53 protein-coding genes, 1 tRNA gene and 1 pseudogene (1 of these 55 running past the window's edge) are annotated in these 57113 nt (G+C 49.9%); 25 read left to right on the forward strand and 30 right to left on the reverse strand.

Annotated features, from left to right (window positions below):
* A partial coding sequence (locus tag APY94_RS00005; RefSeq protein WP_058937696.1) for an NAD(P)/FAD-dependent oxidoreductase occupies positions 1–1024 on the reverse strand: 1024 nt, incomplete at its 3' end.
* Positions 1025–1182: 158 nt separating this feature from the next.
* Here APY94_RS00005 and APY94_RS00010 point away from each other — a divergent pair.
* From APY94_RS00010 to APY94_RS00030, 5 genes are all read left to right on the forward strand, one after another.
* A complete protein-coding gene (locus tag APY94_RS00010) occupies positions 1183–1740 on the forward strand; it encodes a CBS domain-containing protein (protein ID WP_058937697.1) in 558 nt (185 codons plus the stop codon).
* A 21-nt stretch (positions 1741–1761) separates the two neighbouring features.
* On the forward strand, positions 1762–2904 hold the full coding sequence (locus tag APY94_RS00015) for a cation:proton antiporter (RefSeq protein ID WP_058937698.1): 1143 nt from the start codon (positions 1762–1764) through the stop codon (positions 2902–2904).
* Positions 2905–3009: 105 nt separating this feature from the next.
* The gene (locus tag APY94_RS00020) at positions 3010–3624 is read left to right on the forward strand and encodes a MarC family protein (RefSeq protein ID WP_058937699.1); all 615 of its coding nucleotides are present in this window, start codon (positions 3010–3012) and stop codon (positions 3622–3624) included.
* 98 nt (positions 3625–3722) lie between these two features.
* Positions 3723–5036, forward strand: coding sequence for a histidine--tRNA ligase (gene hisS / locus APY94_RS00025; RefSeq protein WP_058937700.1), 1314 nt, complete (start codon positions 3723–3725; stop codon positions 5034–5036).
* A gap of 207 nt (positions 5037–5243) precedes the next feature.
* Positions 5244–5993 (forward strand): lipoate--protein ligase family protein, encoded by a 750-nt coding sequence (locus APY94_RS00030; protein ID WP_058937701.1) that lies wholly within the window; start codon positions 5244–5246, stop codon positions 5991–5993.
* A gap of 1 nt (position 5994) precedes the next feature.
* Here the strand turns inward: APY94_RS00030 and taw3 are convergent, their stop codons facing one another.
* Positions 5995–6633 (reverse strand): tRNA(Phe) 7-((3-amino-3-carboxypropyl)-4-demethylwyosine(37)-N(4))-methyltransferase Taw3, encoded by a 639-nt coding sequence (taw3, locus tag APY94_RS00035; RefSeq protein ID WP_058937702.1) that lies wholly within the window; start codon positions 6631–6633, stop codon positions 5995–5997.
* Between the two features lie 142 nt (positions 6634–6775).
* Between taw3 and APY94_RS00040 the strand changes: the two genes are divergently transcribed.
* Positions 6776–6852: transfer RNA gene (locus APY94_RS00040), tRNA-His, on the forward strand.
* A gap of 37 nt (positions 6853–6889) precedes the next feature.
* On the opposite strand, the pseudogene APY94_RS13970 reads toward APY94_RS00040, so the two are convergent.
* The 14 genes and pseudogenes from APY94_RS13970 to APY94_RS00105 all read right to left on the reverse strand — a co-directional run.
* Positions 6890–7039, reverse strand: a pseudogene (locus APY94_RS13970) (hypothetical protein); the annotation flags it as partial.
* Positions 7040–7104: 65 nt separating this feature from the next.
* Positions 7105–7341 carry a hypothetical protein gene (locus APY94_RS00045; protein WP_157065419.1) on the reverse strand — a complete coding sequence of 79 codons (237 nt, stop codon included), beginning with the start codon at positions 7339–7341 and terminating at the stop codon, positions 7105–7107.
* On the reverse strand, positions 7313–7501 hold the full coding sequence (locus tag APY94_RS13285; protein ID WP_169791787.1) for a hypothetical protein: 189 nt from the start codon (positions 7499–7501) through the stop codon (positions 7313–7315). Before APY94_RS13285 ends, APY94_RS00045 begins: the two co-directional genes overlap by 29 nt.
* Positions 7502–7598: 97 nt before the next feature.
* A complete protein-coding gene (locus APY94_RS00055; protein ID WP_058937705.1) occupies positions 7599–8027 on the reverse strand; it encodes an EVE domain-containing protein in 429 nt (142 codons plus the stop codon).
* Positions 8024–9106 (reverse strand): transglutaminase domain-containing protein, encoded by a 1083-nt coding sequence (locus APY94_RS00060; protein WP_083500574.1) that lies wholly within the window; start codon positions 9104–9106, stop codon positions 8024–8026. The genes APY94_RS00055 and APY94_RS00060 overlap by 4 nt, the downstream gene beginning before the upstream one ends.
* The gene (locus tag APY94_RS00065; RefSeq protein WP_058937707.1) at positions 9066–9614 is read right to left on the reverse strand and encodes a coiled-coil domain-containing protein; all 549 of its coding nucleotides are present in this window, start codon (positions 9612–9614) and stop codon (positions 9066–9068) included. The genes APY94_RS00060 and APY94_RS00065 overlap by 41 nt, the downstream gene beginning before the upstream one ends.
* 9 nt (positions 9615–9623) lie before the next feature.
* Positions 9624–10049 carry a YgjP-like metallopeptidase domain-containing protein gene (locus APY94_RS00070; protein WP_083500575.1) on the reverse strand — a complete coding sequence of 142 codons (426 nt, stop codon included), beginning with the start codon at positions 10047–10049 and terminating at the stop codon, positions 9624–9626.
* Positions 9931–13245 (reverse strand): type I restriction endonuclease subunit R, encoded by a 3315-nt coding sequence (locus APY94_RS00075; protein ID WP_058937709.1) that lies wholly within the window; start codon positions 13243–13245, stop codon positions 9931–9933. Before APY94_RS00075 ends, APY94_RS00070 begins: the two co-directional genes overlap by 119 nt.
* Positions 13229–13987, reverse strand: a complete 759-nt coding sequence (locus APY94_RS00080; RefSeq protein ID WP_058937710.1) for a hypothetical protein — start codon at positions 13985–13987, stop codon at positions 13229–13231. The genes APY94_RS00075 and APY94_RS00080 overlap by 17 nt, the downstream gene beginning before the upstream one ends.
* Positions 13962–14909 (reverse strand): MarR family transcriptional regulator, encoded by a 948-nt coding sequence (locus APY94_RS00085; RefSeq protein ID WP_058937711.1) that lies wholly within the window; start codon positions 14907–14909, stop codon positions 13962–13964. Before APY94_RS00085 ends, APY94_RS00080 begins: the two co-directional genes overlap by 26 nt.
* 133 nt (positions 14910–15042) lie before the next feature.
* Entirely contained in the window at positions 15043–16368 is a 1326-nt protein-coding gene (locus APY94_RS00090) for a restriction endonuclease subunit S (RefSeq protein WP_083500576.1), read from the reverse strand.
* Positions 16361–18220, reverse strand: a complete 1860-nt coding sequence (locus APY94_RS00095) for an HsdM family class I SAM-dependent methyltransferase (protein ID WP_083500577.1) — start codon at positions 18218–18220, stop codon at positions 16361–16363. The genes APY94_RS00090 and APY94_RS00095 overlap by 8 nt, the downstream gene beginning before the upstream one ends.
* Before the next feature lie 79 nt (positions 18221–18299).
* Positions 18300–19157, reverse strand: a complete 858-nt coding sequence (locus tag APY94_RS00100; protein ID WP_058937712.1) for a hypothetical protein — start codon at positions 19155–19157, stop codon at positions 18300–18302.
* A gap of 152 nt (positions 19158–19309) precedes the next feature.
* Positions 19310–19873 (reverse strand): hypothetical protein, encoded by a 564-nt coding sequence (locus tag APY94_RS00105; protein WP_157065420.1) that lies wholly within the window; start codon positions 19871–19873, stop codon positions 19310–19312.
* Positions 19874–21375: 1502 nt separating this feature from the next.
* Here APY94_RS00105 and APY94_RS13290 point away from each other — a divergent pair.
* The 4 genes from APY94_RS13290 to APY94_RS00125 all read left to right on the forward strand — a co-directional run bounded on the left by APY94_RS13290 (position 21376) and on the right by APY94_RS00125 (position 28259).
* Positions 21376–21771: a hypothetical protein gene (locus APY94_RS13290; RefSeq protein ID WP_169791789.1), complete on the forward strand. Its 396-nt coding sequence runs from the start codon at positions 21376–21378 to the stop codon at positions 21769–21771.
* A gap of 1678 nt (positions 21772–23449) precedes the next feature.
* Entirely contained in the window at positions 23450–23809 is a 360-nt protein-coding gene (locus APY94_RS00115) for a hypothetical protein (protein ID WP_058937715.1), read from the forward strand.
* Positions 23806–26547 (forward strand): hypothetical protein, encoded by a 2742-nt coding sequence (locus APY94_RS00120; protein WP_058937716.1) that lies wholly within the window; start codon positions 23806–23808, stop codon positions 26545–26547. Before APY94_RS00115 ends, APY94_RS00120 begins: the two co-directional genes overlap by 4 nt.
* A complete protein-coding gene (locus APY94_RS00125) occupies positions 26544–28259 on the forward strand; it encodes a UvrD-helicase domain-containing protein (protein WP_058937717.1) in 1716 nt (571 codons plus the stop codon). The genes APY94_RS00120 and APY94_RS00125 overlap by 4 nt, the downstream gene beginning before the upstream one ends.
* A gap of 394 nt (positions 28260–28653) precedes the next feature.
* Here the strand turns inward: APY94_RS00125 and APY94_RS00130 are convergent, their stop codons facing one another.
* The 3 genes from APY94_RS00130 to APY94_RS00140 all read right to left on the reverse strand — a co-directional run bounded on the left by APY94_RS00130 (position 28654) and on the right by APY94_RS00140 (position 30076).
* Positions 28654–29022, reverse strand: coding sequence for a hypothetical protein (locus APY94_RS00130; RefSeq protein ID WP_058937718.1), 369 nt, complete (start codon positions 29020–29022; stop codon positions 28654–28656).
* 308 nt (positions 29023–29330) lie between these two features.
* Complete coding sequence (locus APY94_RS00135) at positions 29331–29591, reverse strand: hypothetical protein (protein WP_058937719.1); 261 nt, start codon at positions 29589–29591, stop codon at positions 29331–29333.
* Positions 29588–30076 (reverse strand): hypothetical protein, encoded by a 489-nt coding sequence (locus APY94_RS00140; protein WP_058937720.1) that lies wholly within the window; start codon positions 30074–30076, stop codon positions 29588–29590. The genes APY94_RS00135 and APY94_RS00140 overlap by 4 nt, the downstream gene beginning before the upstream one ends.
* Positions 30077–30380: 304 nt before the next feature.
* Between APY94_RS00140 and APY94_RS00145 the strand changes: the two genes are divergently transcribed.
* The 8 genes from APY94_RS00145 (at position 30381) to APY94_RS00180 (ending at position 36293) form a co-directional block, all read left to right on the forward strand.
* Positions 30381–31010, forward strand: coding sequence for a hypothetical protein (locus APY94_RS00145; RefSeq protein ID WP_058937721.1), 630 nt, complete (start codon positions 30381–30383; stop codon positions 31008–31010).
* Positions 31011–31048: 38 nt separating this feature from the next.
* Positions 31049–31564, forward strand: coding sequence for a hypothetical protein (locus tag APY94_RS00150; RefSeq protein ID WP_058937722.1), 516 nt, complete (start codon positions 31049–31051; stop codon positions 31562–31564).
* A 240-nt stretch (positions 31565–31804) separates the two neighbouring features.
* Positions 31805–32188, forward strand: coding sequence for a DUF302 domain-containing protein (locus APY94_RS00155; protein ID WP_058937723.1), 384 nt, complete (start codon positions 31805–31807; stop codon positions 32186–32188).
* A 55-nt stretch (positions 32189–32243) separates the two neighbouring features.
* Positions 32244–32564 carry a hypothetical protein gene (locus tag APY94_RS00160; protein ID WP_058937724.1) on the forward strand — a complete coding sequence of 107 codons (321 nt, stop codon included), beginning with the start codon at positions 32244–32246 and terminating at the stop codon, positions 32562–32564.
* Positions 32565–32690: 126 nt separating this feature from the next.
* Positions 32691–33155 (forward strand): hypothetical protein, encoded by a 465-nt coding sequence (locus APY94_RS00165; protein WP_058937725.1) that lies wholly within the window; start codon positions 32691–32693, stop codon positions 33153–33155.
* Between the two features lie 92 nt (positions 33156–33247).
* Complete coding sequence (locus APY94_RS00170) at positions 33248–34429, forward strand: tyrosine-type recombinase/integrase (protein ID WP_058937726.1); 1182 nt, start codon at positions 33248–33250, stop codon at positions 34427–34429.
* Positions 34430–34554: 125 nt separating this feature from the next.
* The gene (locus APY94_RS12810) at positions 34555–35757 is read left to right on the forward strand and encodes a DUF262 domain-containing protein (RefSeq protein ID WP_083500578.1); all 1203 of its coding nucleotides are present in this window, start codon (positions 34555–34557) and stop codon (positions 35755–35757) included.
* A gap of 65 nt (positions 35758–35822) precedes the next feature.
* Positions 35823–36293 (forward strand): GmrSD restriction endonuclease domain-containing protein, encoded by a 471-nt coding sequence (locus tag APY94_RS00180; protein WP_169791790.1) that lies wholly within the window; start codon positions 35823–35825, stop codon positions 36291–36293.
* Between the two features lie 171 nt (positions 36294–36464).
* Here APY94_RS00180 and APY94_RS00185 read toward each other — a convergent pair whose 3' ends face one another.
* The 7 genes from APY94_RS00185 to APY94_RS00215 all read right to left on the reverse strand — a co-directional run bounded on the left by APY94_RS00185 (position 36465) and on the right by APY94_RS00215 (position 49334).
* On the reverse strand, positions 36465–37502 hold the full coding sequence (locus tag APY94_RS00185; protein WP_058937728.1) for a tyrosine-type recombinase/integrase: 1038 nt from the start codon (positions 37500–37502) through the stop codon (positions 36465–36467).
* A gap of 318 nt (positions 37503–37820) precedes the next feature.
* The gene (locus APY94_RS00190; protein ID WP_058937729.1) at positions 37821–38252 is read right to left on the reverse strand and encodes an EVE domain-containing protein; all 432 of its coding nucleotides are present in this window, start codon (positions 38250–38252) and stop codon (positions 37821–37823) included.
* Positions 38253–38518: 266 nt separating this feature from the next.
* Positions 38519–41518 (reverse strand): helicase-related protein, encoded by a 3000-nt coding sequence (locus tag APY94_RS00195; RefSeq protein ID WP_245610341.1) that lies wholly within the window; start codon positions 41516–41518, stop codon positions 38519–38521.
* Entirely contained in the window at positions 41515–42051 is a 537-nt protein-coding gene (locus tag APY94_RS00200) for a hypothetical protein (RefSeq protein WP_245610342.1), read from the reverse strand. Before APY94_RS00200 ends, APY94_RS00195 begins: the two co-directional genes overlap by 4 nt.
* Positions 42045–45431: an ATP-binding protein gene (locus tag APY94_RS00205; RefSeq protein WP_058937731.1), complete on the reverse strand. Its 3387-nt coding sequence runs from the start codon at positions 45429–45431 to the stop codon at positions 42045–42047. Before APY94_RS00205 ends, APY94_RS00200 begins: the two co-directional genes overlap by 7 nt.
* Positions 45428–48529 carry a DUF1156 domain-containing protein gene (locus APY94_RS00210; RefSeq protein WP_058937732.1) on the reverse strand — a complete coding sequence of 1034 codons (3102 nt, stop codon included), beginning with the start codon at positions 48527–48529 and terminating at the stop codon, positions 45428–45430. Before APY94_RS00210 ends, APY94_RS00205 begins: the two co-directional genes overlap by 4 nt.
* A 244-nt stretch (positions 48530–48773) precedes the next feature.
* Positions 48774–49334 (reverse strand): hypothetical protein, encoded by a 561-nt coding sequence (locus APY94_RS00215; protein ID WP_058937733.1) that lies wholly within the window; start codon positions 49332–49334, stop codon positions 48774–48776.
* A gap of 105 nt (positions 49335–49439) precedes the next feature.
* Between APY94_RS00215 and APY94_RS00220 the strand changes: the two genes are divergently transcribed.
* The 5 genes from APY94_RS00220 to APY94_RS00240 all read left to right on the forward strand — a co-directional run bounded on the left by APY94_RS00220 (position 49440) and on the right by APY94_RS00240 (position 53574).
* Positions 49440–49892 carry a DUF365 domain-containing protein gene (locus tag APY94_RS00220; RefSeq protein WP_058937734.1) on the forward strand — a complete coding sequence of 151 codons (453 nt, stop codon included), beginning with the start codon at positions 49440–49442 and terminating at the stop codon, positions 49890–49892.
* Between the two features lie 109 nt (positions 49893–50001).
* Positions 50002–50625: a hypothetical protein gene (locus tag APY94_RS00225; protein ID WP_058937735.1), complete on the forward strand. Its 624-nt coding sequence runs from the start codon at positions 50002–50004 to the stop codon at positions 50623–50625.
* A complete protein-coding gene (locus APY94_RS00230; RefSeq protein ID WP_058937736.1) occupies positions 50622–51203 on the forward strand; it encodes a hypothetical protein in 582 nt (193 codons plus the stop codon). Before APY94_RS00225 ends, APY94_RS00230 begins: the two co-directional genes overlap by 4 nt.
* On the forward strand, positions 51190–52521 hold the full coding sequence (locus APY94_RS00235) for a hypothetical protein (RefSeq protein WP_058937737.1): 1332 nt from the start codon (positions 51190–51192) through the stop codon (positions 52519–52521). The genes APY94_RS00230 and APY94_RS00235 overlap by 14 nt, the downstream gene beginning before the upstream one ends.
* Positions 52522–52554: 33 nt before the next feature.
* Complete coding sequence (locus APY94_RS00240; RefSeq protein ID WP_058937738.1) at positions 52555–53574, forward strand: type I restriction endonuclease; 1020 nt, start codon at positions 52555–52557, stop codon at positions 53572–53574.
* 305 nt (positions 53575–53879) lie between these two features.
* Here the strand turns inward: APY94_RS00240 and APY94_RS00245 are convergent, their stop codons facing one another.
* Both APY94_RS00245 and APY94_RS00250 read right to left on the reverse strand, forming a co-directional pair.
* A complete protein-coding gene (locus APY94_RS00245) occupies positions 53880–54524 on the reverse strand; it encodes a nucleotidyltransferase domain-containing protein (protein WP_058937739.1) in 645 nt (214 codons plus the stop codon).
* Positions 54493–54822, reverse strand: a complete 330-nt coding sequence (locus tag APY94_RS00250) for a HEPN domain-containing protein (protein WP_058937740.1) — start codon at positions 54820–54822, stop codon at positions 54493–54495. The genes APY94_RS00245 and APY94_RS00250 overlap by 32 nt, the downstream gene beginning before the upstream one ends.
* A 273-nt stretch (positions 54823–55095) precedes the next feature.
* Here APY94_RS00250 and cobO point away from each other — a divergent pair, with 273 nt between their 5' ends.
* Together cobO and APY94_RS00260 are read left to right on the forward strand one after the other, a co-directional pair.
* Positions 55096–55623, forward strand: coding sequence for a cob(I)yrinic acid a,c-diamide adenosyltransferase (gene cobO / locus APY94_RS00255; RefSeq protein WP_058937741.1), 528 nt, complete (start codon positions 55096–55098; stop codon positions 55621–55623).
* Between the two features lie 118 nt (positions 55624–55741).
* The gene (locus tag APY94_RS00260; protein ID WP_014013138.1) at positions 55742–55993 is read left to right on the forward strand and encodes a UPF0147 family protein; all 252 of its coding nucleotides are present in this window, start codon (positions 55742–55744) and stop codon (positions 55991–55993) included.
* 59 nt (positions 55994–56052) lie between these two features.
* On the opposite strand, the gene APY94_RS00265 is transcribed toward APY94_RS00260, so the two are convergent.
* Positions 56053–56613 carry an aldolase gene (locus tag APY94_RS00265; protein ID WP_058937742.1) on the reverse strand — a complete coding sequence of 187 codons (561 nt, stop codon included), beginning with the start codon at positions 56611–56613 and terminating at the stop codon, positions 56053–56055.
* Positions 56610–57113: the 3' portion of a hypothetical protein gene (locus tag APY94_RS00270; protein ID WP_058937743.1), read on the reverse strand. The gene runs 78 nt beyond the window's last position; the window shows 504 of its 582 coding nt (coding positions 79–582); its start codon lies beyond the right edge, outside the window — the gene reads right to left on this strand; its stop codon occupies positions 56610–56612. The genes APY94_RS00265 and APY94_RS00270 overlap by 4 nt, the downstream gene beginning before the upstream one ends.

The raw sequence follows: 57113 nt of genomic DNA on the forward strand, positions 1-57113 counted from the left end.
GGAGCGGTTTGCCGCCGCCGATCGTCGTCGCGAGCTGTGCTATGCTCTTCCCGTAGGCCGTGGTGTCCTCAACCGGCTCGGTCAGCTCTATCCTCGTCAGGAAGGCGAAGTTGGTGTTGTTGCTCTTCTTCTCGTGCATCGAGTGCCCGTTGACGCCGACGTAGGAGTCGTACTTCTCCTCGACGACGAAGCCGTGGGGGTTGGTGCAGAATGTTCTCACGAAGTCGTCGTAGGTGTCGGTGTAGATGTGGAACTTGGGGTCGTGGTTTATGCTCGTTATCGGCTCCATCACTATCGCGGGAACCTCGACGCGGACGCCCACGTCGATTGGCCCGTGCCTCGCCTCAAGCCCTATCCTCTGGGCCACGTCGTGGAACCAGTCCGCTCCGCCTCTCCCGGGGGCGACGATTATGTAGCGGGCGTTGATCGTGAAGATGTTCTTTCCCCTCTTCACCTTCACCCTGCCCGGCCCGAACTCTAGGGCCTTGGTCCAGAGGAGAAACTCGACGCCTTTGCCCTCGAGGTGCCTCTTTATGTCGGCTATGACCTCGGGCGTCCTGTCCGAACCTATGTGGCGCTGGATTATGGGGATGAACTTCACACCCGCCTGTGCTGCCCTCTGCTCCCAGTATCGGATCTCCTCCGGGTTTCCCCTGAACAGGTTTCTGGGTGACCTGTGGCGCAGGAAAATCCTGTCAACTTCCCAGACGAGCTGCCAGGCGTAGTTCTCATCGTCGGTCAGCTCGCTCAAATCGCCGCCTATGTCCGGCCTGAGGTTTATCGTGCCGTCGCTCAGTCCCCCCGCACCGCCTACGCCGCTCATTATGTGGCAGGGCTGGCAGCCGATGCAGTAGCCAAGCTCGTACATCGGGCAGATCCTCTGCTCGACGTTGCCGCCTTCCTCTATCACCAGAATCCTAAAATCGCTCTTTTCTGCCAGCTCGTAGGCTGCAAAGAGGCCAGCGGGGCCGGCGCCTATAATCACGACATCGTAGGTCTTTCCGTTTCCTGCTTCAGAAACCATATTTCCCTTGCCGATGTCTCTGAGTGGCCCCTTAAAAAGTTTTTGGCAAGTTTTTGGTTAACCTGTCGGGGGCGTACGATACTTTTGACATGTAACACTCAAAGGAATCTCCGAAATCTTTAAACACTTTCGCACATTAGTGTTTAAACGTGGGGCGTATGGACACTTTGAATGCCGGGGAAAAATCCCACGAGGCCAAAGCGAAGAAGATACGAATAATCCACAGCAAAAGGAGGCTTCTCCAGCTCCAGCGCAAGGAAGAGCTTAGCCACAACATCAGGTACGTTTCCAAGGTCCCCGTGAGGCTGGTCATGGACCGCGACTACCTCGTCGTTCACCCTCACGACTCCATGGCAACTCTCATCGAGAGCATGGGCGAGGAGGAAAGCTCCGCTATCGTCGTTGATTCCGATGGAAAACTCGTCGGATTCGTCACGATGAAGGACATACTCCACCTCTTCGACGTCCCCCGGAGGCACTCCATAGTGGGCTTCGGCCTGCTGAAGAGGTACTCCGTCACGAGGGCGACGAGGGTGGAGGACATAATGGTCACCAAGCCGGTAACCGTGAACATCAACGACGAGCTGGGGCACGCCATAAGGATAATGCTCGAAACCGGAAAGCACCACCTTCCCGTGGTGGACGACGGTGGCAGGGCCCACGGCCTGCTGGAGGTTAAGGACATAATACGCCTCATACGCCTCGTCTCCCTCTGACCACTAAAATCGGGTGTTACCATGGACGTCTTCCTGGAGCTGGCGGTCATACTGATTACGGCCAAGCTGATGGGCTACCTAAGCTCGAGGCTCGGCTTTCCCGCGGCCTTGGGTCAGATAATAGGGGGAATAATCCTCGGTCCGTCCCTTCTGAACTTCGTGGCCTACGGCGAGGGCGTTCGGCTCATCTCCGAGCTGGGCGTCATAATGCTCCTCTTTCTGGCCGGTCTCGAAACGGACATGGAGGAGTTCAAGCGCGTCGGCCTCCCGGCCTTCCTCATAGCCTCCCTGGGTGTTGCTGTTCCCTTCATCTTCGGCTACGCTGTGGCACTCAGGTGGGGCTACCCGGGAATGGAGGCCCTCTTCCTCGGCGGCGTCATGACGGCGACGAGCGTCAGTTTAACCGCGAGCGTTCTCATGGAGATGAAGCGCCTCAGGACGAGGGTCGGTGCGGCTATCCTGGCCGCCGCCGTGGTGGACGACGTCCTGGGCATAATAATCCTTACCATTCTCGTGGCCATGAACACCAAGGGAACGGTTTACGTAGGGGATATAGCGGTGCTTCTCGTTGAAATCGCCGCTTTCTTCCTCCTCAGCTACCTCATAGGCAGGGGAATCGTCAAGAAGGTCCTCCGCTCCTCCCACAGGATAAATCTCCCCGAAACCGTCACCACGGTCTCGATAGTCGTGATGCTCATCTTCGCCTACCTCGCCGAGTACTTCCAGATAGCGGCCATAACCGGTGCCTACCTGGCGGGAATACTCGTCGCCGGGAGCGATGACGCGAGGAAGATAACCGACAAGATAATCACCCTCGGCTACGCCTTCTTCATTCCCGTCTTCCTCGTCGGCGTCGGCGCCGAAACCGATGCCCACGTGGTCCTCGCGGCGGGGGCCTTCGCGCTGGTTTACTCACTCCTCGCCATAGTCGGGAAGGTCATCGGCTGTGGAATCGGCGGAATCCTCTCGAAGTTCAGCCCCATGGAGTCCCTCCAGATAGGCGTTGGAATGATTCCGAGAATGGAAGTGGGCCTTATAATGGCCAACATAGGCCTTTCCGAGGGAATCCTGACGAACGAGAGCTTTTCCATAGCCATCGCAATGGTCATGGCGACGACGCTGGTCACGCCGCCGCTCCTCAAGCTGGCCTTCTCGAGGCGTTAGCTCGGCCAACCGAGTGCTCATCACACCTCAGCCAGTGCCGGTCTCGTCATCGCCAAGGTACACTTCCGGGCATAGGTTTATAAAACCCTCACCGCAGTGGGGAGCATGAGCGAGTGGCTTTCGATACTAAGCTCTGCACTCTTCATGCTCATCATGATAGACCCGAGCGACAAGATACTCCTGGTCAGCCTCCTGAGGGAGGACTTCCATATAGAGGACATAAGGACGCTTATCGTCAGGGCAAACCTGATAGGCTTCCTCCTCCTGTTCCTCTTTGCGGTTTCGGGCCAGATAATTCTTCAGGACATATTCCACATCGACATAAACGCCCTCCGCGTTGCCGGGGGATTCGTCCTCTTCAAGATAGGTCTAGAGGCCCTCGAAAGCGGCGGAATGATGACCCTCAAAAAGGAGAAGAACATACTCGCCCTTGCCGCCGTCCCCGTTGCGACGCCCCTGATAGCCGGCCCCGCCGCGATAACCACCGCGATAACCCTCACCGCCGAAAAGGGCCTCTACCACGCCACCGCGGCGGTGTTCCTTGCCATCCTGATGACGGCCCTCGTCATGTTCGTGACGCTGTACCTGATCAAGAACGTCAGCAAAACGACCCTGGGGGTCTTCATAAGGATAATCGGTATGTTCACGATGGCGATAGGGGCCCAGATGATGGTTCAGGGCGTCGTCGGGATATACCTCCTGATGACGTCCGCTGGATGACAACCCTTCGGCCTACTGCCCGGAGAACGGGCCAAGGCCAAAACTCTTGGGCTAACCTTTTAACCCCCTGCACTTTTTCCAGGAAAGGAGGGTTGAGAATGAGGGTAAGGCTTGAAAAAGTTAAGGGAACGCGAGACCTGCTCCCGGAGGAGATGGCGAAGAGGAGATGGGTTTTCGAGAGAATCCGCGAGGTCTTTGAGCGGTATAACTTTCACGAGGTTCTCACGCCCACCTTTGAGTACACCGAGCTCTTCAAGCTGAGGAGCGGTGAGGAGGTGGTCGAGCAGCTCTACGCCTTCGACGACAAGGGCGGACGGAACCTCTCGCTCAGACCCGACATGACGTCCAGCGTCGCGAGGCTCTACGTCAACGGCTTCCAGAACGCCCCGAAGCCCGTTAAATGGTACTACATGGCCAACATGTTCCGCTATGAGGAACCCCAGAGCGGCCGTTACCGCGAGTTCTGGCAGGCGGGGGTAGAGCTCCTCGGGAGCGATAAAGTTGAGGCAGATGCGGAGGTCATAGCCCTCTTCGTTGAGAGCTACCTCGCCACCGGCCTCGAGGACTTCACCGTGAACATAGGCGACCGCGTTCTCCTCGACGAGTTCGCAAAGATGCTCGGCGTTGAGGACGACGTAGGCCTGATGAGGCTCATAGACAAGAAGGACAAGATGAGCAGGGAGGACTTCGCCGGCGCCCTGAGGGAGTTCGGGCTGGACGATGATGGCGTCGAGAAAGTCCTGGCGCTGGTGGAGATAAAGGGCCTCCCTGAAGAGGTTCTTCCGAAGGCGGAGGGGCTCTTCACGGGCGAGAAAGCTAAGGAGGAAATCAAGCGCCTCTACGAGCTGGTCGATTTGCTCGATGCCTACGGCGTCTCGAAGTGGATAAGGATAGACCTTGGCATAGCGAGGGGCTTCGACTACTACACGAGCATAGTCTTTGAAGCCATCGCCCCCAACGACCTCGGCATAGGCTCGATAGGCGGCGGCGGCCGCTACGACAACCTTATCTCCGTCTTCGGCGGAAAGCCGACCCCGGCGACGGGCTTTGCCATTGGAATCGAGCGCCTCATTCCGATACTCGAGTGGAAGGGGCTCATCCCGGAGCCGAAGCTCAGGCCCGACGTCTACGTCGTGCCCATAGGGAAGGACGTCGAGCTGAGGAGGGCCGCCGTTGAGATAACGAGCGCCCTGAGGGCCGTGGGCGTCAAAACCGACTGCGAGCTAACTGGAAGAAAGCTCAGGAAGGCACTCGATTACGCGGGAAAGCTCGGAGTTCCGTACGTCGTCCTCGTTGGGAAGAAGGACCTGGCGGAAGGAAAGGTCACGGTAAGGGATATGGAGAGCGGCGAGCAGAGAACCGTCGAGAAGGCTCGGGTCGCGGAGGCCGTGGTTGGGTTATTGGAGGGCTGAGGGGTTTGCTTTTGTTGTCCCCAGCATTTCTTTGACCTAATTTTGTCGCTTGAAGGCTATCCGGGCAGGAAATGTCTTTATCGTGGGATTAAAGAGGATGGAAGCAGCTCAGTGGTGACCGCTCTCCTCATCGTTACCTCGGAAGGGCTTGGGCGTCATCATCGCTGGGCTTAAAAACACTTCGAACTTTTTAACCCTGGTGGTGCCATGAGGTTCATCCCGCTCATCGTTGCAAGACCCGAGGTCCAGATGGCCATAGACGAGGCGATAATGAGGGCCAGGATAGAGGGAAAGGTTCCCGACACGGTTAGGCTATATACCTTCTCGCCGAGCTCCGTGACCATAGGCCGCTTCCAGAGCGTCGTCCACGACGTCAACCTCGACGAGGCGCGGAAGCTCGGAATCCCCGTCGTCCGCAGGGTGACCGGCGGCGGCTCGGTGTTCCACGACGAATACGGTGAGGTAACCTACTCCGTCGTTGTCGGCGAGGACTACCACCCGATGCTCAGGAACGTTGAGAGCAGCTACCGCTATTTAGCCGGCCCGCTGGTTGATGCGCTGAAAGAGCTCGGCCTTGAGGCGGGCTTTTCTGGCCTGAACGACATCGTTGCCAACGGGAAAAAAATCAGCGGCTCCGCACAGACGAGGCGGAAGGGGGTCATCCTGCAGCACGGCACGTTCATGTACTCCACGCGCGTTGAGGTACTCGGAAGGGTTCTCAGGGTCTCCAAGGCCAAGCTCGCCGACAAGGGCGTTTCGAGCATCTGGGAGAGGGTAACCACCCTGGAGCGCGAGGGCATAAATCTGAGCCGCTGGGAGGCCTACGAGCTGCTCAAGGAGAGCTTCTTCAGTGCCTTTGAGCCCGAGGAGGGTGGGCTCACCGACTATGAGCTCGAGCTCGCCGAGAGGCTGGTGGAGGAGAAATATGGAAATCCGGAGTGGAACGAGAGCCGGTGATTTAAGGTAGCTTCCAGTTTTCTTCTATCATATACCGCTCCGCCAGCTCGTAGAACAGTTCGTCCTCGCCGAGCTCCTCCCTCAGTGCCCTGAATTTCTCCTCGAGCCGGGGCAGCCGGCCCTTGCTCCGTCTCAGCATATCGTTGCCGAGGTCAACGGCGAAACGGAGGTACTCATCGTCCACGAGTATCCTTCCATCCCTGCCGAGCGGTGCCGTCAGGTACTCCGTGGCGTTTATCTCCACAAGGTAGCGCTTCGAGACGACCTTGAAGGTGGTGTACTTAAAACCCGAGGCCAAACCGAGCTCGTGGAGTCTCTTTGCCTTTTCCACGTCCTCGGCGACGATGTGGAATATGGGCGGCTGGCTCTTGAGGAATATGAGGCCCTTCTCGGCGTTTCTCAGGGCCTCCCTTGCCTCCTCGAACTCCATCGGCCTGTGGACCTTGATCAGCCACCTCGCGAGGGGCTTGGCCCCGAGGTCCGGTTCCTCCATTATGCCGATCCTGCCGGAGCAGGAGGAGGTCGTGTAGATTCCCCTTATCGAGTTGATGAGCAGGAGGTGATCGATTATATCCGCGTCAACCTTTCCTTCCCTCATAGCCGTGAAGAGGCTCACAAGGGCTTCGCGTTTGGCTTTCATGTCGAAACCTCCGGACGATTCTTAATTCCCGCGAAAGCGTCGTTAAGCGTGGGTTGGGGTAAGTAAAAGGTCTCAGCTTCCTCTTTCAGCCCCTTCTGTCGAAAACTTTATAAAGCTAACCCAAAAGGTTTAGCTGGAAATGGCCAGGGTGGTGTAGCCTGGTTAGCACAGGGGACTGTGGATCCCCTAGCCCGGGTTCAAATCCCGGCCCTGGCCCCAGAACCACCCTTCTCCCAGAATAAAACGCTTTTAAAACTTCTTCCAGCAAACGCGACATGTTAATGCCTTCTCTCTTCGCAAACTCCACCAAATCAGCCCGAATTCTCAACGTAACATTCTTCGTAACTGCACGCTTCTGTACACTGCCCTTGCAAATGCACGTGCAATTGCCTGTGCACGGTCCCATGGCCTGGCACCTCAGAAACACTCAGACAAGCCAACTTAAACAATTTGTGGTAAAAAAGTAAAAAGTCAGTCTGAATTCTCAGACCGCTCAAGAGCGAGTGTAGAGAGAACTTCCAGGCCCAAAGGAGACAACACCACAGCATAATTCCCCGCCAGCTCAAAGAGGTAGCTTTCAAAAAATTTGATGGACCCAAGCACTTCTTCTCCTACCAATCTCTCCACCTTACCCGCCTCAATAAACTCCTCCATTACCTCTTCAAAGATCCTCCTCGCATCAAAAAAACCTCTCCCCTCCCCGGGCACGAAGACGGGAATAAACCCCCATCCAGTATTCCCGGGGTAGATTGAACTCCTTAAAGTACTCAATCATTACCTCGGCCATTTTCTTAAGGACGCCCACAAAATCCAACGGACCTGCATCAGTCCATGTAGTTAATACTTGCACTCCTCCATTCATGGCCAACACCAATGGCCCGAGCGTTAAGACGAGAAATTAAACATAACGGTCAAGACCCAGATAATCCGACCAATTGAAAAACCGAGGAAAGCACCAAAGACAGTCAAAGAAGGCTTTCAATGAGTTTGTAGTCCTCCTCCGGGATTTCCCTCATCGCCTTGCCCATCAAGTGGCCGTTCCACCTCTTCTTGTTGGTGATGAACTTCAGCTTCGGAATGAGCGGCTTGAAGTCAACCTCTCCAAGCTTGACCGGTTTGATCTTTACTCTCAGCGGGTAAGTCTCGTTTGGCACGTGAGCCTTGAAAATCCTGCTTGAATCCTCATAAGGCTCGCTCACGACCTCAAAAATCCCAACGATCTTCGGTTCAAGAACTTCCTTGTTTTCGCGCTCCTGCTTGAGGTAGATAACGAGCCTGTCACCGGGCTTGACCTTGGCGATTGTGTTCCTGTGCCTCCTTGGCACGCCCCAAACGTTCTTTTCCTTAATCACCTTCCAGTTCGCACGGTTGGTAATGCAGAGCCAGTAGGTCATCCAAGATCACCACTCCCTTTTGATCTTTGATTCCCATATCTTTTACGGAATCTGACCACAAGGATTCCAACCAGAGTACCCAGCAAGGTCAGGAACATCCCCGTGGTCATGTAATCCATTTTGAGTGTAAGAGTCGCATAAGTAGTTGAACCAGCAACGACTTTTCCGGTAGTTTCCCCCTTCCAGCATATCGGAAACAAACACTTTCTGCCTACAATCTTGTATTCTTTTGGGCCAAGTTTAAACTGGGCCGTTCCATCTTTTCCGGTTGTATTAACTACAACAGGTCGCGGTTTTTTGTACCTTTCAGGAAACCGCTCCATAAGATACGTGCTCATTACCTTTACAGTTACACCCGAAACGGGCTTATTGTTTTTGATTGCATTAACAACAATCATTCCCCTCTCAATATATTCATCCGAAACATCTTCCTTGTGGCCAGGATTCATAAGTTCATAAGCCTCAACATGTGAGAAATTCTTAAGCTTGCCAAATTGTTTGGGATTCACGATAACTGGATTTCTGGGATTGCTGGGATCGAAGATGATCTTGTACTCTCCAACATAATACTCGGCCCAACTGTGATCTTCTCCAGGAGCTCTCACGACCCTTGCCTTGAATCCTGCCTCATTCATAAGATAAACAAAAACTTCTGCGTATTCCCTGCAATTTGCAAGTTTTGAATGAAGAACCCACTCTGGAGGAACAGGAAAAACTCCAAAAGGTCGAAACAATCGAATTTCTCCCTGTTTATTCTGATAAAAGCCAAATCCTGCAAGTACTCTTTCAGCAAAAGGCAATTTCTCCGGCTCTACAGAATATGGATTCGCGAAGTTCTGCTGTTCCCAAGAGTATATTCTCAAGGCCAGCTCATTGGGGTTACTCGCATTGAGGCCAATTTGAGTAGCAACATCATTGGTCACATCCTCTCCCTCGAAAGTACCGTACATATATGGGATGAAGACAATAACGATGGAAATCCATAAGAAAAGTAGAATGCCATGAATCATGCCCCTTAAAACCTCTCTCCAAGAGAGGTTATGTCTTTTCGTTTGAATTCTCAACAGGTTTAACTTCATTTTTGTCTGGTACCTCCTTTTTGTTTTCTTCTCTTCCCTTACTCTTCTTATTTTGTTTCCACAAAACAGTAAACCCAATTAAATTACCAAGTAGTGTAAACCCAAGTAGAGTATCAATGCTTATCGAAACCCCAAGAAGCCTTATATAAAGCTTGTTTTCAATATTTTCCAAATGGTACCTGATACTTGAGTTAAGTTGCTGTATCCTTTGATTGAGAACTGTAATGTTCTGCTTTATCTGGATAAGCTCAAAATTCGTAACGTTTACCGTCATGTTCTCGTAAAGGCCCTTGTAATAATCTCTTTCCCGTGTAATATTCTCGAGGGTCCGGTTCAATTCCATCAGTTGTTGCTGAAGAATCGATAAGTTCGCTTCACATTCTGCAAGCTTATCCTCTGGAGTCTGAGAGGCCTGTTGTGGGGAAGTCGTTTGAGGGTCACCTGCCCAAACAAAGGGCACAACAATAAACAAGATCAAAAACATCATGAGTACTCTCTTCCCTCTCATTCCATCACCTCACACCATCCTCCGGTGAAGCTTTGTCATGATGCTGTCCTCCAGTTCTCGGGCCTTATTCTCGGGAAACACCTTTCCAACTTCCTCCCAGAAAGCGGAGGAGTGATAAGTCGTCTCAGCCTTCAGGTGTGCAAGCTCATGAACGAGCACGTAGAGTATCTCCTCTTCATCCAACTCCAGCACAGAGGGATCAACCGTAATCGTGCCGTACTTGAATGACACCCTCGCAATGGAAGTCTTCAACGGTCTGACCTTGACTCGTACTTGTCTTTGACAACCGAGCAGGTCCTTGGCCTGTTGAAGCAGCTCATCCAACATGCCTGCGCACCTCTGGGACGATGGACTCCTCCACGAGCTTATCAATCTCTCTTGAGAGCTCGCGGTACTTCTCAAGCTCATCAAAATCAACCGCCCCGGTGAGGTCATCGAAGAGGGCACTTGAGAGCCGTTTAACAGCCCTTGGATTCAGCTTACGGAGTCTCTTAAGCTCCCTCTGGAACTTCCGGAGTTCAACGTTCTTGATGCCCAGGTAGTTCTCAACGTAAAATATGACCGATTCAACAAGGGACTCCTGCCAGCTCCTCCCAGCTTTCTTCTTCTCGTAATCCTCTGACTGCCTCTCAAGGAGTTCCAGCTGCTTCTTAAGGGCCTTAAGATCCAGATTTCTGTTGAGCCACTCCTCGAGGAGGCGGTTGAGCCTCTCCAAAATTGCCTTGTAAACAGGATCATGGGCGTTGTCCTCTGCCTGATAATACAGCCTGTAAAACCTTGCAACAATCTCAAAAGATGCCTCACTGCCAGAGAGTTCTCCGAGCCTCACCTTCACGAGCTCTCTCATCGGTCCGACTTCCATGTGCTCGTGGACAAACCGAAGTAGGTCATCCCAGAACTTGTTCTTTTTACCAGTGAAGCCCACAAGCCTCACAAATGTGGAGTAAACAGTCCCCACTGCAATCATGTCATCCATGTAAGCAAGTCTCGCCGGATGGGCACCGAGGGAGCGATACATTGAAAGGGTCTCCCTGAGCTCATTGAAGAGCCTCACGGCCCTCGGTTCGTTGCCCTTGAAATCAAGGGCAATCGGTGCGAGGATGTTCCGAATTCTGGCCATTTCGTCCTCAAGTTCCTTCCACCTGCCCTGTTTTCTGAAGGCTTTGATGATATCAACCTCGATTCCAATCTCCGAAAGCTCCCGTTTAACCTTCTCAAGCTTGTCCTCAAACTCCTTGACCTTCTCCTCAATACTCCTGGCAAAATTGCGCTGGAAGTCTTCCAGGACTCTCGGGTCCTGCTTGGCGAGCATTTCGTAAATGCTCTTTACCCTGATAACCGCGGGTAGTAGACCAACACCATCCACAACAAGTCCGCTCTCTTTACCTGGATATGGCCTGTTAACTCTCGTAACGGCCTGTAAAAGTCTGTGCTCAAAAATTGGCTTGTAGAGATACATCGTCCGCAGAATTGGAGCGTCAAAGCCCGTGAGAAGCATATCCGTAACGATGAGAACCTTTGGATAATCCTCCTCCTGGAACCACTCCACGATAAGCTTGTTGATACTGTCGTAATCCTTCTTCTGGAACTCCCTCCTCGTTTTAAGCCACTTCTTAAACTCCTCAATAACCTCGCTGGTCTCGTTATGCTGGTAAGTCATGACAACCTCTGAGAGCCTTTCCGCGTTCTGACAGAGCTCCCTGAAGTGCTCCGCAACGTCATGCTTCCCTTCACTCTCAAGAACTTCAATCTGGGAGCAGAAGTAGTTCTTAAACGCCCTGTCAAGGGCTCTCTTGAAGTGCACACAGGCTTCTCTGTTAACCGCCACAACCATCGCCTTGAACTGGAAGCCCATCGTGTCATCGTAGATTCTCTTGGCAATGTACTCAGCAAAGCGTTCAATCTCCTTCGGGCTCTCAAGGAACACCCTTGACTTCCTCAACTCCTCAGCGAGCTCCTTCGAGCTCATCTTCAAGCTTTTCTTTCGGCCCATCAGGAAGGCTTCAACCTCTTCAGGGTCATTCATCTGGTAGGCATCAATGAATGCCTTCAGCTTGTTCTCATCGAGGGCAATGGACACGTCCTCCTCTTCAATAACCTCGTGGATAATGTCAAGGGTAAAGCCATCCCTGATTGAGTCGCTGATGAAGTAAACGTCGAGGAAGTACTCACCATCCTCTGGATACGCAAACTCCTGGAAGGTGTTTCTGCTACGCTTGAATATCGGCGTCCCAGTGAAACCGAAGAACATTGCCCTCGGGAAGAGGCTCCTCATAACAGCAGCGAGCCTGCCATACTGCGTTCTGTGAGCTTCGTCAATGAGGAAGAGAACCTCCGGCTTTTTAACGGCCTTCTCTGCCTCAAACCTTTCCTCTCCCCGGACCTTCTTCACCCTCACGAGGTCCTTAAACTTTCCATACTGGAACTTTTGAATTGTCGTTATGTGCAGGCCAGTTGGAATGACCCTCCCTGTTTCCTCGCTTTTCATCATTTCCTCAATGCGTTTCCTCAGCTCACCGATGTTCTTTATGACGTCAAAATGGCTCCGGAACTCGTTGTCCTCAACGGCCTCAAAAACCCCCGAGTGCTGATCTTTGAGATCAGTCCTGTCAACAACGAAGAAGACGACAGGATTCCTTCCCTTGTACTTATTGAGGAACCAGTTGGCGACGAAGAACATTATAAAAGTCTTACCGCTTCCCTGCCACTGCCAAACAAGCCCATTCTTCTTGTCGCTCTCCCTCGAGAGGTATTCCTCAATTCTCGCGATTATCCGCCTCGTTGCCCTGTACTGATTCCACCGGGCGATGACCTTGATTCTTTTGGCCCCTTTCTCGTTCTTCTTGAAGAAGAAGGTATAATACCTCAGCACGTCGAGGAGCCTCACGGGGGAGAGCAGGTCGAAGATGTCCGGCTTTTCCTCGTTTGGATACCTCCACTCGAAGGCAGGGGCCCCGCCGGAATCCCTCGGCATCGTTGGAGTGTAAAGCTGTTTGTCCCCGTAGGCAACCCCAAACTGAACGAACCTGAAAAGGGGCTTTGAGTATCGTTCATACTTCCTTATTTGAGTTAATGCCTCCTCTTCCGTGCCATGAACCTTTGACCATCTTCTCCACTCAACATCCTCAAGCTCGACGATTCCCTTCGCTTTCGCCTCAATGATGACCACGGGGATTCCATTAATGAAGAGAGTAAAGTCGGGTTTTATGTTCTCAGGAAAGCCGGGAAACTTGGCCTCGTGAAGGAAAAAGAAGACGTTGTTCGAAGGATTGTCATAATCAACGAGGACTACCCGGTCGTGCTTTCCAAGGGCAATAAGCGAGAGGCCATACTTGAGGTATTCAAGCATCTCCACTTCATTCGAAGACTCGAGCTTCTGCTTTATCTCTTCCCATACTTTACCCTCTTCCTCCTCGGTAAGGTTTGCGAAAAATGCCCTGTTGAGCTCCCGTATCTTCTCCTCCAGCACGTCCCACAGAAGAAGCCCCCCGATCGAATCCCCCAGCCCGCTGTATTCATCCAACATTTTATGTTCTTCAATCCCAAACTTCTCGTTGCCGTCTTCCCACCCGATTCTCAGAAGGTTCTCTTTAATCTCCCGATGAACCACTGACTCAGGTATCAGGGCCATACCCTCTCACCTCTGATCCAGATAACAACTCCTCAAGGGAATTAATAAACTTATCCAACCCGGAACTCCTCAGGCCTCTCTCCTTCAGGATCGCCCGAACGCCCCTCATCTTCTCAAGGAAGAGACCCATAAGGTATTCAAATCTCTCTGACTCGATGACTTTCTTCTGGGCTTCAACCTCCTCCAGAACAACATCAAAGTCAATCCCCATCTCAAGGAGCCTCATAATGTCGTCAATGTCCTTCGAACGGCCCAGAGAGGTTACGCCCTTGAACAGGAAGATATCTTCAGGAGAAACGAGGTGAACCTTAAGCCTCTTCAGCCCTTTGAACTCTTCTGGGATGAAAGCTCTCTCCATAACCCCCTTCGTGAGGGTTATCCCTCTTAAAACCCTCTTGACGAACACATCAAGGTTGAAATCTCCCAGTTCAGGATCCAGCTTTTTGTAAACTGAATAAGCCCCGAGCTTTCTCTGATACTCATGCTCGGCGACCTTAATGTAGATAACCAACCCCTTGCTCGTCCTCAACTCCGGTGATGGATCGGTGAGAACCCCTTCCAGACGGCTCAAGGCACTGAGGCTCTCAACGACAACATCCACGTCAGCAGTCGCTGGCTTGAGACCCCTTAAAGCGAGATTTCCACCCCCGATTAAGTAGAGATGAATCTCCCCCGAGCCCATGAGCCGGGCTTTCTCATCAACGAGCCAAAACTCCTCAATCAGTCTTTCCCTCGTTATCATCGCATTGACCTCCAAAATACTCTCTGCAGAGTTCGTTAACCTCTTCACGGGAAGGGAACGGGTACGGCTTGTCTACTCCACCCAGGTATTCAAGAAGGTCCTCAACGAGGGCCGAGACTCCAAACTTCGCCCCGAGTCTCTTGAACTGTTTTACATCAAAGTGCTGGGCCTTCAGGATAACGAGAGCATAGAGAATTTCCCTTGCCCCTGAACCGAGCTTCAGGGCATGAACGACAACCTCCTCAAGAGTCAGAGCCTTTGAAGGCCAGTAATAATGGTAAACGCCCGCAGAGATAAGTGGCAACCCGTAATCAGAGAAACGAGCGAGACCAGTGAGCTGAAAGTTATCGAAGCTCTTTCCCCTGTAGGAGTCCGTTGCCAGTATAAACTCTCCCACACCGCTCCAGGCTACAGACGCTTTGGGGTCAAACTCCTTCGCCTTTATCGAGTTCTGAAGGTAAAAGTACTCCTCAGCGAAGGCCTTGAGATCCGCAAAACGTTCGCTCAGGAAGTAACCTTCTCTCCTTTTCCCCACGATGAGCCGTTCCATAAGCTCGTTAAGAATTCTGTGAAGTGTGGCCCTGCCTACTCTGGCCTTAAGCTGGAGAAGCCAGGGAGGCTGAGGTTCTCTTACCTCAAGGGCAGCAAGAACTTTGAGGCTGTTCCCGGCCAGCAGAGACTCAATGTTGAGGAAGGAGTACTTCACTTTTATGCTTCTCAGAAGGTCGTTAACTTTGTTCTCCACCGGTTTGACAACGAGAGGCTTCTTTCCTTCGAACTCAACGAGGCTCTTCTTATTAAGGGAACTGAGGAGGACTGAGAGCGTGGCCTTGGAGAGGCCGAGTTCCTCAGATAACTCTCTCAATGTTCTGGGTTCATCCAGTGCAAGGAGTACCTTGAGCTCGGCCTTTGTGAGTGTCATGTCTCAAACTTCCAAACAATTTTATAAAAACGTTTGGATTTTTGAGACAGAAAAAGATATTAATATCTCAGCCAACAAACCTTAAAGAGGAATGAAGGTGGGGGTCGCCCGGAGGGGACCAGCCACCTGACCTTCATCTCACCCTGATCTCCCCCGTGAGGAGCTTCTCCATTACGGCCTTCTTCATGCGCTCCAGCTTCTCCTTCTTCGCCCTCTTGGCTTCAATGGCTTCGTCAATTGTCCTGAGGATTTCGGCGATTTTCTTCTGCTCTTCGAGAGGTGGGAGTGGAAGTTTTACCGCCAGAAGATCTGCTTTTCTTATGCCAGCCTGTCCCACATGCCTTATTGCGATCTGCTTGAAATACTTCATCTGCCAAAGGCGAATGAAATTGTACACCAGCCACTCGGGTATTGTTATGTCTTCTTTGACTCGAATACGGGTTATGTGATTGCTGTAAGTGCAAAAATCACATTCTCCCCTGAAGACGGCACTCTTTCCAAGTAAGTCAACACTGTTTGTATTGTTAAACAAAACATCACCTGGCTTCAAAAGATAATCTTCAATGTTTTTGTTCCTGGGTATGGGAACTTTTAAGTAATGGTCAAGCACAACTCGCCCATCGGTTGTTATGTTGTTCATTCTGAGCTGGATTATTCCATTTTCATCTCTTTTTCCGCTTGCAAAGCCCGGTTTTGCTTCGATTATAACATCCTCGACTTTCTTAACTTCCCACTCCTCTGGAATCCTGACCTTCCTGCCGTTGAGCTCAACCTCCTTGAAGCGGGTGTGGTTGATGCCCTGGGTGAGAAGCCTCTCCATTGAGCCCTTCTTGAGCCTCTCAAGCTTCGCGATGCTCTCATCAACGGCCTGGATTGCCTCGTCGATCGTGCGGAGAACCTCGGCGATTTTCTTCTGTTCGGAGAGTGGTGGGAGGGGGAGTTTTATCTTTGAAAGCTCCTTACGAGAGATCCCCTTTATTGTGGTTCCACGAGCCGAAGCAATTATTAATCTGGCTACGAGAGGGGATGTTATGACTCTGACAGCGTACTCTGGCTCAATTTTTTCACTTTTCAAGATAATCCCAGTTAAATCTTGGTTTATCGCAACATCAATTTTGGTTATCGCGGCCTTTCCAAGTCCAACGCGGGTTGCAACGATAATATGCCCCTTGGGAACAATGTTGGTTGAACTGTTCTTAAGGCCAAGCTCTGTGATGTATTTTTCACCCTCAGTAATGTAGTACCCAGAGATTATTGCACTTGTAATCCAAGGAATTTTACCCCCCCAATATTCAGGCTTTTTGGTGGAAGGAGTACCTCCCCCAAGGAATTTCTCTGCAACATCCCCAAGCTCGACAACTTCCCACTCCTCCGGAATCCTGACCTTCCTGCCGTTAAGCTCGACCTCCTTGAACCTCGTCTCCCTGTAAAACTGAAAAGCGGGAAGGGCCTCACTCATTTCCGCCCACCTCCAGAACCCCCTGAATGTATGCCTTCGCCCTCTCGACCAGCTCCCTCTCCCTTGCCTCAATCTCCTCGAACTCCTTGAACTCCTTGTTAAGGTCGATGTGCTCCCTCTCGTCCTCTGGAAAGACGTAAAGGCTGACGTTGAGGTTGTAGTCGTTCTTCCGTACCTCTTCGAGGTCAACAACCCTCGAAAAGCCCTCGATTTCCTTGAACTCACGGTATGCCTCGACGATCTTCTTTATGTGCTCCGGCCCGAGCTGGTTGAGCTTTCTCACTTCAGGGTGCTTGCGGTACTCTCTGGAAGCGTTGATGAAGAGTATCTTCCCCTTCCTCTCCTCGGGCTTGTTGGGGTTGAGCACCATTATTATTCCCGGGGCGCCGGTGTTGTAGAAGAGCTTCTCCGGAAGTAGGACAACGGCCTCGATGAGGTCGTCCTCGACGATGCCCTGCCTTATGGATTTCTCCGAGCCCCCTCTGAAGAGCGCCCCGCTGTCGAGTACGATACCGACCTTCTTCCTCGCATAATACAGCATCAGCTGAACCCACGCCCAATCCGCTGATTGCTTTGACGTGTAGCCGTACTTGTAGATGTGCTTTATTCTCCTGTCGCTCAGCCTTGCCTCGTCGTAGCCGTCCTGGTTCCACGGTGGGTTTGCGATGACATAATCAACCTTGCCATCCTCAACGCCTTCTCCCCTCAGTACCTCCTCCCAGCGGGGGTTAACGAGGCTGTCAAAGCCCTCGAATATCCTGAACTCCTGAATTCCGTGAAGGATGAGGTTGAGCTTTGAGAGTGCCGCCGTCGTCTCGTTGAGCTCCTGGCCGTAGAGCATTATGGCCGGCTCTCCGCCCTCGAGTTTCTCCTTCACGTAGCGGTAGGACTCGATGAGCATTCCTCCGGAACCGCTTGCCGGGTCGAGGATGTCGCTCCCATCTTCGATGTCAAGCAGCTCCACGAGGAGCCTTATGACTTCCCTGGGCGTGTAAACTTCTCCTTCCTTGGCCTTCTGTGGGGCGAAGTAGCTCAGAATCCACTCGTAGGCATCGCCGAGGATGTCGCTGTCAAACTCGGCAAAGTCCACGCGGTTGAATATCTTCACGATCTCCTCAAGCTTGTGAAGGTTGTCCTCCTTGATAAAGCCGATTAACCCAAGAACCTCGACGAGCTTCTTAAGGTCGGCCAACTCAGGGTTCATCTCGGATATCTTGATGAGGGCGTTGGCCATCTCCTTAATGCTCTCCCTCTCTTTAACGACCTCGTGCCAGGTGTAGAGTTTGCCGGTCTCCTCATCGAAGAGGTGGTAGTACGCCCTGTTCACCTGCATGTAGGCGGCAATTTGGGGCTTTCCCTCTTTCATGAGGTCCTGGGCTTTTTTCATCCAGCGGTCGCTGATTGCCTTGTAGAAGAGGAACACGAGTAATGACTTGTAGTCGAGGCCGCCCCTTATCTGATCTGCTGCAGCTTTGAGGAGCGAGATGAGTTTGTCGCGGGTGATCTTGCTCTCCGTCGGGAACCTCAGGCGGTAATAAGTTTTCCTGTAGTCATAAACGTCTTTTCTTGCGATTATCAAGCCGGCCCTTCTGAGAATTGAGAGAACTTCCCCGACGTTTTTGGTGGTGAACTTTGCTTCATCAATCCCCTTTTCCAGGAGTTCCTTTCTCTTTTTCTCAAAGAGTTTTTCAACGTCTTCCTGGGTGAATTCTTTGTCTCTGAACGCTTCTTTTATGAGAAGGTACCTCTCCCGAACCCAGGGTTGGAGTTCGCTGAGAATTGTCCATTCGTCGGCACCGTTCTTAACACCAGTTTTGGATTTCGCCTTGGACCTTGGCATGGGGTTCACCATAATCAGTGAAGCACTTTTACCTTAAAAGTTTTGTGGTATTGATTTGGCTTAAAAAATAAGTTAAAATGAAATGACTTATTTATCCTGAAAACCCCGGTAAGGCGTCCTGCTCATCCATGGGGTAAAGGGTCCAATGGACAACCATGGCCATAAATTGTGGATTGGCCAACAAGTACACGGCGTTTGCGATATCGGTAAATACGTCCTCAAGCAATTGCGTTGCCCTGTACATTCCTGGAGCGACTTCCTCGAATAAGTAGTCCATAAGATTGTCAAAGAGTAACTTGGCAATTGGGATGCTTGTTTCGTCTTCAGTTGCTCTGAATTCCCTTGAGATTATGGCGTCAATGTCCGCTTTGGATAACGGCGTTACACGTGCATTACAATACAGTTCACTGAAAATCATCTCCCATGCTCTCATGTTTGGAACGTTTATTAAGAGAAGTTTGAGGATTAAGATGCTCTTCGCGTCTTCAGGAACGCGGTTCAGCATACGTCTGAAATAGAGTATCTCCGCGTGGGCCCGCCGCATTCTGACCTCTTGGATACCGTAGTAAAGAGCTTCGTATACGTCCATAAACAGTGCAGACGGCATGAATGAGTCTTCTGAGCTTCTTGCTACATTCTGAACGAACAGGTCGTCGAAGTATTTCTGGATTACTTCGACTACCAATTGGGCAGCTTTATCATCTGCCTCCTTGGCAATCGCCTCTCGGAAGAAATTGAGATATTCTTCCATGCTTATGTCGTCGAGATTGAAAATCCGATCGTTGAAGGTGCTGTGGAACATCTCAAGGACAGTTTCCCAGACTTCTACATCAGGCAAGACCTCCTGAAGTTCCTGGGATATCTTCTGAATCTTCCTCAATGAACCAAGCGCCTCTTTGGACTCCTTAACAATTTTGGATATCCAGTATGCTCTTTCGACCGCCCTCATTGAGTACACCCGAAATTTAGTAAGTAAAACCAAGAGTTTAAATGCATAACGGTTGGCAATGTAGATACCAATACTGACCAAGATCTCCCCAATTAATGAAACAACAGCTCAGAGAGTTCCAGGAGCCGCAAAGTCTTTGAGAATTCAAGAATTCAATCTTTACCGATGCCATGATGTCTGTTGAGCCGGTCCCTCTCAATGTCTGTGAGATAAAGGGCTACCATGTCAATTGGATAATTGGAACGAACGAGTACTCTTCGAACCCTTCCATTGTCTTCCTGAATCCGCCTGATTACAATTGGCTCCACAAAGTCCTCATCCTTGTAGATTGATTCCACATCCTCGAATTCATCATTGAGATATTCTGCCACCTGCCGGATTTCCCGCGAAACAGTGCCCTTATGTACCCGAAGAATCTCCGAGAGGGCCGCAATGCAGAGTTCTGACTCCATGCAGGGGGCGGAACATTTGGAGCAAACTCCCCCATTCTGTCGCAGATATTGTTTCCACTGAGGCGCATCCTCGAGTACGGTAAGATACCGAATGACCTTGTTGGCCTTTGGGGTCACCAGTATTCGCGGGTTAATACGCTCTTTGGCCATCGGACACACCGTTTTTATGAGCCGTGGAAGTGGGTGGTTAAATATTTCGGTTACCCTCTCTGGGCAGCATGTTCGCGGGAGACTGCCAACCCGAGCATGTTCGTTTTTGTACATCACCTCGTGTAAACTTTTTGCTTTACACGGAGAATCACCAGAGTAGTGCGCCAATGCACTGAAATTTTTGAGCATTGGTGCTTTTAATTGTGCATGAATGTAGTCACGAATATTATTCGACCGTGATGGTTGTGGAGTGAAGGGGTTTCGGCTTTTTTTGACAAATGTAACCGAAATGGCTGCATATAAGGGGCAAGTTACACACACCCTTAAAGTGCGCAAAAATCAGGGTAGGGTGATATGGGGATATACCTCACAACCGGTTGGAAACTTTTACGCCTGTTCATTACAATACATAAATAATACACTGCTGTCCGAGTTTGAATATATCACCATATCACCAAGCTTCGATTTTTTCGCACTTTTCGGGGTGTGACATCTTATGTATATACACGTACAGGACAAGTCTGGGGATAATCATGCACAAAAATGGCTATCAATGTAATTACTACGGCAAGTTGATATATCACCATATCACCTTACATACGCAAAGACAAACGTTTACAAAGTTGGTGATATATGAAAAAGCCCTCTCAGGGCTTAAATTTTTTGAAGTAATTCTTTATACTTGAAAGTTGTTTCATTTCATATCACCATACCACTGTCCATTTTTGTCATGCACAAACATGGGGAGTGATATGTATTAAATGTATTCATTTGGCCACGAAAAAGAAGGCTTCTCAGGGCTTCTTTTCAGCCCTCTCGTGTAAAGCAATTGATTTACACAGAGGCTTTTTGATGGGGATGTCAGGGGACACCCCCCATGGATCAGATATCCACAACCGGATACTCCTGAACACTTACAATGTGTTCTTTCCCAATGCCCAATTATGTTCGTTGGATAAGTGGCAACCGTGGATTAAACAGAAGAATTATTGAAACCAGGCATGCAAAAAGACGGTTTCTCCAGGCTTTTTTTCACAGTTTTCGGGGTTTCATTTGTGGCAACCTTCATGATTATGAGCAGCATTGTTGGCGTACAAAGGATAAAACCCCACCAGAGAATAAGATAAAAGGCTTCCCACACTTGGCCAATGCACAGTTCTGTACTCTCATAAAATCTTGAGGTGACATTTCGGAGAGTGATTCCTCAGCTCAAAGCCCTCGGGGCCATCACTGAAGATTGACTCAAACAAAAGTTCATACAAAATTGTCATCACCACCCCTGAAACTGCACTTGCCCAGTTGAAGTAACGGCGACCATAATCTCATCACAAAAGTCAATCACGTCGAGAGTTCTCTCTTTTGCTTGTCCCTGGTAGTGTACTGGAGAGATAACACCGAGAATTATCGAAAACAGATGAATGAAGAGAAGCACTCTGCAGGCATTGGTAAGGTCATGGTTTTCAGAGAATAAGGTTCCAAGACACGTGAAGATAAGAAATCTCCAAAATTTGCTCTTAAAAGTAGGCTGTCAAGAAGCAGTTTTTATCAATTAAGAGCCAAGTATTTGCGTTTTTACTTTTACACGCTTTTTCGGAGAGATTCGACAAAATCGAATGGTGTCCGTGCTCAAAAGGGCGAAATGTTTAAATATTCGTGAGTTTAACATACTCTCGGATAACCCGGGCATGATTATCACCGGGGGTTTTCCCTCTGCGACCGGGCCCCCCAACCCCGACGGTCGCAGGGGAGACGACCCATGCATGTACTGTGCTTTCGTTTTTGTTTTTACGATTATGATTCCACTTGTGCAAAGCATTCACTTTACACGGAGAGTTGAGAGATACCAGACATTCCAAGGTACACAAATGGACTCTCATTATTTATACGCCAGAAGCTTCGGCCATATACTACCAAAGGAGAACTTCCTCTCCCATCCAGGCCCGCTGGAAAAGGACGAACTTTTTAAAAAAAGCCGTTTTGAGAGGATTTTCCACTCTTTGACAAGCTGGTGAGGGGTTTTGTGGTTTTTTCATGCTTGAGCAGGTGGCTGGTGTTGGCAGGTTTTTTACGAGACTACGAGTTCTCACGGCCCAGATGAGACTTTTCAATTTTCACCGTGTTTTTTCGCCGAAAACGGGCTTTTCCGGGCTTTTTTCACCTTTGCCTTCGAGATGAATGTACAAAGTTGCGATTTCGTGATTTGGAAAATCGGGTTTAAACGTAAGAATTAATGAAAATGGGTGGGTGAAAAGGAGCGTTCTCCGGGCTTCTTTTTATCTGTGATTTTCCAAAATGAAAAATCGAGGGGGTGTTTTTGGGTTCACGATTTCGTGATTTGGAAAATCGTGAGTGCTCTCGATTTCGCGTTACGGAAAATCGGACTCATGGCACATAACGGGAGCATTTTTTACTCATGATCTGTGCTGGTAAGAGGCGTAAGAGGCTGTTGAAAGTCTTTGTTGCGGAGTTCGTGTCAATGAAAACGTTGACACGAAGATACAATTCTGTTGGGTAAAATGGTTGTCGAAAGGCCACTTTTTGGTAGCGCGTGTAAACTGGGAAGTTTACACGGAGCACATCAGGACGTGTGTTAACAAGAACACCCTCTGCTCAAGTACGAGGGTTGTCAAAATTCTTCTGTTTCACATTTGTGAACAACTTATTCAAGTAAAGCGGTTGTCAAAGGGCGGCTTTTTGAGACCGGTTTTTAACGAGAGGGAGTAAAAGGGTTGTCGAAATTCTTCTTTTTGAACGGGTTGGTGTAAAGTGATTGCTTTACACGAAGGCTTACGACCCCGGCACCATCGGGGGGTCTCGTCTTTCTGGGTATTGTTCAGAGGGTCGTGTAAAGAGCATTGGATTACATGTCCTCGTGTAAACCTTTTGATTGACACGAGCTGCTGGGGTGTGAGCACTCCACTACTTATTACCTCGGGTTTTCCCCACCATATAACGGGCGGTTGCTGGTTGCCAAGGTTGCAAAGGTTGCCAGCACTTTTCCAAGAGTGGGGGCATGAGTCAGTAATGGGAATATGGTGAAGGTCCGAGGAATGGTTATTTCGGCGGATAAGGGATCTCCGAGGGGATTATACGGGAGTTGTTTTTGGTGGGACAACTTTGGCAACTGCGACAACCTCAGCAACCGTGGCAACTCTGGCAACCGTGCAACTCATGAGCTCAAAAACTCAAAGAGATCATGGATTTTTCAATTCTTATGAGTAACAAGCCCGCTTTTATTCTTAATTCCGCACCATGACTGGGGTAAGAGACACTTCGGGATTTCCAAAAAAGCGATAACGATTACATATATGGTGAGAGGGATTGAGAGTGTGCTTGTCTCGGATTTTATCTCCACCCCAGCCCTCAACCCCCAGCTCGGCAGGATTGTTTTTATTCCCACACCATGAGAGGAGTTGAGTACTCTTCCGGAGTTCCCCCGAGAAGTAAACAACGGTTTCTTATATGATGTGCTCCCCCTGAGCGAGATCTCGTGTAAAGGGGAGGTTTACACACAAAGTGCCGTTTTCCAACAACCTTTTCCTCCCAGGGTAATGCTTCGGAAGCATTTCTCGCCCTCGTTCGCCGTGTCAACCAGTCAGTTTACACGAAGAAATTTACGGATAAATACGATGACACAGAGATATGTTTATATTGTCGCATAATGGGGGCCCCCTTTTGTGGTGTGGTATGATGTTGGATGGAATGAATGCTTCAAGTATGGGTGTTCTGGCTCAGGCCAGGGTGGATGGTAAGGTCTGCAGGGAAAGACGAGGTAGTGCCAATAAAGTGCCATCCTCAATCTCCATCAACTTCTCACGAGAGGTGGAAAGCCTGGTAGGTGGTCTGATTTCAATGAACATCCTTCCAGTAAGTGCCTCAAGAGCCACCTTCGGCAGAGATGCGGTCGTATTTGCTCTCGGAAGTTATGATGATGCAATCAGACTCTACGAGGATGTTGCGGACGGTCGTAGAGCTTACTCAGGCAAAGTGTTGAAGGTGGAGAATCTTGACCCGGTTTACTACAGTAGAACCGGGGGTGAAGCCAGATGAGTGAACTCACCCCGGGAAAAGTTCTCGCTGATGTTTACAAAGTTATCCAAGACCACCCGGAGGCTGGCAGGCTCGCGATTGAGCTGAGGTTCTACCCGGTGATTAAGTCCGAGTGGGTGCTCTTGAACGACATTGAGGACAAGGCTCGGGACATTGATAAGGTTCTGGCCAAGAAGAACATTATTAATGGTAAGGAAGCGTATGTGTCAATGGCGATCCACGATTTTGGGGCGGTTAAGAAGAAGTTGGAGAAGCTCAGGGAGAAGGCGGAGGGGGAGCGAGCTCGTAGGATTGGGCTTGAGAACGTTCAGGGCGAGGCAAAGGGCAAGGTTCACCCGACGGTGAGCAACTACACGCTTGCGTTGGTCGTGGATATAGATATTGAGGAGGTTCACAAGTCGAGGGTTGTTGAGGACGTTGAGGCGGTGTTTGAGAGGGCGAAGAAGGGTTGGCTTGCTCTCCGGCCCGTGTTTGAGGAGCTTGGAGTGTTGCCGAGGTATGTGTTCTTCACGGGCGGTGGTCTTCAGATTTGGTTTGTTGCTCCGGAGCTTGAGGATATTGCGGTGATTGACAGGGCGTCGGGTATTGTTCCAGGCGTGCTGAATGCTTTGCTTCCAGAGGGCTTTGTCGTGGACAATATCTTCGACAGGGCGAGGATTGTCAGGGCTCCGCTGACGGTGAACCACAAGTACAAGGCTCCGAACGGGGCGGGGCTTGGTGTTAAGGGCAGGCTCATTGAGTTCAATGACGTGAGAGTGTCCCTTTCAGAGGTCCTTGATAAGCTTGAGGCGTATGCAAAGGAGAAGGGTATTCAGTTGGGTGGTCAGGAGAGGGCGAGCGGTGTTCGTGTGTTCGGAAAGGTCAGGTATGAGGTTAAGAAGGAGAGGCTGGAGACGTTGGCCCTGAACCTTGCTGACGAGCTTGCTCCGTGGTTCAAGAAGGTTAAGGAGAGGGGCGGATCTTGGCATCACTTGGTCAATGCCATCGGGGCGTATATTGTCAGGAACACGAACCTTTCGCTTGAGGACCTTATTGGGAAGGACAACCCGGACGGCACTCACGTGGTTGGGCTTTGGGAGCTGGTGTTTCAGAGGCTCGTGGAGAAGGGTGCTGAGGACCCGAGTGATTGGTTGAACAGGCGGAATACGATAAAGGATGTTTACGAGAAGCACATTGCGGGCAAGCCGCTCGGCACGAGGGCTTATCTCAAGAAGTATCTCCCGGTGAGTGATGAGGAAGTTGTTGAGATTTTGATGGCCGCCAGGCGGGCCTTACTACCGTTTTTGAAGGGGGTTAAGAGGGCTGGTTCCTCGGGGTTTGGTGTTTTCCCGTATAAGGACACGGCCCCGAGGAGTTGGAATGAGGTGGAGGCGGAGCGGAAGAGGGCTACGGGTCTCTGGTATGTGTGGAGTCTGGCGTTCAGCACGGCGGAATACATTTTCACGGACGAGCTCTCCAAGGCGGGCACGTTTTTCATTTTGGTGAAGGAGGGCAAGAGTATAAAGAGCGTCTTCAACGAGACGCTCTTCAGGTCGTTCATTGAGGAAGGGCTCGGTTACAAGTATGGGATGCCGGTGAGGAGGGACGAGCTCTTCGAGAGGCTCGTGGAAGTGTTCAACATTACCGACGAGGAGGTCAGAGGGGTTTACATTGACGCGGCTCTTTCACTCCTCTCTCCAGTAGGCATGAGGACGCCGCCGTGCATTGAGGAGTTCATAATGGAGTTCGCGGCGAACGGCAATCTTCCAGAGGATAAGGTTCGCCACCTCGCCCGGTGGATTAAGTTGTATGCCAAACCGCTCAAGCACTCAACGACTACGACGAAGCTTGTGGGTGCGGGGTATAATGTTGATATGAGGATGGCAGTTTGGGCGAAGCTGGTCGAGTTCTTTGCAGAGGACGATGAGGTGGCTGGAGAGCTGGTGAGGATTTTCAAGGAGGAGTATAAGGAGGCAGAGCCGCCGTTCACGTGCATTGGAGCAAGGACTTGCCCGTTCTACCTTAAGGACGATGTGGCAAAGATGTGCCCGTTCATCTTCCCGAAGGAGAAGGAAATTCTCGCGGTGAGCCTCATTGACGTGCAGAGGCACGAGTCCGACGGTATTGTCATTCTCGTCGGCGGGGCCAGAGAGGTCAGGACTTTCATTAAGAAGGGCAAGGTCGAGTGGGTAAAAAGGACGAAAAAGACGGAGAAGTATCCAATTGCGGAGTGGTTCATTGACGTGTTCGCTACGGAGTATCTCGGCGTCCCCCCGGACAACCTCGACTTTGACTTGAAGGATGTTACGGGTATTTTGAAGAGTAGGGAAAGGGTGGTTCCGAGCCAGCTCAACGAGGTCGAGGACTGGTATGAGAAGTTCGTCGAGTGGTTGAAGAGGGAGAACGAGGTAAGGGGCGTGCTCCCCTACAAGAAGGCGGATGTCCACCATTTATTCATAAAGGATAATATGATTGGCATCCCGCCAGCACTCGCGGAAGAGTTCTACCGCTACGAGGCGAACATTAAACCCTCGGAGTTCAGGGAGATGCTTGAGGTAAAGCTGAGCATCCACTACAAGAAGAAGGCCGTAAAGCTGAGTGTGGGTGAGAAGAAGGACGTAAGGCGGTGTTATCTCGTAAGCTTGGAGTGGTTCAGGAAGGTGGTGGGAGAGCCGAATGTGAAGGATGTGGTCATGGCAGGTGATATTGCCCTCAGCGGGCTGGTCTATTATGAGAGCGGCGAGGAGGTGGTTGAATGACTGCCTCGGCTCTCACTTCTACTCCGTATGTTGTCAAGATTTATGGCCCGCCAGGGACTGGCAAGACGAGAGCTCTTAAGAACCTTGTTGAGTGGATGACAGGAATTAATCCAGAGGTTAAGGAGGAACTGATGGAGAAGGGCTTTCCAGAGGAGTTCTTGGAAAGTGTGTTCGGGAAGTATGATGTTTCAGAGATTGCGTTCGTTACGTTCCAGAATTCAGCCCTTAAGGAGTTTGTCGAAGAGAGAATCAATATGAGCCTTGAGGAAGACAGGAGGGCCGGAAAGCCGTTGAGGTATTTCAGGACGGTGCACGGGCTTTGCCAGACGCTCCTTACAGATTTCGAGGTGAGCGATTGGAAGGTGATTTCGAGGCGCATGGGTGGACTCGGCCCGGAGAGGTGGTTCCAGATTTTCGCGGCCCAGCAGAGGAAGAAGGACCCGAGCTTCAGGTTCGACCCGGACGCGATGGGGGCGGCGAACCCGTTTGAGAAGGCGAATTATCTCTGGCAGGTGAAGAGTAGGGTAATAAACAGAGAGTACCACAAGCTCGAGGGAGAGAAGATTCATCTGAGGATTTTGGACGAGCTTCCACCGAGTTTGCACGACCATTATTTCGACTGGTTGATGTTCAAGAAGGAGAAGAGGATAAAGGACTTCGATGATATGCTGATGGACGCTTATGACGCCCTCAAGGCGGGAGAGATTTATCTCCCGACCAAAGTCCTCATCGTGGACGAGTTTCAGGATTTAAGCCCGCTCCAGTTCGAGATTTTCAAGATGTTGGCAAGGGATAAGGAGTTGGTGGTCATTGCAGGCGATGATTGGCAGACCATTTTCACATGGATGGGTGCAAGCCCAGAGTTCCTCATTAATTACCCAGCGGATCTGGAGCTTATGTTAAAGCGGACGTTCAGGTTGCCCGAGAGGGTGCTCAAAAAGGCTCTCAGTTATGCAAAGGAGAAGCTCAGAAACGGTGTTTACAAGGAGATGGTGAGCACAGGAAAGAGGGGTGCAGTAGGCGTCCTTTATCGGGTTTCGACGAAGAAAGAGGCCGACTTGGACTTGTTGGCAGGGGTAATTATTGGCGAGTTGAAGAGAGGTCACTCGGTCTTTGTTCTCACGAGGACGAATGCTCAGGCGTTGCACTTTTTCGGTGAACTTTACAAGAGGGGGTTCAAGCCGAAGACCCTTAAGAGGTCTTCCCGATGGAAGAAAAGAGTCTCAAAGGTTGGGGATTTCTTTGACGTGATCCATTCAATTATTGAGGTAGAAAGCGGGTCCCCAACGAGGGAGGATTTCAAGAGAGTGGCGTGGGTTACAGGTCTTATCTCAGAAGAGGAGTTCGACGAAGACTTGCCGCTCGTAGAGTATATCAGACCTAATTGGAAGGGGAATATTCAGTTGGATAAAGTTCAGGAGATTTGGGGCAGATTGGCGAAGCGGTTCCTTGAGAAGATCATCAATGACGGCATAAAGCCGATGGAGGGCATTCCAGAGGATTACGAGCTTTACGTGGACACAATTCACGCCAGTAAGGGTCGTGAAGCGGATGTAGTATTCCTCATTAATGAGATGCCCACCCGGAACTGGAGAAAGTATCTCCGGACGCCAGAGGAGGTTGAAGCGGAAGCTCGCGTATGGTTCGTGGGGATGACGAGAGCCCGGAAGGGGTTACTTATTATCAACACGGACAAGCCGTTCACTCTTTGATCTTTTCTCCCACGTTTTGTCCCGATTCTCCAACTCCCTCTGGGGATTGCGTGTAAAGGCAAACGTTTACACGTGTACCGGCACGGTTCGTGTCAATCGATTGGTTTACACGCAGAAGTGTTATTTTCTCTCCCCCAGGAGCACCATCGGATGGCCCAGTCTTTTCTGGGTGTTGTCCGGAGGCTCGTGTAAAGGCAAAGGTTGACACGAGCCCGTGTCAATCAATCAGTTGACACGCACCAGCTGGGGCGCTTCATGTTATTATCACACTCAAGCTCCAGGTGGGCGGTTCGTGTAAAGGCATTGGTTGACACGACAACTCCCCCATGCACCATCGGTGGACCTCGTCCTCTCTGGGTATTGTTCGGAAGAAGAAAAAAGAACTCGATGAAAGTCATATTTCCCTGGCGGTTTTCCCGATAAGGGCCAGGGTTTTCTCCAGCATTACCGTCAGCTTTCGAGTAAATTCGTCGCTGAGAATGAACGAGCCTTCTTTCCCACGTCCGAGAATACCAAGGGCGAGGAGCTTCTTCAGGGTCCTGTAGTAGTTCTTCTTCTCAGCGGGGCTTTTGTTTGGGCAGAAGAGAACCCAATCGCTGGGCCAGAGCCGGCCGTTCTCCTTGATGTGGGTGATGATTTGCTCGGCAATCTCGGCCTCTTTTGGAGTGAGTAAAACCTCAAGGATTGGTTTTTCGTAGAGTTCTACGATGTCTTTGGGGATTTGGATGTTTACGTGGTCCGGGAGCTTCGCCCTTCGGCCCATTGGAACCACCTTTTCATGTTTGTTACCTCTTTGGGTAGATTATATACTTGCATGAGTATATAAGTGTTGCTGGGTGGTTGGTCTTGGATGGGGTGTAGATACCTTGGTGGGTAGATATTGGGGGGCGTATGCAGTTTGGGCCAGCCCACACACCAAAGCCAATCCAAAAAGAATTTTTTCCACCCCCACAGGTAGATAACCCCAACATGTTCCCATGCACTTAAGCTCCAGCAAGAATCACAAATAAGACAGCCTCAGAGAAAAAGAAAGAGATGAATTCAGAAGCTACAAGTGTCAGTTCGTCGTGCTCACTCAAGGAACCTGTCAAGGTAGCTGCTCGGGAGTCCTTTTTCCTGAGCTTCTTTCTCAAGCATTGACAGAGCCTTCGCCCAATCGCCCCTCTGCCCTTCAAGACCATACCTCTTGATGAGCTGGTCGTAATACTGCCTCTGCTGAATCTCGAACTCGATGGCTTCCTTGATACCATCGTGAACCCACTTAAAGAAGCTGAAGAGGGCCTTGACCGGGTATGAGGCGAGCCTTATCATGCTCGGAGTCCACCTCATCATCCAACACCACCTCCTTTCTCATTGTTTTTTGATGAGTCAGCGTCAAGGACGATTAAGCCCCTCTCACCATAAGAGTCCAAAAACGCCTTAACGGCACTCAAAAGGACGTTGATAAACCACTCTTCGGGCACAACGTAGGTGGATACGAAAATGTCCTTGCCGTTAAACTTGCCGGTTAAAACCGCGTAGTTCTCCGCAGCCCTCTTCACCATCACATCCGCGAGAATCCCTCTTTTGTGGCTCTTATCCAGGAGCTCCCTGGTTACGGGCATGAAACCCTTGACCCAGTAAAACTCCTGGCCTTCTGCGGTGGAAACTTTGAGAACCTTAACCTTGCGAATATCCACGCCAACCATAAGATCCGGCGTAAAATACCGGTCGGCAATGGCATCCAGGCCCAGCTCTTCAAAAGACACTTCGGCAAGAGCATAATTTTCCATCCCCGAGACAATCCTTGACCACGTTGAAGCATCACTTGGTGTCATTTCAACACACCTCATCTTGACCCAGGCATTTCCAAAATAACATAATGGGCACGCCGAGGTTAAAAATGTTTTCATGAAAATTTTTTCTTACCTTACAAAGGTACCAATTATCTATAAAAAAATCATTACAATAAGTTATGAGATACTTGCCAATAATTCAGAAGAACGAAGAGGCAGTTGTTACTTAAAAGAATAATTTTATATGAAAACCAAAACAAATGTAGAAATTTATACGAAAAAGTTATAAAATCCGTGATTTGTAATTTCTGGAGACATTAATTAACCAGCAGGGGGTGAGATATGAATGCAAATGGGAACCCACACGAACATTGGAAGTGTCACAATGAATAAAACCTGGATGAAAATTATAATTGGAATCGGAGGAATTCTTTCCGGTCCATTGTTTATCTGGGGAGCAGGTGGGTCAGGTACAAGTCCGGCATTGGCTCTGGGAGTATCTGCGATATCTGCCGTAATGATGTCATTTTTGCTGGAGTACCTTGATCTAAAGCCAACGCTCAAAGTTCAAGTTGCCAGAATATTCTCCTTATTGTTTGCAGGTTTGTGGATATGGGAGTGGATAAGTCTTGTAAGGGACCCCTCTGAACACCTCCCTGCAGGATGGACAACCCAAGATGCTCTTTGGATATTTGTATTACCGATCTTTATTATTGGCATATACCTACGGTATAAAGTGTACCCGGAGGGCGCTAAAACGTCCTCCATACTGCGGTGGGTATGGGGGAGATACCAAAATGCTATAAGAATGGCAAAAAGTGCTACTGAAGGGTGGATTGCAACGCCTGCATTCCACATACTTATAAGAATCGCTGCAGTGATAATGTGGATTATCTCAGTATTCCTCATATGGACCATAATTGAACCAATTGCATGGCTTATTTGGACAGCAACATATCGCAAAACTACATCGTAATTTTTTCTTTACTACTTATTATCAAAGGGGGTAATAATATGGGGATAAAGGATAATATTAAGAACAAGATCCGCACTTGGAACGAGAAAAATACTGTCAAAAACATTGTTGCAAATGCAATGTATAATTCATTAAAAAATGCTCTGGTGGACTACTACATGCAAAATCTCGTCACAACCCCCGTTGTGTATTATTATCCAAATCCAGAATACATTAAATGGAAAATACAACATATCGAAAGGTCACAAAACAACGCAAACGTGTATTTCGCGACTGTAAAGGTAAGCCTTCCAACTCATATCGAAACCCACACACATTTCAAGAATTCAAATCGACTCATTCTTGGAACAGACCTAACAATTGATTATACTGTAGTGCTTGGGGTTAATATAACAACGAAGAAAATAAAAATTGTGAAATACGTTGACATAAACGATTACATCGAGGGACGTACGTATATTGAATTGAGAAATGCCAAAAATGAAGTAATATGGGAACGAACCTGGCAAGATTGGTATAATGCCGGATATGACGACGTTATTTGCCCGTGTTAATTTTCTTATTCGAGAATTAAAACTACTGGGGACATACATAACTCATCCCTCATAACAATATGTCATCCCACGATCACAACTCAGAAAATGAAGCCCCAAATGTTACTTGAGAATATATTTTCAATCAAAGGCTCGTGTAAAGTTATTGCTTTACACGAAAAAGTTATAAAGTTCACAATTGGTACTTTTTGTGCCTCTTCCCTTCGAATACAGAACAGTTGAAGCCAGAGGTGCCGTGAAATGATTGAGGAGAAGTTCGTGTTCGAGGGCAACTTTGAGGAGGCTGAGGCAAAGGTCAAGGAAGCCATGCCAAAGGCCGGGTTTGGAGTCGTCTGGGAGCAGAACTTCACTGAAGTCGTCAGAAACAAGCTCGGTATTGAAATGCCAAAGTACAAGACTCTCGGCCTCTGCAACGCAAAGGTATTCTACGACCTCTACCAGAGGAACAAAACCATCGGCGTCGTTGCCCCCTGCCACCTGCTCCTCTACGAGGATGACGGCAAAGTCCGTGCCGTCCTCGGAGTTCCCGAAGAATACTGGGACGAGGAGGTCATGGCCGAACCGTTTAAGAAAGTCATTGAAATCCTCCACGAGATTGGATTCAAACCGCCCACTGCAATGTAAGGCCGCGTTTTCCTTTCTTTTTCCCGGATTTAAAGAAGGACAGACGGGTGGTTGAATGTTTTTGCATATTGAAACTGGGCTGGCAAGTAAGGATTATGACATTCTCACGAGGGAAGTTCGCAAGAGGTTGGGTGACATATCAGACAAAATGCTCGGGCTGGGGTTTTCTGAGGACCTCACGATTGACGCCCTGATTTTCAAAGTCCCGGATTCTGCAAGGTATTACTGCAAGCTTTGTCTGGAGACTTTCGAGAGGGAGGACGAGGCGAGAGAGCACGCTTTTAACACTCATTCTCCCGAGGACGCCCCTAAACTTCGCAATGTCCCAATGGAGAAGAGATTTGATTATGTGATTGGAAGGATTAATATTATTTGAACTGAGGTTTTCTCTCAGAGCTTTTGTGATTCTGTTGACCAAGGCTCTGTTTTGAGTGGCGCAACCCATACTGAACCGTTACATTTAATTGACTTTATTTCGGCTCAGGGAGATTCGGTGGTGCCAATGAGTGCAAGATTCATCAACCAAATTGGTTCCCTGGCAATATGGCCCTTCCCCGAATTCAGAGCAGTACCAATGTCCCCGAGGATGGACTACCCAGATGACCTCTTGCCGCCAGAAGCTCTCGAAAAGAAGTTGTTCTTTGAAGGGGCTACATCTCTCAACTTTCCACCGGGAGCTGTCTCAGCAATGGTCACAGGCCTGAGCACCCCCACAATTCCGGGAAGCATTGAGACCCTGAACATACTGGCTGCCCCTGAAAGGCTCAGGGATACAATCAAACTTAATGTCTGGAAGATCACCAGCTTGTCCGCAGGGGGTTCTTCAAGGAATATACTCCGCCTCTACCCAGAGCCTCGTAAGGAGGTATTGATAACGCTCCACCTCACAAGTTGGGAAAAAGCAGCAGTAAGGGCGGAACTCACCAAACACATATCGACGGGGCTGGAAATCCCAATAATCTACTGATTCCAAGCTCTTTTTCTTTTTACATTTTTTGGTGGTCTGGGGGAGTTATATTTAATTAACGTTTTCCAACTTGGTATTTTGGGTGGATCAGTATGAGAGAGGCGGTAAGCAGTTTGAATGCAAATCTTGATCAGATCAAAATTGTCAGGAGGACACGCGGAGGCACCTACGGGATTCCAATCAGCGAAGTCGAGATGTACATCTCCGAACTGAAGTCCAAGGACGTCAGCAAAAAGCACAAACAGAAGCAGATCAAATGGATACAGGAATTCCTTCGAATACTACCCACTACCGGTGGGGACTCAGAGCCACTGTACGTGGAGAACCCAGAGCCAACGTACGTGGTCAGTGCCAGAATTATCGAGGATTACTTGGAGCACCTGGACTCACTCAAGGGGAGGTATGGCCAGAACCTCGGATACAAGGCCAAAATGGACAGAATCTCAACGGTCAGAAGATTCTTAAGAGAGCTGGGAGTTGACGACCGGGAAATCATTGGCAGACTCAAAATGCTGGAAGATGAACTACGACGAAAATGGAAGACTCACATCGCAATGAACCCCAAAACCGTCACAAAAGAAGACGTTGACAGCCTCTTCAATGCGCTCGAAGCCGCATATGAAGATGAAGAGATTGGGGAAGAACAGTACTGCAAGGCCCTTGCATTTTTGCTACTGCTGGCAACAACGGGGCGCAGAAAGGAGGAAATCGCACGGGCTCACATTGAATGGTTCGATTTCGAGGCCAACATAATGAAGCTCCCACACAGCGTTACCAAGGTCGGACGACAGCTGAAGGAGACTGAAGGCTTTGAGGTGATTCCACTCCACCCTGAAACAGCAGCCTGCCTTAAGATGTACGCCAGGAAGTTTGGGCACTTAATTAAAGCAAACGACGGCTACCTCTTTGCAGTACCTACAAGGAAAGCAGAGAATCCAACGTTTTGGGATGCGATGATTAAGAAGCATCCGCGTCTCAGAGTCCAGCTCCGCTACAGCCCGGGAACTCTCACGCCAAAGTTGCTGAGAAAGTTCTTCATCCAGCACTGGTACGAAAAGAACGGCAATGAGCTTATCCTCAAGAAGATCGTTGGTCACTCCCCCACAGTGGTTCACGATCTTCATTATGCCAGAGGGATTCGTCCAGAGAAGGTCATCGAGGAGTATCAGAAGGTTCTTGGGAAGACGAGCTTCCTCACGAAGAAGCAACGGGCAATGGTCGCCAGGTATCTTCCAAGGAAGCGTGGAAAGAAACGTCGCAAAAGGAGGAAATGACTTCCGGTGACTCTTTTTATTTTTTGCTGCTTTTTATGTGATGGTCAAACAGGGTTTGATTAATTTCGTTATATTTGGGAAACAAATTTAAACATTGGTTGCGAAAATATTCAAGGTGGTTCCCCATGAAGATCTTTCTCAAGCCAGAAGTGTGGCCAATCCAGCAATTTATTGAGAACATAACTGAGAGAGACAATTATTATCTCCCATCTTTCCAGAGGGATTATGTCTGGGACGAAGACGATGTAAAGTCCCTTATTGATTCAATAATCCGAGGATACCCGATTGGTGCAATAATATTATGGAAGCCATCAGATAAAGAGTTCATTAAAGGTGATCCTTTCTCCATTCCACTTATTGATACGGATGGAGACAATGGTGGTGATTACTACTACGTTATTGATGGACAGCAGAGGTTAACGTCATTGTTACTACTTTTTAATGAGTGGAAGATTCAGAGAAACGGAGAAGAGATATCTCTCGAACCAATTTCACTTTATCCAACCCCCCATGGCGGTTACAGATTGTACAAAAGCGACAAACGTGGGATTGATATTTCTCTTTTACTCAAAGTCTTTGCAGAGCCTGGAATGAGCTCCTTGCAGATCTACAATAAGCTTATTGCCAGATACAGTGAAGACTACATCAAAAAAGCGGAACCAATTATCAAGCGGATTCTTGAATACAAGATTCCAGTCTACATCATGAGTACGACCAGAGAAGACCCAGAAACTGTAATGGAAATGGCTCAGGCCTTCATACGAATAAATAAGGAAGGAGTACGCATTGGAAACGTCGAGCTCATGCTTTCCCTTCTTGCTGGAAAAATGGGTGGGCTGATACGGGATACCATATACACGAGCTACAAGGAAATAAGAGATACTGGCTTTGAGATTCAAATTCAGCCACTTATCAGACTGGTTCTCTCAAACTTTGGTTTTGGTCAGTCCCAAATCTCTCATGTTGAAAGATTTGCCTCAAGTCTTGACACACTCGCCAAGTATCCAGCCGATCAAATAAAACCAACACTGGACAAGTCGGTTAATGCGTTTAAACTTGCAGTCAGATTTATACAGAGAGAACTGCCACTACCAAGTGCCCAGCTCCTTCCATCCCAACAAACACTGGTCCCACTCGCAAAGTACTTTTACACTGAAAACATCACCGAGTTTAACAATCTGTCCCCTGAGGAGATTGACAAGATAAAACACTGGTTCATTCTGTTAAACTTCATCGGATACTACTCCACCAGTCCCGACTCAAAACTTGAAGCAGACTTGAGGGTAATCACTGAAAGTAGTGGCTATTTCCATATCACGAACTCTTAAGGAATGTTGAACAGAGGAAATACCCGACAAAAATTAAGAAAGACCACTTTATGAGGGGCCGCAATGTGAATGTGTTGAAGAGAAGCGGAAGGCAGTATCTGTTCATTCTTTATCTCCTCATGGCTCAGAATGGCGCCGATGATTGGGCCGGCCACCCAATTACAAGAGTTCCTTACAAGGACCTTGCCCGCCACCATATATTCCCGAAGGAATTCCTTAACCAGAATCTGGTGATTGATGATCCAACAGACAAGGAGATTGCAATAAACAATCTGGGCAATATAACCCTCATTGACAAACACATGAACTCTGAAATTGGTGATCTACCTCTTCACAATGAAGACGCACAGAGATACTCCGGAGAAGACAGAGGATACATATCAAAAATCGGTCTGAGCGAGAGCACCCTGGAGAAACACTTCATCCCCCTGGATCCAGACCTCTGGAAACTGGAGAATTATGAAGAATTCCTGAGAGAAAGAATGGAATTAATATACTCCGCTCTGAAGAGAACATACCCCAGGATTACTGGATGAGTTATTGAGGATACTCTCTTGTTTTATATTTTCTCAAAAATGAACAAAACGGAGATTTGCAGTAATCCAGGCTTTTCAGTTATCTGGCGCTTTACCAAAGTGATGATCCACCACTTGTGAGGGGTTGTTCACTACGGTTTCAACATTGATAAAGAAAAAGTCAAAGAGGGCCTACAAAAGCTTCACATTGAATTTTAATTTCCCAAAGACCTTGTCATAAACCCTTTGAAGGCTCTCTGGCGTGTGGTGGGAGTAGTGAAGAGCATTTATGTCTCCTCGTATGGAGTGGCCCATGAGGAGTTTTTTGACCGTTGCGTTGCCGTTTCGTCTGTCCCACTCCTGTGAGAAGAACTTTCTCATGTGTTTCGGCCGGATTGGCTGATTTGCAAGCTCCTGTTTTCGGATAAATGGCTTTTCAAGGCTGAAGTAAGATATGACCGGCTCATTGGGGTTTGGCTCGTATTTTTTAACGTATTTTCTCAGGAGTGCTTGAACTTCGGGAGTGATGAAGGTCATCCGCGGTTGGCCGGTCTTGGCGACTTCCGGTGGAACACTTATTGTGCGCTTGGTAATGTCAATGTAGGAGAGGGGCAAGCTCGTAAGTTCGTACACTCTTAAACCGCCTGTTGCCATTATCAAAAGTCCGAGAATCATTTTGTTGGCGATCAAGTCTGAGAGCTCTGGATCTCTCGCCAGCTGAAGTTTCTGGATTGTTTTCGTCAAATTTTGAACGTCTCTTAATGTAATGACTGTCATGTCAACGCCGATGTATCGGGGAGTCTTGAGATGGTTCTCGAGAGGAATGCCTGCAATCCTGAAGAGCTTTTTGAGGTACGTCACATTTTTTCGGTAGAATGATGGCGAATATTGTTTTTGAATCTTCTGAAGGTGCGAAATTAAGTCTTCGACGGTGAAAGACCAGTATTCGCCGTGATTTGTTGTATTGTCAAGGAATCTTTGTATCGTTCTTGTTACAAAGTTCAGATGGTGCTGAGCGACGTTGTTTGCTTTTAATTCCAGTAACAAAAGGTCCACGTGCTTTTTTGTGATGATGTATCTGTCAGACTCGTTGGAATTTCCTTGTATTGTTGCAGGAAGGGAATTCTTTGTTTTTTGGTTTTGTGGCTTTTGGAACGCCTGTTGCCCGAATAAAGCATTCTGAGGCTGTGGATCCCCTAGCCCGGGTTCAAATCCCGGCCCTGGCCCCATAACAGCCCTTTGCTCCGCAAAGCGCTGGCGGAATGTTGTTGACCGTTTTTAACTGGCTTGCTTTTAAGTGAATGTCTTTTCGTACTCAGCCCGGTTTTTATTGGATTCTAGTCAAATGTCTGCTTTCAATGGGTTTACTCGTAGTATAACGCCCGAAGGGCGTTAAAAGAGAAGGAAACCCGCATTATTTTTGCCACCTTGAAGGAAAATCCTAATCATCACTAGGCAAACTATCCGAGGACATTCAAACTTTTGAAAAAGCTTCCTGTACATTCAACTTCTGAAACGGAAGGCAACAACTACAAAATCAAAAATAAATCAAAGCAGGCTTTCGATGAGTTTGTAGTCCTCTTCCGGAATTTCCCTCATCGCCTTGCCCATCAAGTGGCCGCTCCACTTCTTCTTGTTCGTGATGAACTTCAGCTTTGGAATGAGCGGCTTGAAGCCAACTTCTCCGAGCTTTATTGGCTTAATCTTCACCCTGAGCGGGTAAGTCTCGTTAAGGTGGGAAGGACTCTTGAAGATTCTGCTCGAGTCAGTGTAATGTTCGCTCACGACTTCAAAGATGCCCACAATCTTTGGTTCGAGAACTTCTTTGTCCTTCCGCTCCTGCTTGACGTAAAAGACGAGCTTATCCCGGGGCTTGACCTTGGCAATGGTGTTTTTGTGCCTCTTCGCGACTCCCCAGACGTTCTTCTTTTTGACAACCTCCCAGTTGTCGCGATTGGTGATGCAGAGCCAGTACTTCATTTCAAACCACCGCTCTTACTGTTGTCTTTGATACACATATCTTTTGTGGATCCCAACAACAAAAACGATCAGGTTGTAATACCAAAAACCAGCCCAGATACCTGGCCAAAAAAGGGTACCACCAGTTCTCGAAGCGTGATACGCCCCAAAGTACTTCGGGGGGTATTGTCAAGTGCCCTCGAATGTCTCGAAAATTCAGACGTTTTTATAAAATCGTTCGGAATTTTAGGATAAGAATCAGGGGAGATAAAAGGAAATGCAGTAAATTACCCCACCGAGAGCACCTTTCGAATCTTGTTCTTAATGTTGATGCTGACCTTTCCGGTAATCTCGACTTCCTTCCCGTCTTCGAGGACCGCATAAACCCTGGCATCCCTCTCAAAAGGCCTGAAAACCTTCAATATGACCGGCTTTTTCTTTCCGAGGTTTGCGACGATATAAATCCAGTACTTATCAACGTTTTTGGAGTCCGTCGCGAATTCATACTCCGCGGGCGTGACCTCTGCAGTAAGCAGAAGTGGCTTATGGCCCTTAACCTCAATGTACCTCTCTCCATTCGGCTCAACGACCTTGATGTCATAATGTTCCTTCAATGAGACGTCTTTGACTTCCCAGCCTCCACCGGGGCCATACTTCTTTTCCAACCTTTTCTTCTCAAGCTCCATGACGATCTCCATCGCCTTCCGTTCGCTCTTCAGGATATCCTCCAGGGGCACGAAGTTCCTCTCGGTTATGCGCTTGTATTCATCGGTGGGCGGTTCCACGTCTTTCTCCGAGAGCCCATAAACGTCGAGAATCCCGCTGGGAACATACTTTAGTATGTTGAACCTCTCCTCGCTGATGCCCTCGATCCTCAATACTTCATTTGTCTCAATTTTCGTGTTCTTGAAGAGGCGCCCCTTCTTCAGCTTACCCCTTGAAAATGCCCGCTCGTAATTTCTGTACTTTGTCCTGGGCCTGTAAAACCCGTCCCTTGCGAGCGTCCTGAGCTGGGAAGATATTAAATGCTCCTCCATGGTGGGTTCGGGCCGGCCAATAACAACGAACTCCTGCGAGAGTATCTCAATAAGGTGCTTCAACAGGTCAACGCCATAAAGGAACTCAAGCTTCCCACCGTTCCTCATTACGAGGACAGGATAACGATGGAACTCCCGGTTATTTTTCTCGTCAACTAACCTTACAAAATAGAGGTATTCAACGCCATCCCTGCCCTTAACACCAATCTTCATTGGCCTTAGGCTTGAGGGGCCTTCCTTAACGACACCATGAAGAATCGGGGAAATTTCGGGAATGTTCCTCTTCCCGAGAACCTCAGTGAGATAAGCCCTCAGCACTTCGAAGACCGCCTCCATGTCAAAGTCTCTCGGAGTGAGTATATGCTCAAGCTCCTCCTGAACCTGCTTTGCTGTGTCAGAGGGAATCATCTTTTCGATGTTCTGTCGGAGACTCTTCAGGGTATGTATTATGGCCCCCGCGTAACCTGTAAGTTCCCTCCTTATTGACGCAATCACAAGGTCGTACTCTGAAGGCTGTTCTCCCTTGGCACCCTCTTCGGAGGCTTCTTCCTTCCACAGTGCCTCGAAATCCCCAGAGAACATTTGTTTTCCGAAAACAGGTTTGCCAAGGCGCGGACCACTCCCAATGGCTTCAGTTATGTTCATAATCTTTTGGTAAAGGTTCTCCAGAACGTAGAGGTCTGTCTCTGCCGCCAGGAACAGGGTGTAAGCGGTTGTCTCCCTTGGCTGACTGAGCCTCCATATCCTCCCGACCCTCTGTTCGAGCTTTATCGGACTCCAGGGAGCCTCGTAATTTATGACAACACTGGCAATCTGAAGGTTCAAACCCTCGGAGGCAACGTCGGTTGAGATCAAAAGCTTTCCGTACCTCTCAAACCAGGCCATCTGTTCTTCCACTTCCCTGCTCGACATTCCCCCGTAAAGGAGGGAAATCTCACGGCCTTCCAACCTAACGCCGTGCTCGTCGACCAGAATCTTGGGAAGCTTTCGTTTTATGTACTCCAGCGTGTCCTTGAACTCCGTGAAGATTATCACCTTCTCCCCTTGCTTTATATGGTACGCGGCAATCTCCGCCACCATTTGGAGCTTACTGTCCCTCTCTTTGATTTGCTTTGCTAATTCAAGAAGTCCCCTGAATGACTCCACCTGTTTCCTGTCGAGCAGGGGGGAATACTCCTCGATTATCTTCTCAACAGCATCGTCAAGCTCGTTGAAGTCCTCCAGCTCAATCTCATCATAACCGAGGCCAAAGAGACTTTTAATGTATTTGCTAACCTTTTCTGCCTTCCCGCTCCCTTCAGAGTTTGTACTCTCAGCAATCTTACTGATTGTCTTTACCGCCGCCTCATAACTCGATGAAGCCCTCTTCTTGACAAGAACCGCGAGAAGGGCCTCCGGAGAGTTCTCCCCGGCACCTTTTATCATCTCGAAGAGTGCTTTGTCGAGCTTATCGAAAAAGGCCCTTTCAGCGTCGCTTATCTCAACGACAACTGCCCCAAAATAACACTTCTTGAAGACCTCCCTGCCCTCAAGTTCGTTGACGACCTTTTTGGTCCTTCTCATGACGAGCGTATCCCGAGTTTTGCTGTAAAAACCGGGCTTGTCAAGTTTCTGATACTGGTCGGTAAGGGTCGGGTCAAGGAGGGCAATCCTTGCGAGATAATCCTTGGAATTGCCCCGGTGGGGAGTCGCGGAAAGGAAAATCAGGTTGAGATCCCCTCCGCCCTTCTCAACAAGGGCCTTAAGAAACTCATACCTCTGGGTACCGAGGGTAACGTTGTGAACCTCATCAACGATTATCAAATCCCACTTAATATCGAGGAACCTCTCGCGATGGGGAGACCTCTTGGCGAGATCAATTGAGACGACCGTGTATCCGTACGTGTTCCTCAGCTTGCTCTCGACCTCACGGCCGTTCTCGATTACGGTTGGAAAGCTCCCAACCCTTCTTATCTCCTGCTTCCACTGCTCACGGAGAATCTTTGGCACGAGGACAAGGATTCTCTTAGCCTCGCCCCTCAGCTGAAGATACCTCGCAATGGCCAGCGCCTGGACGGTCTTCCCCAGTCCAATTTCGTCGGCGATGAGTATCCTCACCGGCTGGGAAATCATGGCATGATAAAGGGGCTGGAACTGATGCCTGAACGGGGTTATTGGCCTTCTTGCCGGAGCGGTTAGAGCTGTGTAAAATAGTGCAGGGCTGTGGAGGAGAACGTCCCCCAGAATGGCCCCCTTAATGCCCTCGCTCAAATCCACTCCACCTCCAGGAAGCGTCTTGCGAGATAATCAAGCTTCCTCCGATTCTTGTACTTCCAATAAGTGTTTTTGAATCTCGAAGCCCAGAAGCGAAGCTGTATCGGTTCCATTGAGAGCACGTATTCCTCAAGCTGGCCCCACTCCGCAGGCGTCTTAAGAACCGCCATGACGACGCCATAAACCATCAGGCGAAGGTAAGCATAATCATCGCTGGTTCTCAGGATTATCCGCTTGTTTCCGCTGTACTCCAGCCGTTCCCTCTTTGACGGTGGCAGGTTCAGCCACTTGAGGAGACTCTCGTTCGCCTCGACCTTAAACCCCAGTTTCTTGGCAAAATTGAGAAATTCGGGGAGGTACACCCTCGCCCTCGCCTCGACTTTTCCCGGGACTTTTTTCTGCTCCCCCGCACCCATAACGTTGAACACCGGTACGAATTCGGCGAGCTTCTGCTCCCGCGTTACTGGGAGGAATGCCTTCTTGATGTACTTTAGGTTCACCTGGTACTCGACGCTGCCCTCCATCAGCATTCCTCCTTCCTGAGCCTGAACCGAACCTTTCCATTGAGAGGCCTGAGCTTTTCGAAGAGGAGGTCATCAATTACCACTTCTTCCGGGAGACTGAGGTCCACGTCAAGATTGGCCCTGCCCTCGAGGAGCTCCTCCATCTCCCTCACGAGATATGCCAGCACTTCCCTATCCACACCCTCAAAGCGGCCCTCCCACAGCGGCTTGTCAATCCTCAGGCTCCCGCTTACGATGCCCTTAACGTTCTCGGGGATGAGGCCAAGCGTCTCAACGTCCTCAATGTCGAGGATTGAAGTCAGGAACATGCCCTTGTGCTCTCCTTTAAGGGTATCCGTTTCAACGATTTCCGTGCCGAGGTCAGGGATTAAACTCACGTCCCTGTAACGCGTTCTCTTGGGGCTCCGCCCTTCAATCGTTGCGATTGTCCTCGTCTCTGGCATGATTATTGTCCATGTAACCCCAACCGGTTTTCCGTCTTCAAGCCTAACCTCGTAAGAGTCGAGCTCCCCATGATCCACCGACAGCTCCACCGTGAAAGAGTCTCTTCCGAGGGGCACAACCCTTACCTCAATCTGCACCGGCTTCCCAGGCTTCTCCTTCACTTGGGGCACTTCAATTTCAAGCTCGAATTCACCCTCGGTTATCGGGGTCTCTTCTCTCATCTCAACAATGTGGCCCCAGAGAACCATGTCGAGGTACTCGTTCTTTACCCTGCAGTCCTCCCCTCCAGTCACGAGGCTCTTCAACGGAATTCCAATCTCCGATGATGGTGAATAAACCTCGTACCACGTCTTCACTCTGAAGTCCTTGTCTCCCTTGGGCACGATTAAATCCTTCTCCTTCTTCAGCAGATTGCAGACCTGCCTGTGGAGGGCAGTCCCCCTCGGCAGGATTAGGTCCCTATGCTTAACGGCACTGGGCGGGTTACCCTCCTCCTCGGAGCTTGGAACCTCCTTGTGAACCTTCTTGAAGAACACTTCCCCCTCGCGCTCAAGGCCAATCCTCAAGTCGAGAACGGCGTTCTTTATGGCCTCGCTAATGTGGCCGTCCTCAATCATCGGCAGGCGTGTGTTCGTTCTTATTATGGCGATGAGCTCCGAGACCCGGTACCCTTCGGGCCTCAGAACTTCCACACCGATATCCTTGAGAGTCTCCACGAGCCAGTCAAAGTCGAACTCGTCCACGATTTTGCCCTTGCTGAGCAGGGCCGAGTAAACGTTCTCAACGACCGACTTTGAGCTGGACGGGGCCTTGGTGACGCGAACCTCGTCTTCCTCTGGATAAGCCACCTGCCTGAAGGAGTTCACAATCTGGGTCTCAAGGTCTTCGAGGGCCTTGCCCCTAATGTCCTTCACCATGTTCATCTGTATCTTGACGACTTCCTCACCGAACTGGCCGTATTTGACCTCGATGTCCCTGATGACCTCATCGCACGCCATTATCCTAGCCGTCGTCTCAAGGAGGGGTTTAAAGCTCCCCTCAACTGGGTAACAGACGACGACCGTGTTCCTGTACGTCCTCGTACCTGTTCCATAGGCGTAAATCAGCTTCCTCAAAGTTCTCTCATCAACGTCGTCCCTCACGAGCACCTGGAGCTTGTAATCAGGAGTGTCGTGGAATTCCTGCGGGTCCTTCGCCACGATGATGTACTGCTCCCTAAAGAACGTCACGTGGTCCTCAATCTTTGCCCCCTTCCCCCTCGTTGAGGTGAGGCTCTTTCTCTCCTTGACCATCCTGTTCACGTACTTGACGAGTTCGTTCCACACCTCGCCGAGCCTTGTTTCAAGGAGCTCCCTGGCCTTGCTGTCCACCATCTGGGCCACGTTGGCGACGCGCCAGAACCAGAGGACTTTGTCCTTCTTGTTGAGGTATACAAAGCGGACGCTCGCGGTTATCTCCTCAAAGGTGTCTCTAATGTCCGTTGGGAGCCACCCGTTGGCGTCAAACTCGTTCGGCTCGTAAACACCCCTCGCGATTGAGTCGGCCGTTGGGAAACCCGGCAGGGGAACAGGCGAGTCAAAGGGATACGTCCTTAAGAAGACGTACTTGAGAATTATCTCCGCGAGTCCCGGCTTGGTGAAGTCCTTGAACTTCTCCCTCTTAATGTCGGTGTCAACGATGGTGGCGTAATCCATGAAAGCTTCGCTCTTGCCGAACAGCATGCCCCTCAGCTTCTCGTGTTTGAGGTCAATGTGGTGGGGCATTATCATCGAGGGGGCAAAGCCCGTCTCGGCGTATCTCCTGACCAATTCCCTAACAACGATCCTCGTGATTCTGAGCATGTCCCTCGTTCTCTGAAGGCCGGTCCTCTCGATTATCGTTCTGAGGACGTCCACGTACTCCGGGTGGAACGGGTAACTCCTCCTGAGCTCGTCCTCAAGGTTATGCGCATGGCCGAAGACGTCGGTGTTGCTAAGCTCCGAGCGCATTCTGGTCAGGGTCTTGACCCTCTCCTCGTCGTCAATCCCTTTAAAGATCCTCTTTTTGAGCACCTCGACAAGCTCGTTGCCCGCTCCAGAAGTCCTCAGCGGGGAGTAAAGCTCGGAGCCACCGACCCTGTTAACGGCGTCCCTTATGGCCATCACAACTTCCCTGTTGTACTCCTTCTCGACCTCGAACATGCCCTCCTTCTTCTCCATTGGGAGCGTCATGACCATCGCGCTTCCGGAGCCGAGCAGGGCCGTGGAAAGCCTGTCAAAGAAGTTGTCCACGTTTTTGGCATAACGCCTGTCGTCCTCGCTTCCAGAGTTGTAAAGGTTGTCGAAGTAATCCACGATCTCCTCAACGAGGAGGATAACCCTCTCTCCCCTGAAAATCTCCCTCAGGGTGTCAATCTCCGGGACTGTGGCGTTCTGGTCGTCCCTCTCGACGATGTAATACCTCCCGAGGGCGTGGGCGATGTAACCCCAGACGGTTCTTACCTTATACGGCCCAACCTCAAGGGGCTTGCTCGGCTGGCCAAGCCTGCCCTTGCCGTAAACAGGGACGATTTTAACACCGCCGAGGGCCTTTATCCTCTCCGCGAGATCCTTGATCTTCTCCCTCTTCTCAGGGTCGTGGCCGGCCAGAATCTCCGGGTCAAGCATGGCGTCCGGCTCTCTGAAGGCGTGATAAAGGGTGAGGAGCGTGTGGGTCTTACCGCCGCCGAAGAGGGAGTAAATGAGGAAGATGTTGTGCCTCTCGCCGCCTTCGAGGGTCTCGACGAGCCTGCCGATGATCTCGAGCATCGAGTCCGTGAAGTAAGTCCTCCTGAAGAACTCCCTCGAATCGGTGTATATCTCGGGGGCGTTGCCGCTCACAACGTCCCCAAGCTCCGGGGCAACCTGCTTGTCGAAGGTCTCATCCATAACGTCGTCCCAGATTTCAAAGGAACCGAGCCTCATAGTCCCTCACCCCCAATGCTCCTGACGAGCCTCCTCATGAGGAGAACCTCAAAGTGGCCGTCCTTTTCGAGTTCCTTCTCAATAGTCCTTTCATCGGCCTTTATCTTACCTCCCAACGGGGCCAGGAGCTGGCCGTAAACGGCGGTGTAATACTCGCTCACGAGCCTCGCAATCGCGAGGGCCTCCTCGACCTCTGCGCTCCACTTCCTCCTGAGCTTTTCGATAACCTCCTCAAGGCGGGATTTTCCGAGCAATGCATAGTACTCGAGGAGCTGGAGGACGTCAATCGCGTTCCTGGGTTCAGGCTCAAGCGGGTTGATGCCCTTCTCGTAAAGGAACTTCTGGAATTCCTTGGCATCGAGGGCCTTCTTCCCGAGGAGGTCAACGCTGTAAAGTGTGAACTCCTTCTTGCTGGCCGAGCCTTTCTGCTTCAGCACTCCCTCCTTGATGAGGCCGTTGGAGTCGGTGAAGGTCGCGAGGTTGAGGAGGATTATGTCGTTGGGCTTGAGGCTCTTGTTGCCGAAGAGCACCTTGTAAGCGGTGTAAAAGACCGCCTCGTTCGATGTTACTGTTTGCCCCTCCTCGATTTCTGCGATGGCCTCGATGATGCCCCTTATCGTTGCAGGGTAAACGTAATCGTTGAGGAGTTCCTTCGTCGGGATCGGACCCTTGGGCGAGAGCACCTCACCGTACTTCGTTACTTCTTCGAGCACAGCGGCCATGACGCCGTAGAGCAGGTCGAGGCCGGCGTAACCGTACTTGATGAACTCCCTGGCGGAGTCCTTAGCCTTCCACTCCATCTCGCCCCTCAGGACGGAGATTTGAACCTGTTTCCTCTCTCCGCCGGTTTTTCTCCAGACCGCGACAATTGAGGTATCGAGGCTGAGCTTGCCCCTGCTAACTATGCTTGTCGCGGACTCGGTGTTAACCGGTATCGCCCTCGTTATCTGGAGCTTTGCTCTCCTCCAGCCTGCCTCGATGAGGTTCGCCCAGCTTTCGGGATCAGTGTGGGCGTAGTAGGTGACGAGTAGGCCGTCGTCTTTGAGGTGCTCCATCATGGCCACGAAGGCCTGGCTGAAGAGGTTTTCAAAGTGTTGCTGTGCGATTTCTTTTGCTTCTTTTCCTGATTTGTTTCCAAAACGGGCGGGATACATTGAAATCTCTTTCTTCGCAAACTCCTGCCACTGGGCTTTGATTTCAACCCACTTGGGGCCGATTTTCTTGAAGAAGGCCGTCCTGTGGAACCTCGGAATCAGCTTTCTCTCGTCGGAGTCGCTCAATGCCCTCTTGAGCCAGACGTAGTAAAAGTCGCTCAGCTCTGTGTAGGCGACATCATCGGCGTACGGCGGGTCTGTTACGATGACGTCGAACTTCTCGCCGAGGTTGAGAGAGGTCGCGTCGCCCTGGAGAACTTTGATGGAGTTTCCCGTAAAGTCCGTGAGGGTCTTCTGGGTTGAGGGAGCGAGGGCGGAGGTGAGATAGTCAAGGGCTCTTACAACGTTTGTTATGGCTTTTGTTAATGTGTAAGTATCTTGAATTATGCCACTGATTCTTGTAACTCTCGAAATTGGACTATTATCACCCCAGGTAAATTGCATTGATATTCCCCTGTTGCTTAAAGTATGAGAGAGCTTTATTCCCCAAGGATTTCCCGCGTCAACGAGAGTACATACGTTAGTGTAATCGGCATACCTACCTAACCCAATGCTCAAATACGTCGCCACGGCCTCGGCGTACTCGAAGGCCCTCTCCTCGTCCCAGCCTTCCTTGAGCTTCTCCTCCTCGACCTTCTTGCCGGCCTCGCGGATGAGTCTTACAATCTTAATCAACGTGAGGAGCTGGCGGGGATTGAAGAGGTTGTTCCAGCTGATGAACACCTTGTAAATATCTCCAAGAGTTGCTCCTCCGTAAGGTTGCATTTTCTCAGTCGGCACGTCCGGGTCTCTCCTTTCAAGCATCTCCCTGACCTTCTCCTTCGCCTTCCAGAGCTTTTCATTGTCTTCCTTTGTTGCGGGCTCGAAGATTAAGTCCCTGCCCTTGACCTTCACCTTCACGAGCAGCCTCTGCCTTGTAAAGCGCTCGTCGCCCTCGTGGTACTTCCTCAGCGCGAACTTCACGTAAAACTCATTTGGCATTCCCTTCTTCCGTTCGGTGTAGTGCCTGCCATTCTCGTCGGCGTACTTTATGGCATTGCCACAAAGCAAGCACCTCAATTGTTTCTGTTGATTGCTGATATTTGCCTCTGGAACCCTGAAGACCACCCTGTTCCCGCTTATCCTCACGTCGTCCTCCTTCAGCCTTCCGGCCCTTATTGCCTCCTCGACCTTCCGCACGTAGGCCTCGCCCTCGAAGGTAATCTCCCCTGCTTTTGTGTCAACCTTCGCCTTCGAAACATCGCCGAGTATCTCGTTGAGGTCAACCACCCTTATCTCAACCTCATCGCCGTTCCTCTCGGGCTTCATGTAGGCGAGCCGCTTGTAGCCCTTGCCGTCCTTAACCCTTGCCAGCCAGTAGTTGCCGATTGCTGGGGTCCATCTTCCACAGTGGGGACACTTGACCTCCCACGTGCCGATGTACACAGCCACGTCCTCATCGTAAAGCTCCCTGATTTCAGGGTCGTTCTTGAGCTGCTCGGTTATCCAATTGCCCCACCTCTCAACGTCCTTCACGAGGGGCTTTCCGAACTTTTTCGGGTAATCGAGGACGGCCTTGAGGAAAACGTAGGTAGTGGGCAGGAGTTCAACCGCCGTAACGTCCAGCCCAAGGCGGAGGCCTTCGAGGGGTATTGAACCAAAGCCCGCGAAGGGGTCGAGGAGCTTTTTGCCCCTGAAGTACTTCTCCCATTCGGGCGGAATCTTTGGATTAACGCGATGGGGAGTGTTTTCATTCAATCCAATCATGGTTTTGAAGCGGTTTTCGTCAATATCTTCGGGAAGAAGTGCTCCAGCTATGACGGCCCTCGCTCCGATGAGGGGCTTCCTCGTCCAGTAAAAGACCATTTCCCAGTACGGGGGCCTCGCGGGGCCTTTTTCTTTTGAACTCTTCAAATTAACCTCCCAGATTGGGAACCTGGGACTTTCGATAAATCTCCTCTCCATGTTGGTCACACCCTTGATGTTTAACACGGCCCGCAATAAATACCTTTTGATGACGGGCGATACATGGTGTAACGCCCGAAGTCCAGCATAAAATTCATCAGGCGAAATGCTTATTAAGGAAAGTGGCAGAGATAACATTGGTAATATTAACAACATTAACAAAACAAACTCTCTCGCCTGTTCCCCGTTCACGACCCCGGAATGGGGTGTGAAGGGACGGCGGAGCAGGCGGTTTCTGGTGTTTTTAATGTTTTCTGTTCTTCTGTCTGCGTATGGGGCCAATACCACGCTTTTTCAAGTGGAGGTAATTGTCGGCGATCGTTATTAAGATGCGTCTCCTTCTTTCGATTTTTAGCTCTCTCATGATTTCATCTTCTTCCAATGTGTCTTTCCTCCGCTTTGCTTCCCTGAGTCTTTTCTTGAGCTCTCGAATGCGCTTTCTTATCTCTCCCTCTTTAACAAGTGATACTTGAGTACCCCCGAACCTGTCCTTCACGGCTGTCCACAGGCCGTCGTCCACGATGAGTTCGAGTCCCCACTTGGAGAGATATTCAAGGTCCTCCCAGAAGTAATGGTCGACCTTGAGGTAATACCTGATCTCAATGGGATACTTGTCCAGAACTTTTTCCAGAATGGGTTTGAAGTACTCCTTCAGGTATTTGTCCCTGTTGCCCTCCATCTCTTTTATGTGTTTGATTTCAGAGAACTCGTCCGTGACTTTATCGAGGTATTGGTACGGCACACTAATTATTGCGACGGCTGAAACTTCTTTGTCAATGGCAATTATTAGGGTTCCCTGTCCCACTGTGGCAAACCCCAATTCCTCTTCTCCCGCGTCTTTTTAACGTTACGACTCATTTGGGCAGTAAATCCCTTAAGGATTAGGGCTGAAGTACCTTCGGTGAAAACGATGACAAGGAGTGAAGATGTCATCGGTGCAACCTTCCCCGTGCCAAAACCGCTTTTGGGAAGGATACTCGATGAGGGAAAGACTGTCTTCGTCAAGCCCTCGACGCTCAGGCTCAAACCGGGCATGAAGCTGGTCTTTTACGCCTCCCACGAGGATCAGGGCTGGCACGGTGAGGCTGAGGTCGAGAGCGTCGAGCACTTCACGAATGTTGAGGATATTATCAAGAAGTACAAAGACGAGCTTTTCCTCACTCCAGAGGAGCTCAGAAAGTACGAGCGCGACAGGGCGAAGTGGCACTCAAGGGGAAGAAGGCCAAGGCCGTGGATGGTGGTCAGGCTGAAGAACGTTCGCAAGTACCCGAAGGTCGTCAAGCCGAAGCGGTTCATCGCGGTCTCGGGAAGGTATGTCAAGGAGGACGAGTACGGGGAGATTTTGAAGAGGGCAGGAATCTGAAGCATGCTTACGGTCTTGTGACACTGATGCATTGCTTCAGTAACTTTCAAAAAATTTAAATCAGAGATTGAGCGATTGTCTTAATGTGTCGTTGTTGCGGGTGGAGGAAATGTCCCAGGAGTTTCACGACGAGAATGACCTCAAAACCATTGAATACCTAATCTTGCTTATCCTGGGGAAGGCTGGTGGCGAGATTAGCGTTCTCCACCTGCAGAAGATATTCTTCTTCCTCTGGAAGTTCCATCCGGAGGTAAGACGGCTTGTGGAGTTCGTGCCCCATCTGAAAGGGCCGTTCTCTGATGACTTGGACGATGCAATAAAAAATCCCCTTTACGTTGTGGACTGCTGGGAGTACCGCCCCCCGAGAAACAAGTCAAAGGCCGAGAAGGCCAAAGGTGGATACATCGTAATTACCGATAAGGGTAAGAGGGCCTATGGAAAGCTTATTGAAGGGTTGAAAAGAAAGGCCCAGGAAGACAAAGACGCCCTCGCCCTTCTCTCCGCAGTTGAGCTTATAGTTCCGCTTTACACTAAGCTTTCGTGGGATGAACTCCTTTTCCTGCTTTACACTGACGAGACCAACAAGGAGTATTCGATCAAATCTGAGTTATCTCGCGATGTCTTGGAGAATGCCGAGAGCATCGTTAATCGCCTCGTCAGGAAGGGCATAATAACTGAAGACATGAAGGCGGCCCTCCTCCATAGAGCAAAGAGTGCAGGGTGGATAATATGAGTCGAAGGGAGTCTGTGGTGGGGGACAGCTCGTTTTACATTGCGTTTTTAGCTGAGAATGAAATCAACGACGGAATGTTCTTAGCAAACCTCCTGAGGAAATATAACTTCATCATGGGCCGGGTGGTTTATGATGAGATCTCGCGGAAAAATCGGGCGGAGATTGAAAGAATTGGATTGAGTGAGTTGGTGGAATTCGCAGACGAGTATGATTATGCTGCGTTGCTCAGTATAATCGGGGATAAGGTTTTTGAGAAAGGGGAATACGAGAGTGTGGCAATTGCTTATACCAAGTACGTTGAGGGGAGTCTCCACTCTCTTATCATGGACGACCGAAAGGCCCGGAAGTGGGTCGAGCAGAACTTTTCAGAGCTGAAGAAGTTCCTCCGGTACAGCCTCAGGTTTTTGGTGAACGCATACAAGGTGGATAAGCGACTCACGAAGGATGAAGTCCTTCACGTTCTTTCCAGGGTCATTGATTCGATTGAAAGGGGAGGTCGGCCGTTTAATCTGGGCAAAACCGGAATAACACTTGTTGAACAGCTCCTTGAAGAGGTGGAGCGAAGTGGTGAAAATTGAATTGCATACTGAGGTTGAGGAGAGCGTTCCAGCGGAGGATGTTCCTGGGTTTGTCATTAAAAAGATTGATCTCGGAGGAATTCATCTTGAAACTCCAGTAAGAACTCTTTATTTGGGTACTGACGTATCTGCTCGTGCTCGCAGTAAGATTCTTGACTTGAAAGAGCGAAAAGCGACACTCTTCGAGGTTAACAGGACGATTTACTTGAATAAAAGTTATGACTCAATAATCAAAGCAATCAAAGAAAGTGACGATGACAATATCAGAGACACATTTAAGCTGAGTGAAAAACTGGCCAATTACAATATTGCTCTTCCGATTTCATTTTCCAAGTTCCCCCAGAAGGTCTTTGGAATGGAGTACTTTGAGAGGTTCCTGGATTATCTTCATGAATACTCAACCGTACTGTTCGTTCCACATGTAAGATTTGCCCGTGAGACCAGTGCAACCGCCGTAAATTATGATGCTCAATCTTTTGTAAGATACGTTGATGGAGCCGTTGAAGTATTGAACGAGTGGAATACCAAGCCAATCTTTGTTCCTCTTGACATCGATTACCCCGCAGAAACTACAAAGGAAATCATTTCACATTATGCCAAAAGGGGATATACCAACATTTGGGTGGACTTCAAAGGCCACACATTCACCAAGAGCCGCTCAGGAAGAATGAGATCTCTTAAAAGACTTATTGATGATCTTTTCGGAGAGGAAAGCAAAAATGTCATCATTTACATCTCAAACATCAAAAAGACACAGAGAGAACATCCAAAGGAAGTTAAACTCAAGCCATCAGATATCTTCGGTACCTTCGTATATGGGGATATTGTAGGTATCCCATGGAAGGGAATTGTATGGCCACCCAAAGAATCAGATGCCAACACTGAGGAATATTGGATCAAAAAAGGTTTTCCAAGCAAGGAGGAGTATGAAGAAGCAGTGTTCAAGCGAGATACCGGCATCTTCGATACAAATTCATATTATTACCTGCATCCAGATAAAATAAATCTCCACGATTCGATCTTGGACAGACTCAGGGAAGAGGTCCTTTCGATGAATATCAGACAAAAATCTGTAGCTGAGAAGATAAGCCATTCAATAAGCAATGCCATAACACTCCGAGAGCTCAACAGACTCAAGAGTAAAGTCCTGTCTGAGGGAACAATTCAAGATTATTTGGAGAGCAGAGAATACTTTGCCACAGCAGGCAAAACAATGCTGGCAAGTATAAGCACCAAGCCAAGGGGACACAAAACAAGTAAAAAGAAAACACTTGAGAAACCCAGAAAAAATCTGTTTGATTTCATGGACTCCCCGTAACGAACCAAAATTTATTATCTGGGGGGAAGTCTCATGCTCCGTTGGAATACTGTAAAGGATGTTATTAATCACATCAAAACCATCCAGAATAAAATCCCAAACGAAGAGTCCACAAAGCAACATTTGGTGCTGCCGATTCTTATGGCCCTCAGCTGGGATGTCTTTAACCCGGATGAAGTTATGCCAGAGGAAAACACCGGCGAAGGCCGGCCAGACTACACTCTTAAGCTGAATGGCAAGACAATCGCATTCCTCGAGGTGAAGAGTGCATTGACATGGATTTTGAAGGGAGATGAAATCAACATGGATCCCCTCAGACAACTTGCACGTTATTGTTTTGACCGCGGGGTCCCCGTGGGAATTCTTACAAATGGCCTCCAGTGGGTGATGATAAAATCTTTTGAGCCTGAGAAAAGCCTCGAAGAGCGTGTTATTCTTGCCGTTGATTTGAGTGCACAAGAGCCTTCACAGGCGGCCGAGAGATTAAAGTGGCTGTCAAAAGAGAAAATCAGCCAATACAATGAAATCCCGACAGAATACAGAAAAATACCTTTCCAGAAACCTCCAGTAAGTAGCGAGCCTCTCCACCCAACAGGGGAGACGAATAAATCAAGCACAGGAACCACAAAGTTCAGAACATTGTACGTTACTGCTTGGGAAGTGGATTTACCGTCCTCTGCGATTGATGTTGACCAGCTGATTGGAAAAGATCTAAAAGGATACGTTCCTTCCCGCCTCTTCGTGAATTTCAGAGGAAAATGGTATGAGATTTCAATTTCTCATGCTGAAAACTGGCCAGGAGCAAGGATTGCATGGAGTAGCATAACTACAATGGCAGTAAGGTTCCTTTATGATCAGGGCATCAGGGACTTTCCTCACGTGGGAAGGTACATCTCAAGGACATCTCGCTCTGGAAAGGCCATGTATGTAGACAAGATTGGCGAATGGTACCTTGAGGGAGCCCCCGGAGGACGTCAGGCTGTCGAAACCCTTTATAAACTCGCAAAACACACTGGGACAAAAATCGCAATTGAGATACAAAAGATCCGGTAACTACTCCAGCCGATGTTTTTCCTTCAGCCGTTCCCTCCCAATGTCTGCAAGATAATGGGCTACAATATCAATTGGGTAATTTGAACGAACGAGCACTCTTCGGACTCATCGTGATAAACCACACCCTTGGAATCAACCGGCGGTACAAGCGGTGCTTCAAAAAAGCGGCCAGGCACGCCCTCAAAGAGTTCTCTCAGAAGTTCAATGAATGCCGTTTTGGTTAATTTCAATTGTTTTAATGGAGCCATCTTAGCGTTTTTGATGCATCCAGCCCTCAACGGGCTGGAGAGAGTGGTGTTAATAAGCTAAAACGTATAAAACAGGTCCGCCCCTTTAAGGACTGTAAAGGCCTCGTACTTAACCCCCCACAGCCCGAGGAACTCCCTAAAGCGGTACGTGTACTGGATGGGCACTGCCACCACCCACGCTCCCCACTGCTCACCGTTGAGCTCCTTCAGCAGACCGCTTCTCATGTCCCTTCCCTTCAGCGCGTACTGGAAGCGCACCCTGTCCTTCCTCGGAAGCCCCTCCAAAGTAAAGCGGAAGATGGTGTAGGCTTTCCCGTTCATCAGCTCCGCGAGGTTTTTACCGTGGCGGAGGGAGTAGCCCTCAACCAATACTCCAAGGCTCGCGAGGTTGTTGGGGTCGAAGAGCTCCTCCGGGCTCATGGCCCTAACGTCGAGTTTTTCCCGAGGGATTGCTGTGGAGAGGATCCCCTTCAGCTGGAGGATCAGTTCCCGGAGCTTCAGGGGGGGAAGTTTTCTTTTGGTGAGTATCATCAGGTCTATGTCGTTTGGTTTCTCCTTTCCCAGAACTGTTGAGCCGTAGAGGACTACATCGAAGACTTCCTCGTGGCTTTTGAGGAAGTCCTTTACTGTATCCCTAAGGTGCCAGAAGGAGGGAAATGAGAAAGGAGTGTCAGATTTTGGTGTAGAGTCCGTGGACGTCATTCTTTAGCACCTCTACCCATTCCTTTGTGGCTCTCATGAGGTATGCTCTGCGGTAGTTGTTGAAGTGGAAGTCCACAACCTCATAGATCTCTGGGTACTTGGCCTCCAGAATCCTGAAACGTTCAGTGTGGTTTCTTGGGAGTTTTCCGGTATCCCTGAGGATGATGTAGTCGCAAATTGCCACGAGGGCCTTGAAGTAAAGGTTTAAAGCCGAGTTATAGTGGCCTTTGTTGAACAAGTGGTCCGCATCCTCAAGGTATTCTTTGGCGTTGGCCTTGAGTTCATGAAGGCTAACCATCCGATTCCCCGTTGTCATGATAACCAATAGCATATATATAAAGCTTTTTGTTATCATGATAACAATTTCCGATGTTTCCGTGTTTTTTATTATCATGATAACCTAGATAGGCAAAACATATCACAGGAGAAAACTCTGGAAGACGTCACGGAGAGGGAGTACAGGGAAATTCTAAGGAAGGCGGGGGTTTAACTCTTCTCTCCTTTTGTTAATAGTTTAAAAGTCATCCAAACCCCTAAAAACCCTGGCGATTATATCCATCCGGTGAAGAATATGTCCTGGAAAGAAAAACTCGGCCTGGTTCATATCTACACCGGCAACGGGAAGGGAAAGACGACGGCCGCCCTCGGCCTCGCGGTCAGGATGCTCGGCTCCGGTGGGAGGGTGATAGTCCTCCAGTTCATGAAGGCCCCGGATGTGTACGGCGAGCAGAAGAAGATAAAGGAATGCGGTGCTGTGATAGAATCCTTCGGCCTTCCAAAGTTCGTCCACGGGAAGCCGGAGCCAGAGGATATCGAGGCCGCCAAAAAAGCCCTCCAGCGGGCCAGAGAAGTCGTCTCAAGCGGAGAGTGGGATTTGGTTATCCTCGACGAGATATGCGTCGCCCTCGGCTTCAAGATGCTGGGCGTCGAGGAGGTGAAGGAGCTCATCGAAAACAAAGCCGAGAACACAGAACTCGTTCTTACCGGCCGCTACTGCCCGGAGGAACTCTTTGAGCTGGCGGACTACGTGACCGAGATGCGCGAGGTGAAACATCCCTACCAGAAGGGCGTCCTCGCCAGGAGGGGCGTGGAGTTCTGACTTCACCCTTTTCTTTCTAGAGAAGTTTCGACGTTAACCGAAAAGTTTTTTAGTTAGGAAAGCTTAAGATAAGCCGAGGAGATTTTAGTAACAATTCTTTAGAAAAGGGGGTGATAGAATGAGCGAGCTCATCGGCCAGATCGTGCAGGTTCTCAAGGAGCAGGTCGTTCAGGACACCGTTGTTCCCAGGAACATAAGGCGCGCCGCAGAGCAGGCCATCGAGGCCCTCCTGGACGAGAGCAAGGAGCCGGCCGTCAGGGCGGCGGATGCGATAGCCATCCTCGAGGAGATAAGCGAGGACCCGAACATGCCGATGCACACGAGGACGATCATCTGGGAGGTCCTCGGTGCCCTTGAGCAGGTCAAGTGAGCGTTTTCTTTTTACGCTCATTTCCCTGCGTTTTCTGACGGAATAAATGAACGGCAGGCTCACACTTTTCTGCCCATGTACCAGAGCTTCGCGCTCTCCTCGACGAGTTCGGCCTTGTAGAACGCCTCCCTGAGGGTTTTCCCCACGGTCACTATGCCGTGCTTGGCCATTATTGCTGCGTCTGAGTTCTGGAGGGCCCCTGAGGTGACCTCCGCCAGCTCTTCCGTCCCAGCGGGTCTGAACGGGGCTATCGGGATTCTTTTGAGGTATATCTCGGCCTCGGGGGTTATTATCGGCAGTTCGCCCTCCACCAGCGTCGAGGCGACGATGGAATACGGCGGGTGCAGATGAGCGATGGCCCTGACGTCGGGCCTCGTTCTGTAAACCGCGAGGTGAAGCCTGTACTCCGACGATGGCCTCACCCCGGAGACCTGCCTTCCGCTCATGTCGATTACGGCGACCTGTTCTGCCGTCATGTCGTCCATCACCGCCCCGGTGGCCTTGATGAATACGAGGTTTCCCCTCCTGATGCTCAGGTTTCCACCAAAGGCGGCAGTGAGTCCCCTCTCGTGGGCCAGCCTGGAGTACTTCATCAGTTGGGTTTTGATTGTCCTGCTCATTTTTTCACCACCCTCACGCCGTAGCCGCAGTCCCGGCAGTAGGCTTTCTCCCCCTTCCAGGCGAGCTCTCCGCCGCATATCGGGCAGGTGTGGGGGTCGCCGTTTTCCCTCCACCTCGAGTAGGTCTCGCGGTCTATGACGAGGAAGAGCCCCTCTGAATCCTCCTCGAAGTGGCCGAGAACGGGGTTGCTCTCTGGCTCGAGGGTCTTTTCGTCTATGATTATCGGTTCTATCCCGATGTTGCCCTCGTACTCGAGGTCATTGGCGGGCAGTATCTCCACGACGAAGGCACCCAGCTCCCTGTCCCTGTACGCTATGACCTCGAGGGCGTCGCTCAGCTCTCCGCTGGATGATATAACATCGATGACAACGTTCTCTCGGCGCGGGAACGCGAGGACGACCAGGAACTTTGTCCTGTATATCGCCATCCCCCTGTCGAGACAGCTCTCCTCGAGACCGAACTCCCTCATGAATTCCCTGATTTCGTCCCCCTCTGGAAG

Origin of the sequence: Thermococcus celericrescens (genome assembly GCF_001484195.1) — an archaeon.
Classification (GTDB): domain Archaea; phylum Methanobacteriota_B; class Thermococci; order Thermococcales; family Thermococcaceae; genus Thermococcus; species Thermococcus celericrescens.

What these genes read in the sequence shown, in the direction of transcription:
- APY94_RS00080 (WP_058937710.1), bottom strand. Translation starts at nt 13,987, where the DNA reads ATGATAACGAGGGAAAGACTGATTGAGGAGTTTTGGCTCGTTGATGAG.
- APY94_RS00135 (WP_058937719.1), bottom strand. Translation starts at nt 29,591, where the DNA reads ATGATGAGGTGGACTCCGAGCATGATAAGGCTCGCCTCATACCCGGTC.
- APY94_RS00065 (WP_058937707.1), bottom strand. Translation starts at nt 9,614, where the DNA reads ATGAGAGGGAAGAGAGTACTCATGATGTTTTTGATCTTGTTTATTGTT.
- APY94_RS00250 (WP_058937740.1), bottom strand. Translation starts at nt 54,822, where the DNA reads ATGGTTAGCCTTCATGAACTCAAGGCCAACGCCAAAGAATACCTTGAG.
- APY94_RS00150 (WP_058937722.1), top strand. Translation starts at nt 31,049, where the DNA reads ATGGGGATAAAGGATAATATTAAGAACAAGATCCGCACTTGGAACGAG.
- APY94_RS00165 (WP_058937725.1), top strand. Translation starts at nt 32,691, where the DNA reads ATGAGTGCAAGATTCATCAACCAAATTGGTTCCCTGGCAATATGGCCC.
- hisS (WP_058937700.1), top strand. Translation starts at nt 3,723, where the DNA reads ATGAGGGTAAGGCTTGAAAAAGTTAAGGGAACGCGAGACCTGCTCCCG.
- APY94_RS00185 (WP_058937728.1), bottom strand. Translation starts at nt 37,502, where the DNA reads ATGGGGCCAGGGCCGGGATTTGAACCCGGGCTAGGGGATCCACAGCCT.
- APY94_RS00160 (WP_058937724.1), top strand. Translation starts at nt 32,244, where the DNA reads ATGTTTTTGCATATTGAAACTGGGCTGGCAAGTAAGGATTATGACATT.
- APY94_RS00015 (WP_058937698.1), top strand. Translation starts at nt 1,762, where the DNA reads ATGGACGTCTTCCTGGAGCTGGCGGTCATACTGATTACGGCCAAGCTG.
- APY94_RS00190 (WP_058937729.1), bottom strand. Translation starts at nt 38,252, where the DNA reads ATGAAGTACTGGCTCTGCATCACCAATCGCGACAACTGGGAGGTTGTC.
- APY94_RS12810 (WP_083500578.1), top strand. Translation starts at nt 34,555, where the DNA reads ATGAAGATCTTTCTCAAGCCAGAAGTGTGGCCAATCCAGCAATTTATT.
- APY94_RS00075 (WP_058937709.1), bottom strand. Translation starts at nt 13,245, where the DNA reads ATGGCCCTGATACCTGAGTCAGTGGTTCATCGGGAGATTAAAGAGAAC.
- APY94_RS00170 (WP_058937726.1), top strand. Translation starts at nt 33,248, where the DNA reads ATGAGAGAGGCGGTAAGCAGTTTGAATGCAAATCTTGATCAGATCAAA.
- APY94_RS00220 (WP_058937734.1), top strand. Translation starts at nt 49,440, where the DNA reads ATGACAAGGAGTGAAGATGTCATCGGTGCAACCTTCCCCGTGCCAAAA.
- APY94_RS00020 (WP_058937699.1), top strand. Translation starts at nt 3,010, where the DNA reads ATGAGCGAGTGGCTTTCGATACTAAGCTCTGCACTCTTCATGCTCATC.
- APY94_RS00010 (WP_058937697.1), top strand. Translation starts at nt 1,183, where the DNA reads ATGGACACTTTGAATGCCGGGGAAAAATCCCACGAGGCCAAAGCGAAG.
- APY94_RS00085 (WP_058937711.1), bottom strand. Translation starts at nt 14,909, where the DNA reads ATGACACTCACAAAGGCCGAGCTCAAGGTACTCCTTGCACTGGATGAA.
- APY94_RS00210 (WP_058937732.1), bottom strand. Translation starts at nt 48,529, where the DNA reads ATGGAGAGGAGATTTATCGAAAGTCCCAGGTTCCCAATCTGGGAGGTT.
- APY94_RS00265 (WP_058937742.1), bottom strand. Translation starts at nt 56,613, where the DNA reads ATGAGCAGGACAATCAAAACCCAACTGATGAAGTACTCCAGGCTGGCC.
- APY94_RS00060 (WP_083500574.1), bottom strand. Translation starts at nt 9,106, where the DNA reads ATGAAGTTAAACCTGTTGAGAATTCAAACGAAAAGACATAACCTCTCT.
- APY94_RS00155 (WP_058937723.1), top strand. Translation starts at nt 31,805, where the DNA reads ATGATTGAGGAGAAGTTCGTGTTCGAGGGCAACTTTGAGGAGGCTGAG.
- APY94_RS00100 (WP_058937712.1), bottom strand. Translation starts at nt 19,157, where the DNA reads ATGAGGGCGGTCGAAAGAGCATACTGGATATCCAAAATTGTTAAGGAG.
- taw3 (WP_058937702.1), bottom strand. Translation starts at nt 6,633, where the DNA reads ATGAAAGCCAAACGCGAAGCCCTTGTGAGCCTCTTCACGGCTATGAGG.
- APY94_RS00200 (WP_245610342.1), bottom strand. Translation starts at nt 42,051, where the DNA reads ATGCTGATGGAGGGCAGCGTCGAGTACCAGGTGAACCTAAAGTACATC.
- APY94_RS00245 (WP_058937739.1), bottom strand. Translation starts at nt 54,524, where the DNA reads ATGACGTCCACGGACTCTACACCAAAATCTGACACTCCTTTCTCATTT.
- APY94_RS00070 (WP_083500575.1), bottom strand. Translation starts at nt 10,049, where the DNA reads ATGACCTCACCGGGGCGGTTGATTTTGATGAGCTTGAGAAGTACCGCG.
- APY94_RS00205 (WP_058937731.1), bottom strand. Translation starts at nt 45,431, where the DNA reads ATGAGGCTCGGTTCCTTTGAAATCTGGGACGACGTTATGGATGAGACC.
- APY94_RS00225 (WP_058937735.1), top strand. Translation starts at nt 50,002, where the DNA reads ATGTCCCAGGAGTTTCACGACGAGAATGACCTCAAAACCATTGAATAC.
- APY94_RS00125 (WP_058937717.1), top strand. Translation starts at nt 26,544, where the DNA reads ATGACTGCCTCGGCTCTCACTTCTACTCCGTATGTTGTCAAGATTTAT.
- APY94_RS00115 (WP_058937715.1), top strand. Translation starts at nt 23,450, where the DNA reads ATGTTGGATGGAATGAATGCTTCAAGTATGGGTGTTCTGGCTCAGGCC.
- APY94_RS00090 (WP_083500576.1), bottom strand. Translation starts at nt 16,368, where the DNA reads ATGAGTGAGGCCCTTCCCGCTTTTCAGTTTTACAGGGAGACGAGGTTC.
- APY94_RS00105 (WP_157065420.1), bottom strand. Translation starts at nt 19,873, where the DNA reads ATGTACAAAAACGAACATGCTCGGGTTGGCAGTCTCCCGCGAACATGC.
- APY94_RS00120 (WP_058937716.1), top strand. Translation starts at nt 23,806, where the DNA reads ATGAGTGAACTCACCCCGGGAAAAGTTCTCGCTGATGTTTACAAAGTT.
- APY94_RS00030 (WP_058937701.1), top strand. Translation starts at nt 5,244, where the DNA reads ATGAGGTTCATCCCGCTCATCGTTGCAAGACCCGAGGTCCAGATGGCC.
- APY94_RS00130 (WP_058937718.1), bottom strand. Translation starts at nt 29,022, where the DNA reads ATGGGCCGAAGGGCGAAGCTCCCGGACCACGTAAACATCCAAATCCCC.
- APY94_RS00140 (WP_058937720.1), bottom strand. Translation starts at nt 30,076, where the DNA reads ATGACACCAAGTGATGCTTCAACGTGGTCAAGGATTGTCTCGGGGATG.
- APY94_RS00230 (WP_058937736.1), top strand. Translation starts at nt 50,622, where the DNA reads ATGAGTCGAAGGGAGTCTGTGGTGGGGGACAGCTCGTTTTACATTGCG.
- APY94_RS00055 (WP_058937705.1), bottom strand. Translation starts at nt 8,027, where the DNA reads ATGACCTACTGGCTCTGCATTACCAACCGTGCGAACTGGAAGGTGATT.
- APY94_RS00260 (WP_014013138.1), top strand. Translation starts at nt 55,742, where the DNA reads ATGAGCGAGCTCATCGGCCAGATCGTGCAGGTTCTCAAGGAGCAGGTC.
- cobO (WP_058937741.1), top strand. Translation starts at nt 55,096, where the DNA reads ATGTCCTGGAAAGAAAAACTCGGCCTGGTTCATATCTACACCGGCAAC.
- APY94_RS00145 (WP_058937721.1), top strand. Translation starts at nt 30,381, where the DNA reads ATGCAAATGGGAACCCACACGAACATTGGAAGTGTCACAATGAATAAA.
- APY94_RS00240 (WP_058937738.1), top strand. Translation starts at nt 52,555, where the DNA reads ATGCTCCGTTGGAATACTGTAAAGGATGTTATTAATCACATCAAAACC.
- APY94_RS00095 (WP_083500577.1), bottom strand. Translation starts at nt 18,220, where the DNA reads ATGGTGAACCCCATGCCAAGGTCCAAGGCGAAATCCAAAACTGGTGTT.